This is a genomic window from Agriterribacter sp., from assembly GCF_035445465.1.
GTDB lineage: Bacteria > Bacteroidota > Bacteroidia > Chitinophagales > Chitinophagaceae > Agriterribacter.
The window spans coordinates 1-57,671 of sequence record NZ_DAOMQT010000012.1; the positions used below are offsets into that span (position 1 = coordinate 1).

The following is a 57,671-nucleotide window of genomic DNA, read 5'->3' on the forward strand; positions in this document are numbered from 1 at the left end:
TGGAGGTTACCGGAGTCGAACCGGTGACCTTCCCGCATGCTTGCGGGACGCGCTAACCAACTGAACTGATCAGCCACTCAATATATTTCCGGCTCTTTTTCTTTTTGATTTCAGTCTCTCTTTTAACTGCCTCACTCCGCGTTTCAAAAACCTCTGAATAAACCAATAACCAGTCGTTCGCTTTTTTAGTCGACTTACTTCCAGAATTATTATGCCGAAAAAGTCTGTCTTCCATAGCTTCACTCTGACCAATGTAATATTGATCTAAAATGGTAGAATGTAAAATGTATACCGTAAACAACATAAACTAAAAAAGACCCACTGTAATGCGGGCCTTTATTGGTGGTGGAGGTTACCGGAGTCGAACCGGTGACCTTTTGCATGCCATCCCACCCTAAGCCTAACACCATTGCTTTTCAAATTTTATGAATTATCTTCGTAAAAGCCTTACCCAGTAAGGATTACAACATCCTGTAGCTAATCAAATGGAAACAAATAGCATCATCCGTTAGTTTTAAAAATGTTTTAAAAACCTAAAAAAAAATATTGGTATGCAAGTGGTCTGCGAAAGTGTGCTGTGGAAATACCACCAGCTCAAAGATGAAGGATTTACGGTAAAAGTGAGGATGACAAACTTTAGAAATGTTGAATACATTAGCACAAATCTGTCATGCAAAGCGCAGCATTGGGACCTCGAAAATAAGGAGCCCCTCCCCTCCCATCCCGACTACAGGAACCTGTGTTCCAAAATTAAGGAAATCAAAGAAGATATAGACTTCGAATTGAAGTTTGCAAAAAAACAAGGGGAGGTCATTACCATAAAGGAATTAAAGACGCGTGTGGAAAAAAAACCTGAAAAGACGGTCATTGCCACGCCTAAGAAACGGGTATTGGAATTTTATGACGAAATCATTGAAGAACTTGAAAAACAAGGCAGGACTGGTTATGCAGATGTTTTTAAGGCTAACAAAGGCATTATTTCCAACCATCTGTTTCATTACAGAGATAAACATTTTTTGGAATTAAAGCAAGAAGATTTCCTTGGTTTAGAAAACCATATAAGAACACTTAAGACTGAATCTACAAAAAGCAATTACCTGCGCACTTTCTATTCGCTTTGGAATCTTGCCATAAAAAGGGGCATATGTCCAAAGGAACACCATCCCCGGAATTGTATTAGTTTTCAGCCCTATAAAAGAATTAAAACGAGAAAAAGGGCAATATCAGAAGTTTATATTAAAAAGATTGAGCAACTTAACCACGATTACGGCTCAAGGCTTTTCCGATCCCAGCGGTATTTTTTATTCAGCTATTATTGCCGTGGGATGAATTTCACAGATATGGCTAAACTCAGGCATGAAGAACATGTGAGCAATGGCCATATTAATTATAAACGATCAAAAAATAAACGTCACTACAGTTTTGAGCTCCATCCCAAAGCCTGGAAAATAGTTCAGATCTTTAAGAAATATCCGATGCAAAGTGGAGACAACTATGTTTTCCCTATCCTGGATCTGCATCATGATACGCCACGAAAGATCGCTGCCCGCATTGATAGTGCATTAAAAGACTTTAATGAAGATCTTTTGGAATTTGAAAAGCAAATCGGGTGTCCAAAGCATCTTACCTCTTATGTTTCGCGGCACTCATTTGCAACTAACCTGAGAAAGAACAAAGTAGATATTTCAATTATTAAGGAGGCAATGGGACATGAAACTGAATTTCAAACCAATACATACCTTGAAGAAATTGATGATAGCCTTGTTGCCCAGGCGATAAAAAATGCTCTTAAGTAGTTAGATACTCTTGTCTGTTCAATAAAATCCAATGAAAAAAATTAAATACATTATTCTAAAATATATACAAATGAATTGTTGATTGTCGCATAAATAAAAAAATAATAAATTTTACAGAAGCCTAAAAAAGTCGGTAGTATTTAGTTTTTGTGTAAATAGTTTTAAGTAACTGTATAGAAGAGTTAACAACCCGTGCAGGTGGAGCGAAGTGAGGCGCAGCGTAGCCAAACCAAACGAGCGGAACCTGCACGGGGACGGCGGTAAATTTTAAATCTCCCAAGGGCTTTCAAGCAGTTTAAAAGTAAAGAAGACTTTCAATCCTTTTTCAGTGAGCTTTACAAGCAAGGTGCCGAGGAGATGCTCAAGGGTGAGCTTGATGAACATCTGGGCTATGAAAAGCATAGCAAGGAAGGCCACAACAGCGGCAACAGCCGCAATGGATCTTATTCCAAAAAAGTAAAGACGGAATCACTTGGTGACCTGGGACTTAACATCCCCCGGGACCGCAACAGCGAATTCGAGCCCCAGCTTATCCCTAAAGGTTCACGGATGAGCAATAAGCTCGAGGAATTGATTATCGGCATGTGTAGCCGGGGCATGACCACTTCGGATATCTGCGGTCAGGTCAAAGAAGTATGTGGCGTTGATGTCAGCGAAGGCATCATCTCCAACGTGACCAATCGTATTATCGAGCATGTCAAAGAATGGCAGATCAGACCATTGGAAGCCTTTTTTTTACTGTGTGGACGGATGGATGGCATTGTACTTAAAGTAAAACAAAACGGCAAGTATATCAACAAGTGCATTTATCTGGTAATCGGGGTAAAAAATGATGGATTAAAAGAAGTACTGGGCATGTGTGTAAATTCTTGTCATGTTGACCCAGTGTTCCTGGATGTTGACCCACCCCGCTTGCGGGCAATAAGAGTAAGAACTTGATGAGATGATAAAAATACGTATGAGTATTAAGAGTTGCCCGATTTTTTTCTTCTCCGGGATTCCCCTTTTAGTTCAATACGGTTGGCATTAGCTGTCAATCTGTCCATAATAGCATCAGCAAGAGTAGGATCGTTTATATATTCATACCACTTAGCGATGGGCAACTGGGAAGTTATAATAATACTCTTCTTACCATACCGGTCTTCAAGTAATTGCAAAAGGGTAAGTCTTATTTCCTGTGATAGGGGCTGTAGGCCGAAGTCGTCCAATATGATAAGGGTTTGCTTTTCCAGGTGGTTGAGTAGTTTAATATAAGAGCCGTCTAATTTAGAAAGAGTTACTTTTTCAATGAGCCGGTTCATGTTCAGATAAGTGGTTTTATATCCCTGTAAACAAGCCTGGTGACCTAGCGCGCATGCCATAAAACTTTTGCCACAACCGGTGGCTCCGGTTATAAGAATGTTTTCACCATTGCTGAGATAAAGTCCTTCTGCTAACGTTGCCAGTTGCTGTTTGGAGAGATTGCGCGAAGCGCCACACTCTATCTGCTCCAATGTGGCGGGTAACCGAAGTTTAGCCAGTTTAAGATAATAAGCCGTTTTTTCATTGGCGCGGTTGAGCTCTTCTGATTGTGTAAGATGTGCAATAAGCTCATGACTTTCCAGTTGTTGGTTCATCGGTAGCTCCAGTTGCGATCTGTAAGCCTGGTACATTCCCTGAAGACGGAGCCCGTGCATTTGTTGTAAGGTTTGTGTTGAGTTCATAATGGATTTGTTTCTGTGATTTAATTTGTTTTTGATGATTATTGATAGTGATCTTTTCCGCGGATATTATTGTGGTCAGGTATGGAGGAGCCACTAAGTGGTAACTGTGTTTGTTTATCCAATCCCCGTTCCAGTATATTTTTGATCATAGTATAGTTTACTCTCATTCCCTGAAGGGCTCTGGCACAGGCGGCTTCCAGCCGCTGGGGCGTGTATTTTTTGTGTAACATCAACATACCAAAACAGGCTTTATAGTTTTGCTCCATGTAAATACTGTTTTCCAGCATAAGGGTAACTGCCTGTACTGTGCTGGCGCCTATACGGGCGGCCTGGGTCAGCAGGTCATCCCGGTTGAAGCCTTTTATCTGTTGCATTTTCTGGTGGTGAGGCGGCATGTGTTCGGCAAGTGTAGTATAGGCTTTGCTATGTCCTCTGCGTACATGAACGGCAATGCGTTTACCTTCTAAGTAAACTTCTACAGTATCCCTGTCATAGATCACCTTCACCTTTTTGCCTACATGCTGGTAAGGAACGCTGTAATAGTGATGGTTTTCGCTAAGTTGCACATGGTAGTTACGCTGTATGGTAAGCCATACCACTTTTTTGGCAATAAAGCGTTCTGGTGGTAAGGGCTTAAGCACAGCACGTTCCTGCTGTTCAAAAAACCAGCGGCGGCTGTAGGGTGTATTTTTATAGGGTTTGCCGTTAAGGAACACCAATTGCTGTTGCATAGCTGTGTTAAGGGCAGCGAGGCTGGTAAATGTCTGATGACGCAAAGGCGCATATACATGGGTGTATACTATGTTCACAGCCCGTTCTACCATTGCTTTATCGCGGGGACTATAAGGACGTGTGGCAGTAAAAGTAGTATGGTAGTGCTCAGAAAGTTGTTCGCAGATGTCGGTAAACTGCGGCTCGTAGCGATCGGTACGCCTGACGGCTGTTTTAAGGTTATCGCAAACAATGGTGGCAGGTACGCCGCCGTAAAACTTCAACATACTATTGATACAGTGGGTAAAATCTGCCGTTTGCTGTGATGGGACTGCTGTGCAAAAGATAAGCCCGCTAAAAGGTATAATGGCTACAAATACCTCGCAGGCTATCCGTTCCCCGGTGTCTGTATCTGCATAATATTGTTTTTTGCCGGCAAAATCAATCATGATCATATCACCACACTGGTACTCCAGGTGCATGGACAGGTCACGATTTTTAAAGTACTGGCTTAAGTGATAACAATATCGGCTGTAGCTATATCCATCAGGATACTGGGTCAGGTACTCCTGCCACAGCAACTGCCGGGTAACCCCGGTTTTTGAAAGCTCTGAGCCGGCAGTAGTAAAATGAGCGGTCAACTGCCTCAGCCGTTCAGCTTCCAGTTCTATCAGATCGTTATCATAAGCCTTATCAGCCAGTTGCTGATCTGATAGAGGCGCTTTTACCTCTTTAAAACGAAAAAGATACTTGCGTACACTATTGCGGCTGATACCCACACGGCGGGTAATCTCATGGATGGAAATACCATCGTTATAAAGTTGAAGTACTTGTTTTACTTGTTCCATTGCTAAGGGTTTTTGTGCCATGCTCCTTTATTTTTTGAGGAGCAAATGACAATCAAAAAGCCTTACTCTTTAGCAACGCAAGGTGGGTCAGCATGCAGGAATGACAGTTCTTTGAAAAGCAAACCCTGTCCAAGTAGCTGGGTCAATATCCAAGAATAAACGGTACAGGGAACCCAAAAGGTGGGTCATCATGCAGGAATACTCCCGGGACATCTAAACAATCCTTCCATTAAAATGGGTGGGTCATCATGCAGGAATGATGGGTCAACATAAACAAGAATGGTGGGTCAACATCGGCAGGAATGTACACATGTGGATGGCTGAATCAAAATCCGCTTCTTTCTGGATGGGGGTATTGACAGATCTGAAGGCCCGGGGTTTGGAAGATATACTGGTCGTCTGTACCGATAACCTCAAAGGATTTACCGATGGTATTAAATGCGTTTTCCCCAAATCTGCATCGCATACCAGATTCGTAACAGTTGCAAATACGTGGTTTGGAAAGACAGAAAAACTTTCTGTGCTGATCTTAAAACGGTATATGGTGCTGTCAACAAACAAGCAGCAGAACAGGCGCTTGACCAAAATGTACCACATTTGCTGTTATAGCTTTGTGGAACTGCAAGTCCGGTATGTATATTCAACTTAGTTAAAGGTAACTTTCTTTCCACACCTGTTAATTTCTCCCTATTTTTTAATGCGCCTGCCTTGGAGAAATAGGGCAATTTGAAAATGAGGAAGCAATTGGAGGATCACGCTGGTCGTTCAGCCTTTACACTGACTGCCGGCGATAGCTGATGCGCGAGAGATTGTGAGTGCTTGAAAGCAGGAGGCAATGTGAGCATAGCGTGTGTTTTTAAATGTGAATTGCTCTCACCAACATAAAACACTCACGTGGATACCAACACATCAATAATAATTTTCTAACTTGTCAGCTTATTTTATAAACTCTTCCTGCCCTCTCTGTATTCCGTAGGGGTCATTGAAAATTTTGATCTGAATACAGTCGAGAAATATGCCTGGGAAGAAAAACCTACTTTGCAGGCAACTTCAAAAATTGAAATGTCTTCATTCGACAGCAGGTATTTGGCCTTTTGCATTCTGGTTGTCAGAATATAATCGTTGATATTGTAACCCAGAAGTGCTTTTACTTTTCTATACAACTGAACCCGTGAAACTCCAATCTCCCTGCATATTTCATCGACAGAAAAAGTCTCATTAGACAAATTGCTTTCGACAATGGAAGTAAACTCGTTAATAAATTTCCGATCAATTTTTTTAGAAGAATTAGATCTGGCTTCTGAAGGCAGCTCGCTGGTATAGTGTTCCCGAAGCAAAACTCTGCTTTTTAATAAACTTTTAATTGTTTCACTAAGATATTCAATATTGAAGGGTTTTACTATAAATGCGTCGGCCTGCATCCGGATGCCTTCTATTTGTTCTTCAATACTATTTTTAGCAGTTAATAAAATAAGTGGTATATGTGAGGTTCTGATATCATTCTTAATCTTATCTGTAATATATAATCCATCTCTTTCGGGAAGTATGATATCAGATATAATTAAATCCGGAACATTTTCATATGCAAGGGAAAGCCCTGTTAATCCATTTTCTGCTTCATGCACGTCATAGGTTTGCCCCAGATAGTTTTTCAGGAAGCCTCTTAAATCCGAATCATCTTCTATAATCAGTATGGAGGAGTCTTTAGTGCCATTCAACGTATGCTGTTCCGATAAGCTGAAATTATATTTAAAATCGTTGGTGTAAATTTTTAGGTCTTGATAACCTGGATTGGGTGTCCCACCGGATGTCTCAAAATCAGAATCCCTAAAATGTTCTTTACCCGTTGGAATCAACACCTCAAAAGTGGCACCTTTCCATTTTTCACTTTTTACTACAATTTCTCCGTGGTGTAATGTTACTAACTCTTTTGATAGGGAAAGACCTAACCCGCTTCCTTTCTGTCCTGACACATTTCCCTGATAAAACAAATCAAATGCCTGGCTTAAATCTTCCTCATTCATGCCTACTCCGGAGTCTTCTACTTTAATTACAGCCATTTTATCGTCCGGCGTTTTAGCTACCGTAACATATATTATTCCATTATCAGGGGTAAACTTAAAAGCGTTGGACAACAGGTTGAACAATACCTTATCAAGCATATTTGCATCATACCAAATAGGCAGTTTTGGCTGTTGGTTGCGCACAATAAATGAAATGGATTTGTTTTTGGCAATTACATTAAATGCAGCAGCAATTTCTGACACAAATGCCACAAGGTCGTTTTCGGTTACGCGCAGTCTCATTTTCTGATCTTCTATTTTTCTGTAATCCATGAGTTGGTTAATCAACCGTAGCAAGCGCATGGTATTTTTATGCACCAACTGTAGATTATTCCTTACTGCAACGGGAAGCTTAATGTTTTTTAATGAATCTTCGAGAGGACCTAATATCAGTGTAAGGGGTGTGCGAAACTCATGAGAAATATTAGTGAAGAAATTAAACTTTGCATTAGTGGCTTCTTCGGCCTTTTTCGTCATTTCTATCAGCCGGTTACGCTGATCTGATATTTCACGGTTTTGAAAGGATAGCTGTTTATTTATTTTTCTGTTGTTCACCAGCGCTAATACGGCAATGCAACCCAGCGCAAATACAAGAATTAAGGCAGCAATGAAAACATTAATGATTATATTTTGGTTTTCCTGTATTTTTTGCTGTTTTAATAATACATTTTTTTGGTTGCCTATATCTCTCTGCTGTGCATTTATTTTGTCTGTTTGCAACTGCATAATCCGTACATTGGTAGAATCTATCACAACAGTAGATAATGTGTTCTCTTTACTGTACGTTTCTTTATTTAAAATTTTAAATGCAATTTGGACGGCTTCTTCTCCGCCCGTAGGGTTCAGTAAAGTAGCTTTCAGTTTTTTTTCTGCCACAAGGTCAATGCCTCCACCTGTTCCCGAAAGTGCATCTACTCCAATAAAAGTGGCATTTTTTTCCAGCCCCAGTTTTTTATATACTTCATAAGCTCCTAAAGCCATCGGATCATTTTGTGCGAATACAATGTCGGTGGCAGAAAGTTTGTCTTGTACATCCCATAGTTCTTCCAGGGTCTTTTCTTTGAGCCAGTTACCATATATCTGCATTTTTACAGATGTATTTTTGCTTCCAGCTATTGCTTCTTCAAATCCCTTTTTTCTTTCTAAAGATGAAGTGGAGCCCTTCAAACCAATTATTTCTATAATGTTTGAGCTAGGCTTATCAAGGTTAGATATATAAAGCCCCGCCATCTTACCTATTTCATAGTTGTCTGCTCCTACAAAAGCAGTGTACCGGTCAGAAAGTATTCTTCTGTCAATAACTACCACAGGGATGCCTTTATTATATACCTCCTCCACTATTGGAGTAAGCGGTTTGGCTTCGTTAGGCGAAACAAGCAGTATGTCAATATTCTGTTTGATCAGTTCTCTTATATGTTGGATCTGCAAATCACTGTTATCCTCTGCATTTTTGTATAAGAGTTCTGAGCCCGGCTGAAAAGTGAGTTCCCTGTTCACCGCATCAAGTGTCGCGTTTCTCCATTTATTATCTCCTGTACATTGCGAAAAACCAATTTTATAATTTTTTAGTGGAGTATCTATTTTAGAACTGCAGGAAAAAAAAACAAGTGCGCATAAAAAAAAACTATAATAAAGCAATCGTTTACAAATAGGCATTACCAAATAATTGTGCTGCAATATGGGTAGAATTTAGGTATTTCTTTTAAAGAATTATACAATTGTTTTTCAATTTCGTTTTTGAGCGACCTGCAGGGTGTTCAATATTGTATTAAAACAAAAATAGCTGATACGATTTCAAAAAATACGAATGAATACATATTCGTAATACGTTAAGTAATAATAAAGTAAAAAATCTAGAAACAAATATGACTTTATAAAACTTTGAATCAATATTAAAAATGTTAACAGGTTTCATGACTTAGCTTTCGGATTCTAATTTAGATTGTTTGCCATGACTGAACTGCTAAGTAAAGAGAAAATTATTTGTTTTGGGGAAAGCTATTGGATCACTGCTTCAGAAAGAGATTCCTGCTTTCCTTTAAGTATTACATATCATTTAAAAGCACTTGGCTTAAGTCCCTTGTTAATAACCAGGGTTGGGCTGGATGACGCCGGAAAACAATTGATCAGAGATTTTGAAGGAAAGCAAATAGCTACAGATTACTTTCAGATAGATTACGATTATAATACCGCTAAGTGGAACGGTTTCTCCGAGTCGTTAAAGGCATGGAATAATATTGAGTGGGATGACAGGTTTACCGACATCATTACAAATGACACCATTTTTATCCATAGTTTATTACCTGCAAGCAATCAAAGATCACGCGATACATTATTTAAAGTTATTGACAGACTCCCCAAAAGAGTTTTTCAGTTGCAGCATTTTGAGCCTTTCGTTACTCAACAAATAGTTGGGCAATGTCTTCAGGGAGCTTATGTTTTGCATTTGTCTGTACCGGAGCTTGAATGGATAACAGGCTGGTTTTCCCGATCAACTTCTATCGAAGACAGGATTTCAGTTTTACAGGATAGGTTTTACATTCCTTATTTGTTAGTGCATAATAAAGAAAACGAGGTAATAGTAAAAGCTAAGGACTCACTCTATACCATTAAGCAACCGGATGGTTCTGCGGGAAAAAGCTATATACAGGATGCTTTTTTGGCTGGTTTCCTTTTTCAATTAATAACCAACCGGGGTATACCTGCGGTGCTGGACTTTGCCAATGCACTGATCACAAATTTTCCAGTGAATGTGTTTGAACAATATAATGCGGATGCAATATATGAAACAATAAAAACCAATAACAAAAAATAGCATTACTTATTAATTACATTTTATGAATAGTACGCACGCAAGGGTTTTAAAATGGTCAATAATACTGGCATTGGGAGGTTTTTTATTCGGATTTGACACCGCAGTAATTTCGGGAGTTGAAAAAAAGATACAAACTCTTTTTAATCTGTCGCCGGTATGGCATGGGTTTACCATTGCATCCGCTTTAATTGGAACAGTAGCCGGCGCTTTAATTGCCGGAAAACCAACAGACATATATGGAAGAAAGCCTGTTTTGTTTGTAATAGCTGTTTTGTTTTTTATTTCTGCCATAGGGAGTGCATTAGCGCAGGATGTGGTAACCTTTATACTATTCAGGTTTCTTGGCGGTATTGCTGTTGGCGCTTCTTCTGTGGTCGCTCCCATGTATATTTCTGAAATTTCCCCGGCAGCTATACGTGGAAGAATGACAGCGCTGTTTCAATTCAATGTTATTTTTGGAATCCTGATTGCTTATGTCTCTAATTATGCTTTAAGAAATATGGGTGGCGATGCCTGGCGGTGGATGCTGGGTGTTGGTGGATTACCAGCAGTTGCCTATTTTTTTCTGTTATTTATTGTGCCGGAAAGTCCAAGGTTTCTGGTAAAGAAGAATAAGATGGAAGAAGCCTCAAAAGTGCTTCAAAAAATTCAATCACTTAATGTGGAAAAGGAATTAAGAGACATACGCCTGAGTATGACAGATGTTAAGGATAGATTATTTTCAAAAAAGTATGCTAAACCTATCACCATTGCATTCTTAGTAGCGATGTTTAATCAATTTTCTGGCATCAACGCTATTCTATATTATGCTCCTCGAATTTTTGAATTATCTGGACTTTCTTCAGCCGATTCAATGCTGCTGCCTGTTTTAATTGGTATTACCAATGGCATATTTACCATGTTGGGATTAATAATTATTGATAAAGTAGGTCGTAAAAAGTTGTTGATCGTTGGCTCCATTGGTATGGCCATCTGCCTCGGACTTACTGCAAAAGCGTTCTACGATCATAATTTTCAAGGGTATAGTTTATTAATCTTTCTGGTAGGATATATTATGTTTTTTGCTTTTTCCACAGGTGCGGTTATATGGGTGCTTATATCAGAAGTGTTTCCCAATTCTGTACGTGGACAAGGACAATCATTCGGCAGTTTTACACATTGGTTTTTTGCTTCCATTATCACATTTATTTTTCCTATAATGGTAGATGGAGGTGAAAACGGAGCAGGGTACGCTTTTCTGTTGTTTTCTCTTGCCATGCTGATACAGGCAATAGTTGTATGGAGGTACTTTCCTGAAACCAAAGGAAAAACTTTAGAACAATTAGGAGAAGAACTGTCCGTAAAAATAGTAACACGTAAAACAATTAAGTTATGATGCAACAAAAAAAAAGGCTGCTCCGATCTATAAGAGATGGATAAGTGTGAACAGCACAACTGGTATTTGCGATACGCCTGACAAATTGTAAACAGCTTTCTATACGATTGCTATTATTAAGCCTAATACTTTTTTTATGAACCTAACTGCTCATTACCCATTTTTTTTCAGCAATAACAAAAAGCTGTTATTACTGAATAGTACAATATTATTGCTCATACTTTTCTCTATTGGAACTTATGCCAACCCTGAAACAAAAGTGTTTTTAAATCATTCATTTGCCTCCGAAAAAGAACATTATACCTTGTCTGATTGGGCAAATATTTCCGGAAAAATTACAGACAGTGAGGGTAATCCTCTTGAGGGTGCCACTATAACCGTATCGAGCACTACTGTTGTTACCAAATCAGATAGAGAAGGAAACTTTATAATATCAGCGGACCCCGATGCCATATTAGAGATAACGTTCGTAGGATTTGAAACCTCCGTTATAAATATCGGCAACAAAACATTCATACAGGTGCAATTAAAACCGTTATTTGCAGCAGTTGAAGAGGTGGTGATAGTAGGTTATGGCACTCAGAAGAAAGCAAGCTTAACAGGTGCGGTATCTGTAGTAAAAATGACGGATATCAAAGAACAGGCGCTGGCAACAGGTAATGTAGTGAAAGCTATGGATAATAGGGTTCCTGGTATCACAACTTCTTTTAATGGCAACCCCAATGGCGGCGCGGCTATGCTAATTAGAGGAAGGGGTTCATTAAACAGCAGCACTGCTCCCTTAATTATTATTGATGGCGTACCTACCAATAGAGGATTAAATGAATTACCCGTTAACGAAATTGAATCTATTCAGGTATTAAAAGATGCTTCGGCTGCTACTATTTATGGATCAAGAGCCGCAAATGGTGTTTATATTATTACTACTAAATCTGCAAAGAAAGGTGCAAAAGTCGAAGTGAACTCTTCTATAACGGTTGGTGTTCTTCCCCATAATGCTATACCCTTATTGAACACAGAACAATATGGCAAGGCACAATGGAGGGCTGCAAGAAATGATAATGTTGACCCAAACTATGGTGTGTACAGTTTTGAAGATCATCAGGATGGCAATGGTAATTGGGTGTTAGACAATATTATTTTACCGGAATACCTGGATGCTGCACAGACAATGAAACCCGGTAATACAGATTGGCAAAGAGAAATTTCACGAAATGCCGTTTCCTATAATAATAATGTTACTATTTCAAACGCTGGTGAAACTGGAGGTGCGTTGCTGGCATTTGATCATTTAAAAAGTGCGGGCACTACTAAATACAACGATTGGACGAGACTGAGTGTACGATTAAATTCAAACTACAGGTTATTTAATGGGAGAGTTAAAGTAGGCGAAAATTTTTCTGTCACAAAAATGAAATACACTGGCGGAAGTTGGTTACCCAATACGGTTAACATACAATCTATAGTACCGGTAAGAACTGTTGATGGTATTGGCTGGGGTGGTCCTGTAATGGGTATGAGTGACAGGAATAACCCACTTTTAGATATCATGAGAAACCGACAGAATTTTTCTACAGATATTAGATTGATGGGTTCGGGTTATGTAGATGTTGAAATTATTAAAAACCTTCGGTTCAGATCCACCTTCGGTTTAGATTATGCAGGATACTGGAACAATCAGTCTGTATTGCAATACCAGGCAGGTTTCATGTCTGAAACCATCAGCAGGTTACAGACCAATACCAGTTATGGTGGAAGCTGGACTTGGAATAATGTATTGGATTACAATTTTAGTTTGAAGGATAACAATTTTCAGGCAATGATTGGGCAAGAGGCTACAAAAGCCAGAGGTGCAAATATGTGGGGAGCAAGAGATGGCTTTGCAAGTGAAGATGTGGATTACATGTACCTTGATGTGGGTGACGGTAATGTTAGAAATGGTGGACTGGCGTGGGGTAATGCCCAGAACTCTTATTTTGGCCGCTTAAACTACGATTATAAAAGTCGTTATTTGTTAACAGCCATAATGCGCAGAGATGGATCGTCTCGTTTTGGTGTGAGCAACAGGTATGCAATTTTTCCGTCCTTATCGGGGGGATGGGTATTGAGCGAAGAATCATTTCTTAAAGATGTTAGCTGGATATCGAATGTAAAGATCAGGTATGGCTGGGGTAAAACAGGGAACCAGGCAATCGATAACTATGCGTCATATGCTCAATACCGGGCCTTATACGGCGATAATGCGTGGCCCGTTAATAATAGCACGGCTTATGATATTTATGGTGCAGACCAGGGAAGCCTGGCCTCGGGATATATAAGGCTTCAATTGGGTAACCCGGATTTAAAATGGGAAGCAACAGAACAGCATAATTTTGGACTTGATTTTTCTGTATTGCAGAATAAGTTAACTGGGTCTTTGGATTATTATATCAAAAATACCACTGATATCCTGGTGAAACCACCAACATTAACCGTTACCGGCTATGGTGCTGGCAGGTGGATTAATGGGGCTACGATGAAAAACTGGGGCTGGGAAGCCATCTTATCTTATAATGATCAGGTAGGTAATGTAAACTTTAGCGTAACAGGAAACTTATTTAGAAATACCAACAAGTTTGTTTACATCGTTCCGGAAGCTGTGGGTGCTTATCCTGGTAATGGACGAGATCAAGTTATTTTAGGACGCCCGTTGAATTCTCTCTATGGGTATATTATAGAAGGCATTTTTCAAAATCAAGCGCAGGTGGATGGAGCTGCTACCCAGCCAGGAAAAGGCGTGGGTCGCTTACAATACAGAGATGTAAGTGGACCTGATGGGAAACCCGATGGAAAAATTGATGCAGACGACAGAACATGGATTGGTGTGAATGAGCCAAAATTAGCATGGGGATTGAACCTTCAGGCAAGGTGGAACAACTTTGATGCATCTGTGTTTTTTAATTCAGAAATTGGAAGAAGAATTCCAAGCCCAACAAAAGGATATACAGATTTTTTCGGTTTTTTTGGTGGACAAAATTATGGTACACGAGTACTGGATAGCTGGTCTCCTGACAATACATCCTCTACTATACCTGCCATTACCAAAGCAGACCTCAATTCAGAAAATCGTTTCTCTACTTATTTCGTGGAAAACACTTCGTATATGAAGTTGCAGTCTGTAAGTGTGGGATATAGTTTAAAGCCAGGTTCTTCACGAACGTTTATAAAAGGTGGAAGATTCTTTTTGCAGGGAGAAAACTTATACGTATTCAAATTGAAAGGAAATACATTCACCGGATTTGATCCCAAAAGCTGGGATGTAAACTTTCCGCTGCCAACTTCTGTAACAATAGGGGTTAATATAAACTTATAATCTAATTAAATAACCTGAGATATGAAAAGTATAATAAAATTAGCGATGTTAAGCATGATATTACTGCAAAGCGCATGTAGTAATAAATTCCTGGAGGATGCACCTAAAGGAATAATAACAGAGGCCTTATTGGCTACACCGGCTAATGCAGAAAAAATGGTTATAGCCGCATATGCCGCACAGGGAAATGAACGCTATTATTTACGCCCGCTTACGCCTTGGCCATATGGCGATTTAAGGGGGGGAGATGCGTATAAAGGGGGTGCCGGTATTGGTGACCTGCCGGAATGGAATGTGTCAGAAACTTTTGTAAACATGACAACAGATGAAGGTGGCGTTGCCGGCAAATGGGAGATTGAGTACCAGTGCATTTCCAGAACCAACCAGGCATTGAGAATTTTGAATCAGGTAGAATTTCAACTAAAAGATATACGCGTAGCAGAAATGAGATTTCTACGGGCCAATAATTATTTCTGGTTGAAATTGAATTTCCGTTATATACCTTTCATTGATGAAGCCATGGATGTAGGCGACTATAAAAATATTGGAAATGATATGACAGATGAGCAATTGTGGGGTAAGATAATAGAAGATATGCAATTTGCTATTGACCATTTACCTGAAGCACACAGTGATGCTGCAGTAGGGCGTCCAACAAAACACGCTGCAAAGGCTTACATGGCTAAAGTATTATTGTATGCCGCTTATGAGCAGAATGAGAAAAACCAGGTAACCAATATTAATGTAGATAAATTACAAAAGGTACTTGACCTTACTACGGAAGTTATTCAAAACTCAGGCAAGCAACTGTTTGCAGACTTTGCAGATAATTTTTCATGTGAAACGCAAAATGGTATGGAATCAATATGGGCAATTCAATTTTCCCGTAATGACGGTACACCTACTGGTCGTATCAACGGAACGAATGAAGTGGTGTACCCAATGGTGCAAGAGTATGGATGTTGCGGATATCATAGTCCCTCTCAAAATGTAGTAAATGCTTTCAGAACTGTGAATGGGCTGCCGGATTTTGACAATTATAATACGATAAACATTGTAAATGCTGCAAGTCTAAAAACACATACTATTGATCCGCGGTTATTGCATACCGTTGCAATAGATGGGCTACCTTACAAGTATAAAACAGATTTTATATTTAATGGAGAAACATGGCCCAGGCAACCTGAAACATATGGAAGCTTTATGTCAATGAAAGAAACAGTTCCTTATGATTCCCCCTGTTATCAACCGGTTAACCCATGGAAAAGTGATTCCAAAAACAGGGATGTTATCAGATTGGATGACGTCATACTCTGGAAAGCGGAAGCGCTTATACAGTTAAATAGACATGCAGAAGCTTTGCCCCTTATCAATCAAATAAGAAGCCGTGCTGCACAAAGTACTGCCAGGCTGGTAGATATTAACGGACAACCAACCGGTAATTTTGATATAAAAGATTATGTTGACGGAGTGAACTGTGTTTGGAATAAAGATTTCGCTTTTAAAGCGCTACAATGGGAACGAAGGTTGGAGATGGCATGCGAAGGGTTTAGAGCTTATGATCTTTTAAGGTGGGGCGTTTTTGCAGAAGAAATGAATAATTATTTTGAAGTAGAAAAAACCAGAAGACCGCATTTGGCTAATGCAAAATTTACAAAGGAAAGAGATGAATATCTTCCGATACCTAAAGGGCAAATTGATTTAAGTCAAAATCTTTACAGGCAGAATCACGGTTATTAATCCATACCCGTGATTGGCAATTAATAATTTGTTAGGATATTTGATTCGAATAAATTATTAATTGCTTCTGTACATTAATTATAGAACAAAAAATAATATTTTTTATGAATAGATTTAAAAGCTTTTTCCTTGTATTGGCCTGCTTTATGAGCGCCTGTTGTTTGGCACAACAAAAGGAAGAAAAGCCTTTAATTGAAGAAGGAAAAGACATTCCGGCTGCAGTAATCAGGTCTACCAGGGAGTTTAGAGAAAGATTGTTAACCGATCCTTATCGTCCCGCCTATCATTTTAGTTTCCCTGAAGGAGATGGGCGCCCTGGCGATCCTAACGGTGCGTTCTATCATAATGGGTTGTACCACCTGATGTTTCTATACAAAAGGACCGATGGGAAATTTGCCTGGGGGCATGCTTCAAGTAAAGACATGCTGCATTGGCGCTACCATCGGGATGCATTAGTGCCAGGTGATGGAGATGAAGGATGTTTCAGTGGTGGAGCTTTTGTAGATGATGATGGTTCAGCTATTCTTTCCTATTGGATGTTATGGGGAGCAAAAGGTATTGGTCTTGCTAAAAGCAATGACGCCACTTTTTCTAATTGGGAAAAGTTCAAAGCGAATCCTGTAATTAAATCTACTGAGTGGGGCATTACAGAAATGAAAGATGCTTCCGGTAAACCGTATTATGTAGGTTCTGCAGATCCTTCCAACATCTGGAAAAAAGACGGTAAATACTATATGCTGACCGGTAACCTTTTGGTGCTCCGTAAATTTGGGTCACGCGGTGCGGGACTGCCAGCTAATATGGAGGAGGGAACCTTGCCTTTGGATTCTCTTAATTACCAGGGTGACAGGTTGTATTTATTTGAGTCGGATAATTTGAATGACTGGACCTATAAACATGAGTTTTACAAAGCCGACCGAAAATGGACAGAAAAAACCGAAGACAATATGTGCCCAAGCTTTTTGCCATTACCTTCTTCACCAGATGGTGGCAAAAGCGATAAACATCTGATGTTATTCATAAGCCATAATCTGGGATGCCAATATTATATAGGCAGTTATATAAATGATAGATTCCTGCCCGATACACATGGCAGAATGACCTGGACTGATAATGCCTACTTTGCACCAGAAGCTTTAGTGGATAATAAAGGAAGGCAAATTATGTGGGCATGGATTTTTGATGACAGGCCCGACAGTTTAAAAAACTACCATGGATGGAATGGGATTTATGGATTGCCAAGGTCCCTTTGGGTAAATAAAGACGGAGGCTTAGGCATGAAACCTGTGGAGGAATTAAAGAGCTTAAGAATAAATGCAAAAGAGAGAAGGAACATTACACTAGCTGCCAATACCGAAACAACATTGTACGAACAAAATAATGATTTGTTGGAAATGGAAGTAACATTTCAAGCGGGTACTGCAAAGCAAGCAGGAGTAGTAGTAGGTCGTTCTGCAGATGGCAAAGAAGAAACCGTTATTTATTATGACGCTGCTGAAAAAAAATTAAAACTGGACGCTACAAAATCCAGCGTGCTTTACGGGAGAAGAAATATTGAGAGTGCTCCTTTTGAGTTGAAAAAAGGAGAGAACCTTACGCTAAACATTTTTATAGACAGAGGTATTATTGAGGTTTTCGTAAATGACCGGCAAGCGATAGCCAGAACAGTATATCCGACCTTGGGCGGGACAGGTATAAAACTGTTTTCAAACGGAGGGGCTGCCAAAGTAATAGCTGCCAAAACATGGGATATTGTTCCTTCAAACCCATACTAAGAAAAATGAAAATATTTACCGGATAAAAAAATAATATGATTAAAAATACAATACTATGTATTTGTTTGCTTGGCAGCAGTGTTTGCTATGCCCAATACGACAAGCAGGATAACGCCGACTTGATAAATAAAACCAGAAAACTAAGACAACTTATTAGCAGCGATCCGCACAGGCCGATTTATCATTTTGCATCGCCAGAAGGTATTGCTATGCCATTTGATCCCAATGGAGGTATTTACTGGAAAGGAAAATATCATTTAGGATTCATTTACCAATCGCTTGAAAATGGCAAGCGGGAGCATTTTTGGGGACATGCGGTTACTAAAGATCTTTTTCATTGGACACTGTACCCTGATATGCTAGATGTAAAACCGGGAGACATTGAACGTGGTATTTTCAGTGGCGGTACATTTATGTCAAGAGAGGGAGTGCCGCATATTGTTTATCACGGTGAAGGTTCCAATACCAATCTTATTGCCTATTCAAAAGACAATGACTTGAGAAAATGGACCAAGTTTGAAGGCAATCCGGTAGTGATTACACCGGCTAAAGGTAGTGCCATGGAAGGTAAATACAGAGCCTGGGACCCTGAATGTTGGTACGATAAAAAGTCTGATCATTACTACCAGATATCTGGAGGAGATGTGGCAGGGCTTTTTAAATCTAAAGACATGTATAAATGGGATTATATTGGGGATTTTGTAGACAAGAAAAACAACAAATTGTATGAGTATGAAGATATATCTTGCCCAGACTTTTTTAAAATAGGAGACAAGGATATGTTGGTATTTATTAGCCACCACCTTGGAGCGCAATATTATATCGGCAAGTTTGACAATGATAAATATACCATAGAACAACATGGTAGAATGAACTGGCCTGGCGGTACTTTTTTTGCCCCTGAGCAACTGGTAGATGATAAAGGAAGAAATATTATATGGGGTTGGGTTATGGAAAGAAAAGCAGCATACCTGCCCAACTATCAATGGTCAGGCATTATGAGTATGCCCAGGGTATTATCGCTAGCAGCAGATGGGTCGTTGGAGATTAATCCACCTGAAGAGGTAAAAAACATTAGATTGGATGGAGGCGTAAAAGAGAAAATTAACACCATACCCGCGAATACGGAGAAAGCTCTTTCCATACAAGGCACTTCTATGGAAATAAAAGTAGATTTAAAAGGCTCTGATAAATCTCCCTACGGTATTAAGGTATTCACTTCACTGGATGGAAAAGAAGAAACAGTTATTAAATACGACCCTGTATCTAAGGAAATCATCATAGACTTTGTAAAATCTTCAGTTCAGGGACCGGTGGAAATGGTAACTCATTGCATATTTGAACCTAAGCAAATTGAAGGCTATGGTAAAACCACTTCACAGCAAAGAGCTCCTTTTGAATTAAAAAAAGGAGAAAGCCTAAAGCTGAATATTTTTATTGATCGGTCCATCATTGAAGTATTTGCCAACGGCAGACAATGCGTAACACAAGTGGTTTATCCAACATTGCCCTCCAGTTCTCAGGTTAAACTGTTTGCTACCAAAGATGCAGTTACTGTAAATAGTGCAGAGCTTTGGCAGATGTCTGAAACAAATGCCTATTAAATTGAACAAATAGAATTTATGGAATTCTATAATTAATAAATAGTAATCAATAAATTTTCTGATGGCAGACGATATATCAATAAAGAAAATTGTTACCAGCAGGCGTAATGTAATTAAAAATATTGCTTTATATACGGGGCTAAGTTACAGAACAACTATTATTACTAAGGCCTTGGGCGACCATCGGCGCAGGCAGTGAATAATAACATAAGCCTTGGTGAGGCTAATCCTATTGAAGGAAAGTTTGGTTAGGGTAAAGTAGCTTATGGATTAAATCTGGTATGAGCAAAGCTAACAGGTACTCGGTACTTCATAGATTGCTGCGATAGCCCTGGTGCTATAACACTCAGTTATAATATGAAAAAATAGCTTTCGCCGAGTTCATACAATACTTATTTTAGAGTGGGTTAATATTTATTTCCACGCGCTGGTAAGATGACTAAGATTTAATGTTTTTATTACAAATCCATCTTTGGAACTGATGGTGATATCTGTATAATCAGACGTTGGAAAGAAAATGGCGGTGAGTACGGACAAACCTTTGTCAGCAAACACTTCTACAGAAGCAACATCAATAACTAAGGTAATGTCTGTGTTTTTATTTGCGGAGAACCGTGGCGCGACGATTTTATTCCCGAAATCTTTTACAAAATTAACATTGCCTGATTGGCTTCTGTCAATAAAATATTGATTGGCTGTTTTGTCGTAACCAAATGCTACTTTTTCACCGGTATTATTTGATATCGTAATATTGAATTCTTTCAATTCATCAGCCGTAAGTTTCAATATCGCGGGTCCGTTCAATTTGCCTGTTTTGGTGGTAATGTTTATATTTTTTGCTTTTACATTTTTGGCATCATACGATGTTGCTTTCAGCACATCTATTTCTTTTATCGGGGCAGAGCTAACCAAATATTTATCACCTGCTTTTTCTATTGCCAGTTCTCTTACTACAGTATTTGCACTCCTCCAGTTAACGGTAGGAACAATATTAGCGTATGCCCAGTTGCTCATCCACCCGATAAATACCTTTCTGTTGCCCGTATTAGACCAGGTAATACCTGCGTAATCATCCGGGCCGTAATCTATCCATTTTATTTCGGTATCATCGGGCGTAAACGTATGCCCGTCAAAACCGCCGGTAAAATATTGTGTTGCTGATCCTCCGTTGGGGCCTCCGGGATTGATGTTTACCATTAATACCCAAACCTGTTTTCCTTCGTGTTGTAAAGGAAATATATCCGGGCATTCCCATACGCCGCCATGCGCACCAATATTTTTACCAAACTTGCTTTCTTCTGTCCAGTTTTTTAAATCGGGAGAAGAGTAAAAGGTGATATGATCCATTGTAGCCAGGGCCATAATCCATTTTTTAGTAGGTTCATACCAGGAAACTTTAGGATCACGGAAGTCGCGTATACCGGAATTAGGTAGCACGGGATTGCCTTTGTATTTTATCCATGTTATTCCTTCATCTAAGCTATAGGCAATACTTTGCGTTTCCACTTTTTCAAAACCATCTTTTTCCATGGCGTGACTGTGGCTGGTATAAATAGCCACCATCGTGTTAGCGCCAAAACCTGCAGTATTGTTTTTGTCAATAACTGCACTCCCTGAAAAGATAGTTCCCAAAGCATCCGGGTATAACGCGATAGTTAATTCTTCCCAATGTACGAGATCAGTACTTACGGCATGTCCCCAGTGCATAGGTCCCCATACAGTACTATCAGGATTGTACTGATAGAACAAATGATATTTATCGTTGAAAAAAACCATTCCATTGGGATCATTCATCCATCCCTTTTTGGGAGAGAAATGGATTTGCGGACGATGCTTTTCCATATATGCCGCATCTTTAGTTTGGCTGTTCGCCGTTTGAAAGAACGCGAAACATAAAATCAGTAACAGCCATTTTATTTTTGGAATCATGATTCTGTGTTTAATAATAATGTAAATGTAAATTCATATGTTTCAACTCCGCAAATTTTAGCAATGCCACCCTTTATCAATAATCGCAAAGAGCGACTGCCTTTGTCAAGATTAATGGACAAAATAGGTGTCCACTATTTTCAAATATCTTAAGTCCGGTTGTATCTGCGTATATCCAGCAAGCTAAGTCTATCACGCTGCAATGGTGCAAGCGCCTTTACACCATCTACCATCAGGAATTGGTTTGTAACATCCATATACAACATCTATCCAATGAAGATCAAGGTTAATTTCTTTTGCTTTACCAGGAATAATTTCACGGTGCGCCAGTTCAATGTTGATATTTTTTAAAAGATTTCCACTACTTTCTTTCAGCGTTTTGTATCCTAATCGAATATACTATTATTAAAAAGCCTGACGAAATCCATACATTAAACCTCTTTCAAGTCTTTTATTGTTCCAAAATGCAGGTAATTTTATACACTGTGTTTCAGTACATATATTCAGCCTTTTGAAGAAATGGAGAGTATCAGTATTGAATTGGCAATAAGACGTAAAAAAATAATAATCACATCCCAATGATTGTGAATCTTTTGGGAAAAATAATCGAACGAGAATCCACTATATTAAATCTATAGCCATTTCATGCAATCCGGGTTATTAATTAAGCAAAAGAAAATGAATGATGGACAAGGAACATGGGATATCGGAAGAGACAAGAACTTCATGAGTATGAACTGTACATTGAAATTGAAGGTATAGACCATAGTAAAACTCAGGTCGCCACTCATAAAACAATGGTATATGCAAGCGCTTACACCGAATTATGCAGGCGGAATTTTATGTTGTGGCTTGTAGAAAAAAGCTCTACTCAAACCTGAAAGAACTCCAGCATTACCTGGACGAATGGATGAGATATTATAATCAGGAAAGAACGCACGGCCGAAGATATTGCTTTGGAAAAGCTGCAATGGATTACGTTTAAATAATCCATTATCTTAGCAAAGCAGAAGTTGATAGGACAGGTAACATCCGCACCCTAAATATATCCTGATCCTATAAAACTAACAATCCTTCACTGTCAGATCAAATAGTGGCTATTACAATTTATGGGTAGTTTAGCAATTGTTATTTCTTGTTAATTATAAAACCTGACAACTCGGGGTCACCCATCATCCTTCCTATTTCTGCACTCACCATATCCTCGACATCCTGCTTAATCTGCAGGTAATTTAGCTGGATCATACTATATTCAATTTGCCTGACAACAGGTAATGCTTTATAATCATTTTGTTCTGTTTTTAGTGCAGTATGACTATTTTGCAACTCTGCATGAAAAGTCTTCAGTTCAATTTTGCAATCAGGATCATCGGCCACCATTCCTACAAATTCCCCAGAACTTAAGGCAGTTATTTTAGATGGCGGTATGGCACTCTCCAACTGCTTTGACCTGCTGATTGAAGTATCCGTGCGGTTAGTTGAAACACTGGACCTGTCCTGCATAATCTTTCCAAATCTTTCAGAGAGTTGCTTGGCAGTTTCACCCGCTACCTGCCCGGAAATGATACTCCCAGCGATATTCATAATTACGTCTGCCATGTCTTTTCCATAATCCTTTTTTAACTGGCTAAAATCCTGCACACCCAAACAAGTCGCTACCTTGTTTCCCCTGGCAGTAGCTATCAAGCTATCTATATTGTTCAGGTAGATTGTTGGGAACTCATCAAACACGAGGCTACTTTTCAGCTTCCCCTTTTTATTTACCAGCTTTATCAACCGGTTGACATATAGCGATAATACCGCTCCGTAAATCTGTATCTTTTGTGGATTGTTTCCCACACAGAGGATTTTGGGTGCTTTTGGATCATTGATGTCCAGGCTAAAATCATTTCCCGAAAGCACATAATAGAGTTGCGGGGAAGACAGCCTTGCCATCGCCACTTTAGCCGAAGCAATTTGCCCTTCCAATTGTTCCATTACATCATGCAGGTAAGCATTTACAAAAGGGTTGATCAGTACTTCAATTTCTTTTTCTGTACGCAGGATCGAAAACAATTTGTCGTATTCCACCTGCATGAGTTCAATCACATGGGGCAAGGTGCAGAACTCTCCGTCCTGGTATTTTCGCAAGTACCATATAATAGCTGTTAAAAAATTGATAGGCGATTCCACAAAGAAATCACCCTGACGCTTGATCCATTCGCGATTCAATCCCATAAGAATAGTACGGGCAGATTCCGCTGCGTCTGTGATGTCCAGCATATTTTCGTTGTCCAGTGGATTACAACGGTGACTTTGGGAGAGATCATCAAAATTGATGACAAAAAATTCAGGCGCTACCGGATACAAATGTTTGTTCTTCAGGTAATGATTATAGGCAATCACCGAGAGATCATCGAACTTAAAATCATAAACGAACATTGAAAACCCTTTTGCCAGGTGTTGGGTGATCAGATGCCGGATAACAAAATAGCTTTTACCTGAACCTGGAGATCCACATACCAGTAGACCACGAAAAGGATTGATGATATTGATCCAACTCAGGCGGACCTTTCCCTTCAGGTTATATTTTGCGGGAAGGTTAATGGAATATTCATTCTTCAAAAGCCGTTCTTCTTGTGGAAAGGTTTCATTTTCCTTATTGAAAATATCAGTGTTATCGAGCTTCAATTGAATCACACGGGAAAGCAGTGTTCCACCAGTGAGCACTAAAATAAATCCCAGGCAGCTCAGCCCGATGTAAATCACGGCAATGCTTTCAGTATCCAATGCCAATAAAAGTGAAAGACAGCTTCCAAAATAAATTGTGAGCCCTGTAGAGATATAACCAAAAGCCGTGCGGTAATGTAGTTGCTCATCTTTTTTCCCCCTGGCACCTATCAACGAAATACACAGAAAGCCCAGGGCAATCCATTTGGAGCGGTGAAAATCAGCGAAGAGTCCGGTGCGTTTAATGTTTTCCAGCAGCTTGTCAGTTAGTTCTGCCCTTAATCCCCAAACTTCAAATGCCTGGTAACAATAATAATAGAAGTGTAAGCCCATTACGACCATACTGATCAGCCTTGTCATATCCAGGATTTTGCGTAACCCTTGTTCATTCTCTCCTGTTTGCATAGTATTTTGCTTTTAACTAAAAAGAAAGTCGTTTTCTTTTTTTCTTTCTTTTCTTTTTGAGTTGATGGGGCAGATAGTCTCCGCCAACTGGAGGGGCAATGGCATGCTCAGGCAAACCCAACTGTTGTTGTTTTGTGTGCTGATTGACTTGGATTGGATCCGCTTCCGAAACTTTGGCTTCCCCACGTTGATTTTGTGCCTGGGCTGACTGCTGTTTAATTTCTTCCCCATCTTTTAAAAGAAGCTCCTGCCTGCAGTTTTCCAGTACCGCTTTTGTGCTGTAGGATTTACCCAGGTCACTTCCATTAAATACACATTTGGTTTTGTGATCTACATAAGTAATTCCATAAATTGTCCCTTCTTTTCCTTTGCGAACTACAGTGCTAATGCGCTCTTTTTGGAGTGCTTGTATAAATTCTTCAAGGCTGGCAGGTTGCTTATTCAATATCCAACCAATAGTGGTTTGCAATCCCTTTTTATATGGGATATGAAGTGTTTCATTTTCCGAAAACTTTTTTTCAAGGTTGGTCAGTGTAGGTTTTATATAAAAAGCACTGGCTTTAACCGGTGTGCCAACCTTTTTACCAGATTCATCCAACACGCGGTAATGAAGCCCTTTATGCCTGTACATTGACGAACCTTCACTTCCCCTTTCTGCGGATACATTATAGAGATTAAGAACAGCATTTAATTCGGGCAGTGAGGCAAATTTATACTGGTGGATTACCGCAGCCAATACAATTGAAATCGCTCTTTTGGTTTCCGATTTTCCGTAACTTACTTGTTGTGCATTAACCGGCATCAGCATAAGCGATTCCACTGCTCTCTTGCCATCTGCCCTCACCAGTCCAAATTGCAGTTCAATTTCTTTCCGGGCTTTTTCTGACTGGTTACGCCCCAGGTTGTGCATTGATATCCGGCTTCCTTCTCTTTGAATATTGGTACTCACAATATGGAGATGGGGATGGGCGCTATCGTAATGGCAGTATACCAAATAAGGCTGCTGCCCAAATCCAATTTTATCCATATAAGCCCCTGCAATTCTTACCAACTTTTCATTGGTCAGTTTCTCAGAAGGATCGAAATTTAACGAGGCGTGAAAGGTATTGGTGTCAACCCTGGCATTTAGTGATTGATACTTTTTAAATAGCCCGATCTTTTCATAAAAGGTGAGCCTGCCGACCTCCTTCAAAAATCCGGATGCGCAAAGCAATTCTGCTTTTCCCTGCTGCACTTTTTTCTCGTTATAATTAAGTGCTTTAGAAATACTTTTACCTGTATTTATTCTTGCAACCATTTCTCTGAGATTTGCGCGAGTTTTTCATTGATTTCATCTATTTTTTTAAAAAGCACGGGCTTGCTTTTTTCATTCAGCAGAGCCCATATTTTTATCTCTGCTGTATCGTCCATCGCATTTAATTTTTTGACCGATTGATTGAAATTGTTGCCGATAGCATTGAGTTCTCTTCTTAACAAGATCAGTTCTGCCACAAAGTCATCAAATGATTGATTGCGGGTATAGACAGTGATGGGTTTTTCCAACAGAATTGCCCGGACATATTCACTTATTTTTCTCTTCGTGGAATTGGAAAATCCCTTGTGGATTTTCTTAAATTCAAGTTGCGTTAACCGTATGTGCAACCATTTATCCCTATTGTGTTTTTGTTCACTCATCACTGCTTCAATTTATCTACTCAAAAAAAGCATTTGCTGCAATTATCCCCGCGACTCCGGAGCAAAGGGGATGAAACTTCCCGTTTGTGATACAAACGTACATCTTGCCGGGTGCGGGAACAGGCACCCTAAAGCCGCCTCACATTTTCTGTGATTTAAAAAACTTTCCATTGATTAATTATTGTTCGAACCGATTCATTATCGCCTGATGCTTTAAGACGGATTTAGACTGCACTTAAAACTTCAGGGAAATCTTTCTCATTGTTTATGGCTTTTCCCATATTAACATGCCATTCATTAAGATCTTTATAGCCTTTATAGAGATTGCTTTCATCCACATATTGAGCACTTATTTTCAAAGCCTCATGCCTGCAATTTTGTCCTGCCGGGTCATTATCCAGGTAGAGATGAATAGCCTCGTGTTGTTCTAAAAAGCGCCTGGCATTCTGGAAGAAAGAAAGGGAATTAAGCACGCAGAAATTCATCGGTTTTTGCGAAGTATAGTCGAACACAACCAACCAGGAAAGAAAATCAAAAAAGCCTTCAAAAACAGCCACTTCCGTCCCACCCATTTGAATGCTGGTAATTCCTTTTGGAGAACTGCTTCCTTTGAAATTTGCACTACGAAGTTCGTAGCCCGCACCATCATTTTTAAACCCGATGGCATAGTATGTTCTACCGGCAATTCTGTACTGAACCTCCCGGCAATATTGTTGCGCAACGCTACAAGAAATATGACGTTCTTTGAGATAGTTTACAAGCTGCCAGGAACCAGGGACATAATCCCCTAAAATTTCGATACCATCATTTTGCAGTTTACCCTTTGGTTGGAAAAGAAAAACGGGCTTGTGAAAAGAAAAATTCCCCTGCAGCGACTCCATTAAATCTTTGATCGTGCAGTTATGATATGTAACGGCAAAGTCAATGAGATTACCGCCTTTGGCCGTCCCGTGGTCGTACCACCGATTAATGTAACGGTTTACTTTAAAGGATGCTGTTTTTTCTGGCCTTAAAGGAGAAAGATACCAATAGTCGTTTCCTTTGATTTTTACAGGCAGGTGTCCCATTGAGCTGAGATAATCCACCAGGTCAATTTCTCTTGCCTCCTCACACGTAAATTTAGCCTTACTGTTTTCCATCACATACTATTTTCAAATCACACCATTCAGTAACGATGTGAAATTAAAACGAACCGCTGGGTAAATAACATCCCTATCAAATTCTGAAGGGGATCAGTTGAGCAGACTGAAATATTTTTGTGCCGTGTACAAGATCTGTGAACCATTAATTATTTTTTATGTTAGCAAAATCAGATGTAGCCAGAATTTACGAGACCGTACTGAGCATTCCAGGTATGAATGAAAATGTCAAACTCAACATTACTATTGCCCGAAAGGATTTGTTACTGCTGAGTAAAATAATTGAAAGGGGATTAAACGGTAACAACAGCTCAGATAAATCTATTGGTATTTTAGATGCCATCACCCAGGAAAGCACACAGGTGATTTCAACACTCACTGCAGAATTACTTGCCAAAGCCGGACTCTCGGAAATGAACGAAAAATTAAAATCACTATGAAGTTTTAAAAAGGACTTTGTCCTTCTTAATCTGTTCAGCAAGCATAAAAAAAGGGCTTAGAGCAGCCCCTGGTCACCAAAAGAAAAATAACTATCCGGGCTTATAATCAGGTGATCGGCAACTATGATATCATGATATGATGCAGCGGCTTTTATTTTTTGGGTCAATGTTTCATCTGCTATTGAAGGTTTTACTATTCCGGATGGATGATTATGCGCTAAAACGACGGCGCAGGCACCTATCCGCAGTGCACCTGCCAAAATTAAGCGGGGGTCTGCCACCGTTCCGGTAATGCCTCCCTTAGATAGTTCAAGCAGTTGAAGGACACTATTGCGCCGGTTAAGGTAAATCACTTTAAATTCTTCAATCAGTTCAATGGTATCCAGGTTCCAGTAATGCATAAATACCGCATACGAATCATATGAGGTGCGTATCACCGGTCTTTCAGCCGGCTTGCAGTTTGGTTTTCTGCGGTAAACGATTTCAACTTCTGCTACGTTGTTCAGTTCCTGAAGGCTTAATCTTGATTCCATAACCCAAAATTTTAATGATAAAAAATTAATTATGAAACCTTCCTATCCTTTGGGCAATTCAGTGAAAAAGGAATCGGAATAAAAGAATGGATTTGTGGGTGAGGAACCCGTGTTTATGCCGAAGTCTTTTTCCACGCTTCAGCAGCCCAAAGGATACCTTTGTGCAGAGAATTAATGGTTGCGTTTTTAAATTATTTTTTGATTTTTACTCCCCTCCTATTGCAACGTTTGCCCTGAAACAACTATTTCTACAAATATTCAAAACGAGGCAAGCCCAAAGCTTGCCTCGTTTTTAGCGCCTCCATGTTATCTTAAAGCATCCTATCAACAAATAGATGAATAATTTTATTACGCCTTTAATCAACAGGTAAAGTAGCTTAATCAAAAAGATTGATAAAGTAATAACCAACCAGCTTAAAGCAAACAGCAGGTTACACCCGCTGTTTGCTTCGCCGGATCTGCCATGGTTGTATCCATCATCGTAACCATATAAATAGTCTTTCCATTCCATATAAACCTGTATTATTTCAGTGCATCGCACAAGGCTACCTGAAAACCTGCCCTTATCATTTTTTTCATAACAGCTTCAATACGCTCATAAGTAATGGCGCAATGCCAGTGCTCCTGAAAACATGGGTATATTTCGACTTTACCAATGCTGTGTACCGCTATGGCATCTCTGGAAAATGTATGATAATGCTCCTTTACCTTAACCCATACCAAAGCATGGGGATATTTAATTTTAAGTCTACGCCAAGTTGCAATGGCAAGGGGATTGACTGTAATATGGCCATTCATTGTTTCCATAAAAAAAATGGCGCAGCTTTTCCCGGCTGCGCCCCCGGTTTTGAGTTATTGATAAATACCCACCAGTTCACTGCGCATGAAGTCTGTGCACAGCTCAAATGCTTTTTGATTCCTGATCATTGCATTGCCTTCCATAATGGATTTAAGCTTCATTTCCTCGCTTTTATAGCTGCGTACGTTTTGAAAATATCCTGTTACCGCGTTGTACACACCAAACAAAGTGCCTCTGGTGGTCGCCAGTTGTTGGGAAGGTGCAGACTGAGCATAGTTAAAAGCATTGTCGCAAATATTCTTAAAACAGGTGGAAAGCTCATTGTCCTTGCCGTCTTGAATATCGTGCAATACTTCCCGGTTGGGTACCATCGCCAGTTGAATCAGCTTTTTTAGGTCCGGATCGGTTACCCGTACCTTTGACCACTGGTTAAAAATCTGCTCCATCTGTTCAGTAAGTTTACTAGATATCCCCATAATTTTGTGGGCGGTTTCCAATCTTTCCTTAGCCCCTGCAGTATGGCGGATTTTAATGCGGTTGCTGCAATTGCGCAAAGCCACGTTGAGGGTGTTGTTACACACAATGCGCGTAGGGGTAAATGCTGCGGTTATACTTCCAAAGCCGTCGTGGGAAGTGGTGAGAAAAAGATATTTTTCAATTAAATCATCGCTACCCACTTTAATATAACCCGGTAATTTGGCGGTAATAAAAATGCGTTCGCCCTTGCCCAATGCACCGGCGGTTTCATATTGGATGCCGTCGCCTCCTACGATTGCATCAAAGAAACTGAAAGCGTCTCTGTTCTGTACAATCTCATAATCTTTACCTACTATGCCCAATACATCGCCTGTATCCGGGCGCATTGTGGCGAAATGGGTTTTCACTCTCTTATTAAAATCCATCGCCTGCCCGTCCGAATTATAAGAAGTAGTATAAATATCCTCTTTGGTTACTTCATAATCCAACCCGGCAAACTTCAATGCTTCTGCGCTGGTGGGGTAGTCCTTTACAATTTGGCCCAACCCGTGCCATGCTTTTTCCTTCACGGAAAAGAAACTGTATTGTCCTGTCTGTTCGTTAAAATTCAGATTGTGTGCCATAGCTCGTCTTTTTTGAATTGAAAAATTGTTGTTTTAAAATGGGAGGTAATCCGCTGCGGCTTCTGCCGGCCCGTCTGCTGCGGTATTTTGGGTTGCCTGCTCATTCGTTTTTCTGCCGCCATGCAACTTGATGTTGCCTACATGAAAATTGAGGGCTGCTTTTGGCTCCCCTTCGGTGTTTGTCCATGCATTTACCCCTATGCGTCCATAGAGTTCTACTAATGTTCCTTTGGTTAAATAGGGTGCAATACCGGCGTTCGCCCAATAAGCGCAGTTGATAAAGGTTGTGATTTCCTTTACTTCGCCACCCTTTGGTTTGTAGCGGTCATTGATGACAATGGAAAAGTTCACTACTTTCCTTTCGTCTTTTAAGGTGCTGACCTTTGCGTCTGTTGTTAATCTGCCTGTGAGTTCCATAATCTTTGATTTTAATGATGAAAAAAAAGTTTGTAAAAGAAAAAACGGAAAAAAAGAAAGCAGGCAAAGAAGCGGCAGTGCGGTGGCTGGACACCAAATCGCAAGCGGAATAATTGGGGGTTCCTTTAGGGGGAAACCGTTTATGCCGAACGATTTGGTTGAGCCAGGGAGTCGCTAACTTCGCTTGCTTTTTGCCCCGTTTTCCTGCAAACAATGCATGGCATTTCCTGTCATTATTCCAAAAAGGAGAACCAGTGGACAGAACGATAACATGTGCGACGCAACAACCGATACCGTGAAAAACAACAGCCGGTCAGATCAAAGCATTAAAGAAATCAGATTCAAGTGCACCTGGCGGAACGCTCGCCCAACATCACGAAACGGACGTCACAATCCCGGGAACTTTCGCAAAAAAAGTGGGTGCACTACGGTTGTAGCGCTTGTCCTGTTGTGCCAACCAAATCTTAATGAAGGACATGGGCTTAATTTGTAGCAATTCAGAGTAAACTTATCATGGACACAACTTGAAATTTCAGCCATATTTCTTCCAGTGAATGTACTTTTCTGCGACTTCCCAACTGGGGGATCAGTTGGGGGTCGTTCTGTGCTGTACGTGGATTTATCTCGACCAGAAAAGCTTCTGCCGTTTGCTTGTGACGGATCGGAAAGTCCGGTGTGAAATGGCGACTGCCCTTCCTGATGTACAACGTTGGCTGCCCTGTACTGTGATGATAAAAAATGGTAATGCGGCTTCGCATATACGCATATCCATCCTGGATCGAAATAGCATATTTTAATTCCAGCGATGATGCGCCTTGTTTTCGATCATCAATAATTTCCTTCGCAATCATAATCTGCCTCTGCCGTGATACGAAAAGGGTTGATGCCCAGACTTTTTATTTTGTTGTTAATATGCGATTGCAGTGTGTTGCTAAATGGAGTACTCTGATGCATGCGGTAATTGACAATAAATTGTTTGTTAGTGTTGCTTTGTACATAATGAAGGGATTCGTCACCCAATAGCATTCTCTTGTTATCTTCAAGGCGCGAACCATAAGAAAAGATTTATCGGATATCAAATCAAAAAGGCAGGCAGATGCCAGCCGTCTTTTACCCATTTACTGTAAAAAAAACTATCTTAACCTTCTTATCTTGATATTGCGGTAACTCGCTTCATCGCCATGATCCTGCAACAGAATTCTTCCTTCTTTTGCTTCTCCAAAATCTTTCCAGTTATGGTACTTGCTTTTAGCTACCAGGCCGTGGTAATGTTGTGATCCCCGGTCGTATTCTAACACTTTTACGCCGTTCAGATAATGTTCAACATGATTATCCGGGTATACCACAATTCTACCTGTGTTCCATTTCCCGGGAAAATGACTAAACTCATCATCAACTTTTGCAGCTATAAGGTCATATAACGATGATAAAGTTCTGTTACCTCCAATTCCTTCTTTAGCATCGGGATGATTTTCATTGTCGAGTATCTGGTATTCAAGACCGATAGCAGAACCGGAAGTTATTTCTGATAATGTGACAAAATATTTTACCCCGCTATTGCCACCTGTAGATATTTTAAAATCAAACGAAAGGTCAAACGCACTATACAAATCAGTGGTTACAATATCTCCCCCATTGGCTGATTCTTTTCCTTTGGAAGAAAGAGCAGTAATTGCACCATCTTCAATTTTCCAACCTTTGTCAGGAAACCCTTTCCATTTGGCACCTCTCCATCCGTTGGATGTTTTACCATCAAATAACATCTCCCATCCATTTTTTCTTTCTTCATCGGTTAACTTATTATTTGAAGTGCCTACTACATAAATGTTGGCAGGGAAACGGGAGGGCTTAAGGTTAGTAGTTTTGATCCTTATATTCTTCCATTCTACTTTTTTTCCTGCCTCCGTTGTGTTCGCAATTCGATGAACCTGCAATGCGATGAAGCCAGAAGCATCAGTCTCATCAATCAAAAAGCTGGCAGGAACATTGTTGATCCAGGTTTTGATGGTTTTCCCGATCCCTTCAATCCTAACATGGTTGAATTCACCTTGCCTGAAAGCCTTTTTTGCCTTACTGTTCAAATCGATCGGATACAACCACCCCCTCCTCGATTCATCATATATTCCTCCGGTCCACCCACGGGAAGTTCCATCGAGTTCAAACTGATATCCGAAAACCTTGCCCTTTCCGTCATTCCCTGCGGCGTCGTAATGACTTCTAAACTGAATGCCTGAATTGGTGGAACTATCCGGGAGTTTTACTTCCAGTTCTAATATAAAATCGCTGTATTCCTTTTCTGTAACAATAAAACTGTTTGGGGTTCCAAATACGGTAGTGCCTATGATCCTGTTGTTCTCAACATGATATTTTGCCTTTCCACCCAATTGTTTCCAACCGGATAAATCTCTCCCGGTAAACAGGCTGGTCCACTCGCCCTTTTGTGCCTGCAACGAGCATACCGCAAATATTAAACAGATGAATAAACAAGTCCTTTTCTCCATAACTACAGTTTATGTTCTTTATAGCCGCACAGGAACAATATACAGGGGCAATAGCTTTATTTAAATATTCTCCAGGCTTTTCAACTCCTCTTCCGTAAATATCCTCGACCTCGACAAAAATCTTACACCCAATGGTATCTCCAGTGAAAAACTACTGCCCCTGCCGCGTGTTACATCAATAATTAGTTGCGTGTGTTTCCAATATTCAAATTGATCGCGACCGATATAAAAATGGCAACCCGCAATTTCACCTAAACACACGTCACTATTACCAGTTTTAAAATCATCTGCCTGAAAGCACATTGGCTGAGATCCATCGCAACATCCACCGCTCTGGTGAAACATTAAAGGACCATGTTTTTCCTTTAATGTTTTTATTAATTCAATTGCGCTTTCAGTAGCAACCACGCGATCAATATTCATACGGATATATTTATTTAGAAAAATCCAAGCTTCTCTTTGCTATAAGAGATCAGCATATTTTTTGTTTGACGATAATGATTCAGCATCATCTTATGCGTTTCCCTTCCAAATCCCGATTTTTTATATCCTCCGAACGGAGCATGCGCAGGATATGCATGATAACAATTCACCCATACGCGACCCGCCTGAATTGCACGCGGCACCTGGTATAATTCGTGCGCATCCCTTGTCCATACACCCGCGCCTAATCCGTATAGTGTATCATTCGCAATCTGTATCGCTTCTTCAGTTGTTTTAAAAGTAGTTACACATACCACCGGTCCAAATATTTCTTCCTGGAATATTCTCATTTTATTATTGCCCCTGAATATGGTGGGCGTAACATAATATCCATGTTCCAGTCCATCGTTCTGATGAAATGCATCACCGCCCGTCAGCACATCTGCTCCTTCCTGTTTTCCGATCTGGAGGTAGCTGAGAATTTTATTATATTGATCTTCTGATGCCTGCGCTCCCATCATCACGGTTCCATCCAGCGGGTTGCCCAGTTTAATTGCTTTCGTACGCTGTACTACCTTCGAAATAAATTTTTCATATATCTTTTCATGAACAAGAATTCTACTGGGACAAGTACATATCTCACCCTGATTTAATGCAAACATCACGGCTCCTTCTACAGCCTTGTCAAAAAATTCATCATCGGCATCCGCAACAGATTCGAAGAATATATTCGGACTTTTGCCACCAAGCTCCATCGTAACCGGAATTAAATTTTCAGACGCATACTGCATAATCAGGCGGCCCGTTGTTGTTTCTCCCGTAAAAGCTACTTTTTGAATGCGTGGCGACTGTGCCAATGGTTTACCTGCTTCAGGTCCGAAACCTGTAACCACATTGATCACTCCCGCAGGTAAAATTTCCCCTATTAGTTCCATAAGGCACATGATACTCGTAGGCGTTTGTTCTGCCGGTTTTACAACAACACAGCAGCCTGCCGCTAAAGCAGGAGCAATTTTCCAGGTTGCCATCAGCAATGGAAAATTCCATGGAATGATTTGTCCAACAACACCTATTGGCTCATGCAGATTAATGCTAACTGTAGATAGATCGTGTTCTGAAATAGTGCCTTCTTCGCTACGCAACACACCGGCAAAATACCTGAAGTGATCTATCACCAGCGGCAAATCAGCCGCACGTGTTTCACGAATGGCTTTGCCGTTATCAATCGTTTCAATCCTCGCCAGCAGTTCCAGGTTGTCTTCGATAACCTGGGCTATTTTAAGCATTAGATTGCTGCGATAAGCTGCTGCGGATTTACCCCAGGAAGCAAATGCCTGATGAGCGGCAGAAATTGCCTTTTCAATGTCTTCTGCATTTCCTCTCGCAGCTTTGGTAAACGCTTTTCCATCTATTGGAGAAATATTGTCGAAGTATTCACCGCTGTGCGGTGCTACCCATTTACCTCCTATATAATGGTCATAAAATTTCTTGAATTCTGGGCGTTCCGCCAGGTTGGATTTAGCGTCAACGGCTTTTGCATTGCTCATATGAAAGTTGTTTTAATCGTTAAATAATTATTTTGATTAGACCTGTTAGTGTGGCGAGTTTCTATTGAAAAAAAGTTACCCGCTTAAACCTGGTCAGAAATAATATAAGGAGGGCGATACTTGCGTGTGAGCATCGCGTTAGCTTCTTTGTCGTTCTGAAACTTCTCTCTTTCGCCAACCAACTTCAACTCACGTTTAAGCCTGTACGAAATGTTGGCCATCAAGGGCAGCGCCGTAGAATAAAAACCTGTATTAATATCACAATTCAGTACATCATCGTTGCCGGCCCGTATTGCATCTATAAAGTTGGCATAGTGCTCCGCTCCGCCGGGAGGCACGCGTGGATCGACTGTTTTGGCGACCAGCACTTTCGAGCCCGCAAATGGCTCTTTCTCTCTTTTACGAAACGCCCGCCAGTTTGTTCTCTCCAACTCCAGGTGACCCTCAGTACCGTAAAAAATATTTCCGATCCTTATATCAATGCCCGATTCGGAATTAGAGTAACCGCCTCTTGTTTCGAATTCCAGCATTTTACCATCATGGTATTTAAATAGAGAAGATTGAAACGTAGGAGTTTCCTGTGCGCACTCTCGGGGATTAAACCCATATACGCCGCCGGTTGAATACACCGATACCGGGTGTTCATTTTTATTCAATCCCCAACGGGCTATATCGAATTGATGAGGACCCTGATTGCCCGTATCGCCATTGCCGGTATCCCAAAACCAATGCCAGTTGTAGTGAACCTTTCTTTCGTTGTAAGGCCTGTATGATATAGGGCCCAACCAACGATCGTAGTGAAGATTTGGTGGCGGAGTGCCATCTTCAGCAATACCAAACGGTTCGCGTGGATTGATACAAAGTCCCCTCGCCAGAAACACATCGCCTATTCCGCCATCATGTAAAAACTTTATGGCCTCTCTAACGTTAACAAATGAGCGGTTTTGAAAACCTACCTGCACACGCCGCTTATATTTACGCGCCGCTTCAATCATCTTACGCCCCTCCCAAACATTATGCGATGCGGGCTTTTCTACATATACATGTTTTCCCTGCTGGCAGGCCCATATAGTGCCCAGTGCATGCCAGTGATTGGGAGTAGCGAACGACACCGCGTCAATGTTTTTATCATCAAACACTTTACGCATTTCTATTTCGTTAGCTGGTTTTTCGCCGCCTTTATCAACTACAATCTTCGCTGCCTGGTCAAAACTGTGTTCGTCTACATCGCAAAGCGTTTTCACCCTGATGTTCTTGAGGGTGTTTAATTCCATCCAGTTTTTTATATGTGTCTGACCCTGGCCGCGAACGCCCACTACCGCCAGCATTATCCGGTCGTTTGCTCCACGGATTGAAGCATACGATTTTGAACTAAAACCCATACCGCCAATAGTAATACCGGCGCCTGCAATAGCAGTTTGTTTAATGAAATTTCTCCTGGAATTACCAGTTTTGTTTACTTCTTCCATATTTCGACTCATTTAAATTCTTCACTACACCTACCCTCACTCCACTTTAATAATCCCTTTCATTACCTGCCAATGACCAGGAAAAGTGCACACAAAAGGATACTCGCCTGGTGTAGAAGGCGCTTTAAAATCGAGCCTGTAACTTCTGCCAGCCTGAATTAATGGAGTAAAAAATAAAACCTCAGGCATTTCCGGTACAAAGTTTTTCTCATATCCATCTTTTAAAACCGACATGGCATCTGCTGCTTTGCCCACTTTTTGCAGCGCACCCGGCTTAACGATCACAACATTGTGCGCCATATCGTCCTGGTTATCGAATACCAATGAAATATCGTCGCCCTGCTTCACGCGAATAATTGTTTTATCAAACATCATTTTAGATAACAATGCGCTTAGCTGAATAACCGTTCTCCCGGGAACAAGCAGCGAGGATTTTACAGGAGCTTTTTCAGGTTGTCCATCACCGGATCGATTACGGAACCTTGTTATAGCAACCACTTCTTTTAATTCTTCAAAATCTTTTTCCGATAACCACTTCCGATCATACATTGAACGTTTCGGATCGCTACCGAAAAAACGGTAGGACTTCATTGCATTGCTATCAGCAACGGCAGATAAAAAATAATTCGAGGTCGCTTCGTCGTGTGCAAGAAAATGTTTGTCTTTCCTGAACATCTCCAGCCATACAGGTCTCAACTGTCTGAGCGATTCCTTTAATGCATAGTCAATATAATAGTCAACCGGTTTAGCAACTGCCGCCAGCAGTGCATTTACAGCTGCTTCAGTTTTAAAATGACTTAAGGATATAATTGCCTGCAGCCGCACTTTTGCAGAAGGATCAGCAGAGAGATATATCAATTCTTTTTCCGCGTCGGGTAATTGATCCCTCGAATAGAACAATACCCGCGTTGCAGCAGTGCGGATAAATTCGTTGCTGCTTTTCAGCAGTTCCTTTAATAATGTTTTATTGGTTTGATGGAATTGTTGCGAAACCCATAACGCCTCCAGTTTATTTTGTTCATAATGTTGGTCATTGGCATCTAAAGATTTCACCCAGCTGTCTAAAGCCGGCAATACTTCCTCAGCACGTAACTGGCGCAGCTGGGTATAGGTGGTGTACCGGTGCCGATCCTCGTTTACCTTTAACTGATCCAGCAATTGCGAAATTGGCAGTCTGGTAAGATCGACGGGTTTCACCAAATCTCTTCCCTTATAACTGATTCGCCATATCCTGCCATGCGTATGATCGCGTAAGGAATCACGTAAAGCAATTTCACCATGACTGATAACGGGATTGTACCAGTCTACCACATACAATGCTCCATCGGGTCCAAACCTTAAATCCACCGGGCGGAAATAAGGATCTTTCGAATGAAGCAACGGTGCAAGCTCTTTTGCAACAATACCACTTCCATCTTCATCTATCTCGTGTTGTGTGATTCCCTGGAAACCAATAAAAGTATTGAAGAGCACATTTCCCTGTACCTCGTCAGGAAAATTTCGACTCGATATAATTTCAGTACCACATATTTTCGGCTTATTGTTAGAAGTCAGGAAGTCCTTCATCGGAGTATGCTTGAAGGGAAAGTCGATAGCTACCGTGAGTGGCGGAGCAAAATAATTCATGCCCGTTGAAACATCACTGATAATTTCGGTGCCGTTGCGCATAAATACATGACCCCATGAATTGGCATATACATACGACACATAGGTCTCGAGTTTTTGGGTTAGGGGTTCATACCTGAAGGTTGTTCCGTAGTCGTTTCTTACCGGCCCGTATGGAGTTTCCACCTGCGTATGCAGGAACGTGCCCATATGCCAATACAGCGCACCATCGGGTCCCCAGGTAAAAGTATTTAGCGAGTGATGAATGTCTTCGGTTCCAAAACCATGTAATACAATTTCTTTCGAGTCGGCCCTGCCATCTCCATCAGTATCTTTCATAAACCACAGGTTAGGCGGCTGACTAACATATACGCCACCATTGCCAAGCTCAAAACTGTTGGGCATGTATAAACTATCTGCAAAAACACTTTGTTTATCTGCCTGTCCGTCGCCGTCTGTATCTTCCAGTATCAATATTTTATCATTGGGAGGTGCACCCGGCAGATAGTGTGGGTAAGAGGGCATATTGGCGACCCATAAACGACCCTTGGGATCAAAAACTATTTTTACCGGGTTGGCCAGATCAAGATTTGATTCAGAAGCAAACACGTTTGCCTGGTAACCGGGGGGCAGCATTAGTGATGAACTGTCTGGTTTTTGCAGCTTTGATTTATTCAACGGTAAAAACTGTATCGTATCGTTGAGGATATTTTTCGCAAGCGATAAGTGATGTTCTTGAGTTCTATTGGCGCCATTCCAGATAACACTATCTAACCTCGTTATCATTGTAGCGAGCTTCGCCATTTCACCGGGATAGGAAATAGGCCCGCCCGGTGGTTGTACCCAGGGTTCCTTACGCCTGCCAACTATGTACTCGCTGTTTACCGCACGATATTGATAAAAAAACTGCTGATTTTTTTGATCTACCAGCTTTTTAAGATTTTCCATGTCGGCTGAAGCATTCCAGGTGGCTACCGGAAAACCGAGTGCCGCAGCCATCATTTCGCTAACGGCCCTATACCCTTTATCATTCAGATGGATGCCATTGATAGTAACCGAATCTTTAGCGGCTTCTAATTTGCGTGTGGCGCTAAACAAATTAATAAATGGTATATCAAGGCTGGCGCTCACTTCGCTCATGGCCTCGGCATATAGCTCCAGATTTTTATTATGCTCTGATGGATCGGGCAAAAAGCCTCCCAGCTTTTCGTGAGCAATGGGAGAGATCAATATTACTTCGGGCGACTTTTCACCATCATACTTGCCTTTTTGTAAATACTCGAGAAAACCCGACAATTGTTCCTTAAATGATTCAAGACTGTCTTTGCCTTTAAATGCCTCATTTAAACCGTAACAGGCAAAAATGATCTGAGCTTTCTGCCTGGTGAGATGCTGATCGATTGCACCAAAATTTAACGGGCGGGATTGCCAGTTGATTTCGTCTGCGCTCCAACCTAAATTACGCACCACCAAATTTCTGTCGGGAAAGCTTTTATATAGGAGAGGTTCAAAATAATTGTAATACTGCAGACGTTCGGCAAATGTGTTTCCAACAAAAACGATATGGCTACCGGGCGCCGGGTTGAATTGATGCACTGGTTCCGGCTTTTGCGAACAGCTTAACGCCATTGCCGAAATACTGATCGTTAAATAAAATAACTTCATCCTCGTCATAGCATGATTTATATTATTTTTTCTTTCGCATGATGTTCCTCAAACAACGCCATGCAATCGCTGTATGAACGTATTCCTTCAGAACACGTAACATGCGATAAGCTTGTTGCTGCCGCAGCAACGCCAAGTTCGAGGCACAGTTCCATACCCAGGTTTTCATGTAAGCCGAGCAGCACACCCGCAGCCAATGCATCGCCTGCACCGTTGGTGCTAACCACTTTCTCCTGTGGTATCGTTAAATTTTGTTGAAATAACCGCTTTCCATTTCGATGGGCGGCCCACGCACCCTCCGACCGGTGAATAATTATCCACTCATTTACTCCCATCGAAAAAACACAATCAAATACGGGCGAGCATTTTTCTTCCATATCTTCAAACCCCTGAAATTCCAGTAAATCGATATCGGATAAACGGCTTGCTTCAATTTCATTCAGGAATAAAAAATCAACATAAGGCAAAGCAGGTGGAACGATAGTAACAAAACGATTTGAATCTTCACTCACCAGGTCCACCGATGTCAATAAGCCTGCAGCCTTAGCGTTCTCCAAAACATAGGATGCCCGCGTTCTTTTATCCGGCAATATTTCATCCAGGCGATCCATCAGCAGTAGATATCCTAAATGAAAAAGTTTAGCGTTAGATGTACTAAAATCAAAGTGTTTGTCATCCAACAAAGAGTTAGCGCCACGATGATGAAAAAAAGTTCTCTTGCCAGTATTCAGTACCGTGGTGACAATTGTGTACGACGTAGCATCGGCATCTGTCATTTGCAATTGCCGTACATCAATACCCCTGCTGCGGCAATCATTTAAGATGTGTTCACCATTGGAATCATTTCCGAGTAAACCGATAGCTGCTAACGGAAATGGCGCCTCCAGTTTTATCAGGTCAACCAATACATTGTATGGTGAACCACCATTGCTGGAATATTCATTTAAAATATTAGCAAGAGATTGTTCGGCCGGAAACTTATCTATCAACTTTACATGATCCACTATCCAATTGCCTCCGGCAATGACCCCTTTTCTATCAGAAACTTCTGCCATCCTTTTTAATTTATCAGAATAACTTGTAATTAACCTGCTCTACCGTTTGCGATGCCTGCGAACGGAGCGCTGCCTCAAAAATGCAGTGGCTGGCGACAGCTTCTTCCGGTGTTGCACAACCGAACCTGCCGTACAAAAAGCCTTCGCGTTCTGCAATAAAGGCCGCGATCATCTGCATAAAACAATCTGTAAACCCGGCTTCGAAAATGCCGCCGGTAATGGTATCAAATGGCATCTGAAATCCCAGGTCGGTACGTTGCCACCATTGTTCAGGTGCATTTTTTAACTGCCAGAAAGCCTTGGTGTCTTTTGTGCTGTATTTTACTGCTCCCTCAGTACCATACACTTCAATGTACCATGTGTTGGTTTCGCCTGCAGCCAGTCTCTTCATTTCCAGTTGCATTGGAACTACGTCGCCATCAATTACAATCTGTGTATTTAATGTTGAATTGTTCCATGTGTCGCAGGCCGCCATTCCGCCTTTGCCATCTGGTCGCTCTGTAATTATTCTTTGCAAATGCGCATACACTTTCTCTGGCTTCCATCCCAATCGGAGCGGAACGTGCAATGCATGCATGCCCAAATCGCCCATCACCCCTATTTCTCCGCAATATTTCGATTGTCTTTTCCAATTGATCGGTTTCTGCGCATTCATGTCACTAGCGTGAAGAAACCCGGATTTTATCTCAAATATTCTTCCTAAACTTCCGGATTTAACAGCGGCAACTACTCTTTGTGGCCCCGGTAAAAAAGGCATCTCCGAACTGCATCGCGTAAATCGTCCCAATCGTTTAGCTTCTGCAGCAATGGCCAGGGATGATTCGCAATCAATGCCAAACGGCTTCTCACCAAGTAAATCTTTACCTGCCCGTAATATATCCAGGTAAATATCTTTATGCAGGTTGTGAGGTACGGCGATATACACCACATCAACATCCTCACTATTGATTAACTCTTTATAGTTATTCGTTAACAATACAACACTTTCAATTTGCTTATACCACGACAATACCTGGTCGTTCAAATCGCATACGGCTGTCAGCCTCGCGCGCACCGGAAAATTTTTCAGCGCAAACCAACGTCCAAAAGCACTTGCCGCTTCTCTTCCCATCAAACCGCCACCAATGATCCCTATATTTATATTCTTCATTAACTTCTCATTTTTTATTTAACCACACGGTTGCGTCTTCTGGCTTTGCTTTATCGTGCACAATGGACATTAAAGCTTTCGTCATACCACCGGGATTGCTATGTTGAATTACGTTTCGTCCATATACTATTCCTTTTACACCCTGCTGCATCAAAGTGTATGTTCTTTTAAGTATTTCGTCGTCGGAAGCTTTGCCTCCTCCCCTCACCAATACCGGAACTTTACCCGCCGTTTCAACTACGCGATGATATTCGCTTGCGTTATCAGTTGGATCAGCTTTAATAATGTCTGCACCGAGTTCAACCCCCTGCCTTACTAAAGGAATTATTTTTTCCGGATCACCGTTAACCATATAACCTCCTGCTTCAGCATTGGGACGAAACACCAGCGGCTCCACCATTAGTGGAATACCATACCTGTCTGTCTCTGGTTTTATTTTTAATATATTCTGAATACACTGATCAGTTACTTCGGGTTCTCCCGGTATGCTGAAGAGATTGACAACAACACATACCGCGTCTAAACGGATGGCTTGTTCCACGGGGTTTTCAATCATGCGGCTGAAAAGCGTTCTCGGCAATACCTTTCCATAAACATTGGCAACATCAGTGCGTAATACCAGTGACGGCTTCTGCCTGCCGGCAACAGACTGAAGATAATGTGCCTGACCCGCCGTTAATTGAATGGCATCAGGAGCGGCATCTATCAAAATGTTCACTGCCTTTTCTATATTCTCGATTCCATTCAAAAATGAATACTCATTAAAAAAACCATGATCGATTGCAACATCAAAGCAGTTTCCTGATTTGCTGTTGAACAACCGGCTTAACCTATATGTTTTCATGTACGTGTTTATAGTTATCGTTAGTTAATGTCTTCACCGGAAACTTTACCAGTTCTCCCAATTCTTTAGCAAGCAAATTGTCTTGCGGGAAAGCATGCCCAAGGTGTTGACGGAACCCTTCACCGTACTCGGCATTCACAGCGTGACCCTGCTTTGCGGAAAAAGATCGCATTGATATTATATACTCATCCATGCCATGATGGTCCCTTAACCAACCACTCTGCGATTCATGGCAGGCCAGCATTTGTTCTTTTAAATCAATCTTATCGGAAATATCAACAACAATCGCGGCCTCAACGGCATTGCCAAGTCTGTCCTTACCTTCCAATGCATCGAGGTAATACAGGTGAGGGATAGAAAAAAGCGGAGGCGAAGTTGTCGCAATATTTTTCACTCCTGCACTAAAGCAGGCAGTTTGTATTAATTTGCTTGTTATCTCGTGATCAACCATGTAGCAGGAAGGGCTCATAGTGAATACTATACGCGGGCGCACCTTCCGCACCAGTTCTATCACTTTCAGTAATGTACTTTTCTCGTAAAGAATAAAAATATCTTCACATTCAAGGCAATGATAATTCGCATCCAGACGGGCAGCACTCGTTGCAGCTTCCTTTCTTCTTATCCTGCTAATTTCTTCCGCGCTTAATGTTGCTGTACCGCCATCTCCTGCGGTCATTGTGGCCATTTCAATTTTCCATCCCCTGTCTTTCAGCAATGCCAATGTTCCGGCACATAGTAGTTCTGCATCGTCGGGATGAGATACAATCGCCAGAACCGTATTTTCAATATTCTCTTTCATCTAATTATTAATAAATCATTAGTGCATTTCTGTCATCACATCTTTTAAAGCGTAACGATAGTAATGAAATTCAACGTCGGGATGGCTTGCCAGCAACGACATCGGAACAGATGTATCTTCAATTTTCTTTGAAATCATTAATGCGGTGAGCCGCATTCCAAAAGCGTTGTCGTGGTTACCCGCCTGCCATATCGATACTTTTTCTGCTTTCCAGGTTTCTTTGGGGCCAACTGTCAGGGCCTGCATCGGCACGCCTACTACAAATCCGCCTCCGGAAGTACGTGCGTTCTGCATCAAAGTAATTGGATGAAGCTCAACTATCCGTGTACCCAGCGCGCGATAGGCCGAAGGCGTTGGAGGTGCATTTAAATAATCGCCTTCTCTTTTGAAGGGATCGTTAAATGCCCAATGTTTTGCATCGCCCTGGCCACCCTGCATCACCAGGCATTGAATGGCATCGAAACTATCACTGTACTCCTGCAGGATATTTACGGAAGGATAGTGAATATTTTCTTCGGGAATTTGTAAGTGCGGTTTGATACGACTGAATAATAATGCATGATTTGCGCGGGCGAACGAAAGCGGGTGATCCATATCAACGCTTTTCCCATTTTCATACCATTCATCCATTCCCCAGAAGTGTGCGTGCTTCAGAGAAATATCGAGGTCATTTACCAGTTGGGCAACCAAAGGCAGCTGTTCGGTTGGGCCTATTGGTCCGCATATTCCCGCAGGCTTCTGTGGAGTAGATGCTTTCCACGCATTGATATACTGTAAGGCCTCGGCAAGATAAAATGACTCAAGGGTGTCGTGTAAAATCACTTTGAACCCTGGCCGCGAAAGTTGCTGAATATCGTGAACGCTTAGTTTTGCTGCATCGCGCTGAATTTGCTCGTCAAGAGTGGTATAGTCCCACCACCCTTCCGCAACCCTGCTAATTTTTCTACTCATTGTTAAATTGATTTTCTACTAAATAATTATTTTACCGCCCGTCTTTGCAGACTGATAACATGCTGTAACCACTTCATGGTTTCTCAAACCAACAGCAGCATCGTTCAACGGTTTACGATTTTCCAAAATAGCAGAACCGAATTCCTGAATCTCTGCCAGGTAGGTATTTACCGGCTCGGGATTAATCTCTCTTCCTCCTGTTGACGCTCTCACCTGGTTGGCATCGTAGCCACGCTCATCGCTCTCCGAATAAATTGTCATTTCTCCGGATTCACTCTGACCAATTGTTCCTTTGGCAATGATGCTTCCCTGAGATCCGTAAAGCTCAAGCATATTTTTGCTGGCAGCGTCGGGAACACAGAAATGAGTGTCCACAATAGCTGTTGCGCCATTCGCAAATTCCAATAGCACCACGGCACTATCTTCCACACCGTAGTTATGCACAACATTGTTTATGCGACAACTAACACTGCTGATTGCTCCGAAAAACATTTCCAGTAAATCAATACAATGACTACCCATATCCATAAGGGAACCGCCACCACTTTGCGATAAGTTTTGTCGCCATGCACCGTTGATGGGTGGATACCAGCACGACAATTGAGCACGGCCGAACACCGGCTTTCCTATAATTCCCTGCTCAATAGCTTTTAAAGCTTCCCGGTGCTGCATCGAAAATCTCATCATTAATCCAACACCCAGCGCCACTCCTTCTGCTTCACATACTTTAATCATTTGTTCTATCTCCGGAGTAGTAAGGCCAAGAGGCTTCTCGCAAAGAATATGCTTTTTCTTTTTTGCACACGCAATAACATGCTCGAGATGAACATTGGGTGGAGAGGCGATGTACACAGCATCAACATCGGAATCAACTACATCCTCAATACTCTTTGCGGATAATGCAGAAAACTCTTTTGCCACATTATTGTTTACAATTTCGTTTACATCGTACACCGTTGATAGAATTGCGTTAGGAGCTTTCACTATTCCTTCGGGAATTGTTTTTCTATAAGCAATTCCTCCGGAACCAATCACACCCCATTTTATCTTTCTATTCTTCATACTGTCACCTGTTTATATTTCTAATTTGTGTCGTCGAGAGAAGTCAACCTCGACCAAAAGCGGATAAAGAAAATGGTTGAAACCAGGAAGAGCGCAAGAAATATGGTTCCCAGCAAATTCCTTCCATATAAATAATTTCCAACGGAGAACAATACACTGTAAATAATAACGCATCCCAGCACCATACATACTAAACCTGTTGGAACATCCCATTTCAGGTTCTTCTGTTTTACCAGTTCAATTCCGCTGGCTTTTGCTCTGTCAAGAACAGCTTTCCATCCGCGACCTCCAGGAATTATTTTGGAATAAAATGATCTTAATGTATCCTCATCTGTGGGCTTGCTCGCAAATGTTACTATCAGCCAGCTTACCGTTGTCAGAAACACTATACCCGTAAACTTCACAACGTTCCAATAGGCCATTGCCATTTCATAACCGAGAACAACAATCCGGCTTTTATCATCATTGTACTGAGCAACATTTTCGAGTACAATAAAAATAATTGAGAAAAAAGCGGCAGCAACCATCGCAGACAATTCGGAGAGTGCATTAATACGCCACCAGAACCATCTTAACAGGTAAATAAGACCGGTACCTGCTCCAATCATCAGGAGATAATGAAATGCCTGCAGTGCATTTTGCAACACCACCGCGAGCAAAATAGAACACAACATTAAAATGCCTGAACTGAACCGGCCAACCCATACCATGCGCCTGCCATTTGCTTTGGGATGAATGAACCTTTTATAAACATCATTCACCAGGCACGACGATCCCCAATTCAACAGGGAAGCAACCGTAGACATATAGGCGGAGATTAATGACGCAACCACGAAGCCCAATATGCCCACAGGCAGAAACCTTTTCAGCATCGCGTAGTATGCAATATCATTCTGCACATAATAGGGATCCACTCCGGGAAACTCATTCTGCATTGATTTCAGATCAGGAAAAATAATCAGGGAAGCCAATGCTACGAGTATCCATGGCCAGGGCCGCACCGCATAATGCATAAAATTGAAAAAGAACGTAGCGCCAACGGCATGTTTTTCATTTTTTGCAGATAACATACGTTGCACGATGAATCCTCCTCCGCCTGGTTCAGAACCGGGATACCAGGCAGCCCACCACTGAATTGTAATAGGAATTAAGAAAACACTTAAAAAAATATCCGGCTGATCAATAGATGGAATGAGGTCGAGCTTACCAGAAACATTCGGATGACTCAGCAAGTTGTCCAATCCCGAAACTTCAGGTGAATTGACAATATAAATTGCAGCAACGATGGCACCACCCATCGATAAAGTGAACTCGAGCAGCCCTGCCCACAAAATAGATTTCAATCCACCGATTGTTGAATAAACAAGTATAATAACGCTGGAAACTATCAATGCGGTTGTTGGGCTCACGCCCAGCAGAATGCCCGACATCTTTATAAAAGCCAGGCAGGAACCCGCTATTACAATTACATTGTAAAAAAAACCAAGATAGATAGAACGAAACCCCCGCAGAAATGTAGCCGCTTTACCACTGTACCTCATTTCATAAAACTCGTTATCGGTCATCACCTTCGAACGGTTCCACAATTTGGCATAGATAAAAACGGTTAACATACCTGTTAACAAAAAAGACCACCACATCCAGTTGCTCGCCACTCCATCTATGCGAACCATATCGGTAACGAGTGTTGGCGTGTCGTTTGCGAAGGTTGTGGCAACCATTGAAATACCCAGTATCCACCAGGGCATTTTTCTTCCCGACAAAAAATAGTCAGTGGCATCGTCACCACCTTTTCTGCCGGTAAAATACCCGATGCTCAATAGCAAAACAAAGAAGCCCAGAATAATTAAATAGTCAACAATCTGTAAACTCATACAAAAGTTTAAACCGGTATTAGTACCTGGGTCGAATCAGGCATGCATTTATGCAGAATAAAATGTCAGCTACAATCCAAAATGTTTTATCGCGGCAACAATACCTTTCTCTATTGTGCCGATCATTGTGTCAATCTCTGCTTTCGTCATCACGATAGCAGGTGCGATCACCAGGGTTTCCGCATTATTTCGGAGAATCATTCCATTCTCCCAACAATAATCGCGTATGAATGTGCCGACCTTCAATTTAGGATCGAGGTCGGTGTTGTTTTCCCTATCCGCACCGAGCCGGAGCGCCCAGATCATACCCATTCCCTGAAGCCTTGAAACAACTTTGTATTTGAATAGCTTTTCCAATTCCTGTTTGATATACTTGCCGGAATCGGCAGCTCTTTGAATCAGATTTTCTTTCTCCATGATCTCGATGTTTGCCAGTGCAACTGCACACGAAACAGGATGACCACCGTAAGTACTGCCGCTTCTGAACTCAGTACCAGCTTCCTGCTTAAACACGCTCGCGATTTTTTTAGTAGTAACAGCAACACCTAAAGGAGCGTATCCCGCGGTCAACGCTTTACTAACAGTTATAACATCTGGCGTAACGTTCCAGTTCTCACAGGCAAACCATTTTCCTGTTTTACCAAAACCAGTTTGGATTTCGTCGAAAATCAAGAAGATATCGTACTTGTTGCACAGGTCGCGAACCTTCTGCAGATAGCCGTCGGGAGGAATGGGATAACCGCTGTTTGAGCCCGGCACCGGGTCCATAATCAATGCAGCGATGGTATCTGCACTTTCCCTGATGATTAATTCTTCCATCTCTTTTAAGATCGCATCTCCTCCATCTTTCTGATCAGCTTCTAATGCGCGGTTGGGTGCCGTGGAATATAATTGACCAGACACGGTGGGCTCCAGAAACTCCCACAGGGATGGAAATCCGGAATAAGATGCAGCAGCAATAGTAGTTCCGTGATAGGAGTTTTTCCGGGAAATCACTTTATACTTTTTACGCTTTCCGGTTTGCCAGAAATATTGCCTGGCGAGTTTTATTGCCGTTTCATTTGCTTCGGATCCGCTGTTTACAAAAAAACTTACTTCCAGATCGCCCGGCATTATTTCACTTAGCTTTTTTGCAAGTTGTATTAATGGAACACTAAACGAATCATGATAATTCGGGAAGAAAGCCAACTTATCCATCTGCTCAACAACGGCGTTTTTTATTTCCGGCCTGTTGTGCCCAATGATGCTTGTTATAAGCGACGAAAATGTATCGAGGTATTTACGTCCGTTGATGTCATACACATAACATCCCTCACCCGCCGCAAATACTTTAGGCTCTTTTCTTAAGTCATCATTGTCGGCCCAATGGGTGATAACATTTTCTAAACCAATTTTAATTAACTCCTCTTTCTCCCGATCGGTATATTTTGTCAAATTCATATTAACCTAAATAAAAATGATACAATTGATTATACAGAACACTCGTATTAAGACTCAAGGCTTTCAAATATCTTGAGACTCTCGCCTGCCCAAACGCTGAAGCATGCCGCATGGTCAACGTAAATAATCAGTTCATCCGGTTCGTCTTCATACCTGAACCCACCTTCTTTTGTTTGAGTGTCGGCAACAAAGCGACAGAATTGCAGCGCCGCTTCTTTGGCTCTTTCATCGCCGGTTAGTTTATAGTAATTGGCGGCGGCAAGCGCGCTTTTTCCACTGCCCCAGAAAGAAAAATTATCCTTAAAGCAACGCAGCTTGAACTCGAGGAAGCCTTTGGCATGATCCAAATAAGCATTATCCTTAGTTGCCTCATACATTTTACACATCAATAACATCGCGAAACCAACTTCCCAGTAACATTGCCGCGGCTGTGTGGTATCAATAAATTGTGCATCCGGATTTACAGACTCGGTAGCCAGTTTACCGTCTCTTGTCATCTGAAAATAAAACCTATCCTTTCTGGGTTGCTGTTTCAGCATGCTGATACAACAATTAGCAATTTTGGTAGCCAGTTCAAGATCTCCAAAATATAGAGCGCCTACGCCTGTCCATGCTGTTGAAAGTGCACGTACAAGCTCGTCTCCGTCAAAATGTGGCAAACCTCCACATTCTGTAACCTGCGAACGCAGATAAGACATTACCGGGTACGAGAGATCAAAACGTCCTAACAAATGTGCACCCTGAAAAAACCATGCATGCTTATAATTGTCACCTTTGTATTGTTCTAACTGACCATCTGCGCGTAATTTCTTTGCCTCTACAATCCAATTCAAAAGCTTCAATGCTTCCACATGATGTCCGCCAAGCTGCCACGACAGCGCCTGCTTGTGAAAAGCATCGATAGGATATCCATCCCAGATGTATCCGCCATCGGGCAGTTGAAAACTGATCTGGTACTCCACTGCTTTCGCGCATGCTTTTTTAAATTCTTCTTTACGCTCCTTCATAGTTTTTATTTTTTAATTTTTGTTTTGAATGTTGACGATAACTTTTAGTTTGATAGCCTGTTGTTATTTTAAAACCAGCACATAACCTTTTCCACCGGGCACTTTTAAATTATTCAGAGAGGTTAATGACTGATGGTTTTGGAAATCGGCTATTTCAGGTATAGTAATTTGAACTTTGGATGCATCTAATCCCAAACCTGCCCAATCGATTTGAAGTGATACATTACGATCTTTGTCGGACCAGTTTGCAATGGCAATGACTACTTCCTTCCCTCCTTTATACACAGTTGCCTTTATCAATTCATCCGTACTTTTCACAGGACAATCCTTCTCCCAATAACCTGTCATTATTTTTTTTGTAAACGAATGTTCATCCCAGAATTTCCACATACCTGAAGGCGAATGAACCCTAACCGGAATCCAATCAGATCTTTTAGTCATGCCATATACCATTCCACGCCAGGGGTTTCCTCCTCCGGCCAGCATCTGACCAGGCACACCGAAAGGAATTCCCGATATTTCTACCAAATAATGATCTGACTCACGATCGTAGTTTCGCCCTTCACCAATCCAGGTGAAATCGAGGTACGGAAGCAAATCCATGTAGAGATTCAGACAACTGGTCATGCCCCATTTCTTAGAGAAATGATTAAGACTATGCAGATCGAGTTTGGCATTAGAACGATAGCCATCAAGTATTTTCCTTGCCCGTCGAAGTGTGCCTCTGCTGAGCGTTGCTTCATCCAGGAAGAAACCATCCACGCCGAGGTTACGCACCATCCAGTCGAAATATCCGATATAAAAATTATCTAACCTTGTACCGGGAGGCGTTACTACAGATATATCATTAACGCCGGCAAATCTGCCTTCTTCCATTGTTTCACTGTTAGCCGCGATATACTTTCTACCCCTCAAATATTTCAACATCCATTTCCGGTGCTCGGGAAGTTCTGTGAACCGCGACATATATTCACCCTTTTTAAGTTGTTCAACCTTCGACAGATATTCTTCCGCTGGTCCTGCAGATACGATTTCGTTATTAAGGCTGTTGAATGCCCAGAACTCCGGCTGATGAACCGTCATGAATCGGGTGGTATAGTATAACCTTGTTTTTAACCCTTGCTTTTCAGCATTGGACACCAGGGATTTTATATCTCCGATATTCTCATCCATGCATGGATAGTTGATGAAAGGAAGAATATCCACGTCATGATGTATGGTGAGTATATTGGCGCCCACTTTCTTTGCCAGCCCAATTTTCAATTCTGCATTTGTGCTGTTGTACCCAGGATCGGGCAACTCCGGACAATTAGGCAAATCATGGAAAAAACGGTCATTGTATTTTATGTCACGGTCTATTACTTTCAACGGAGTAATCAATAGTTCGAAGTCGTAGTTCAGCTCTTGTCCCTTCGCCATTGAACGGCTGCCCGAAAAAGCATTCACCAATACATCGCCATCGGGACCTTCGTTTACATGAACGCCTCCCTTATTGCCGTTGCCCCATGATGGAGGAAGATTTAGTTTGCCAAACTCATAGAATACATCGCAAATGGCACCTACGTGGTTTTCTGCTTTGAGTTTTATTCGCATACCACCGTTTACGCCACCTACCCAGAGGATGTCCTGATTTTTAGAAACATCCCATTGCCATTTCCAATCAGGTTTTCGCAATCCTCCTTCGTGCCCCAGTCCCATCATATATGCAGACTTGTCTGCTGTTACAGGCACTTCCAAACGGATATCTTTTATTTGTAACGGAACTTTGGCTTTCACCTTAATCCGGTAGTCAACAAAACCATCATATTCCATTTGCGCACTGCATTCCAAATCGAGTTCCTGCGAAGTGCTCGACACACTCCACTGCGCGCGTGAGTCGCTGCGCTTGCTGAGTAACAGCTTGCCCGGCTTCAAATAAATCTTTTCGCCATTCTGTTTCTCAACTACAAAACGGAAAGATTTATTAACGATCGGTTCGCCCTGCTTCACCAGTGACTGGTTCGACGGACTGAAATAGCTTTCAATTAATTCCGGGAATCCATCTTTACCTACTTTCAAGCTGCGGCCCAGGATACGAACGGAATTTCCCTGCACTTCAACGGGTGTATAACCTTTTGTTATTTCTTCATTAACACCTAATGTGTAATTATTCAGCCAGTTTAAACGTGAGAGACGTTTGCCTTCATCATATCCATGATTCGGAATAACTTCTCCGTCAACTTTCAACACCACTGGTATTGTTTGACGGGAACCTTTTGAAACTACTGATAGCTTACCACTGTACAAACCTTTCTCTACTCCCTGCAGATCCACTCCCAACCAAAGCGATTGTACTTCTCCTTGCGGAACGTTCACCACCTTCGTAAATGGCTTGCCGTTGAAATCAATACCTCCGGTATTGAAGGATGTCATCTTCGACTGCGCAATTGACTTTTTTTCTTTGGAAACAAGTGAGGAAAATTCCACTTTAACGTCTGATGCATTGCGAATTGCCCAAACACCCACCTGAAAAACGAAGTACTCGCCAGGGTTAGCCTGTAAAGTATAGGCTTTATTAGCAATAATATCACTCACTCCTTTTTCAGGAATGGAATCAATCCAAATCAGCGGACGTTCACGCACTTCCGGAAATGCAACAAATGAACGACTGGATATTTTTCCGTCAAACTTCTGCAATGCAGTTGAGGTCGACAAATATCCTTGTTGAGAAAAAACAAAAGCGGGAAGAAAAAAGAATATGGAAATGGAAAGAACTTTCAGTAGTAGCATAATTTTTTTACGTTTTGAAATGATCGAATGTATCCTTATCATGAAATAGCTATGGTTTCAAAATGATTATATATCCTTTGCCTCCGGGAACAAAAAACTGGTCGAGGTTGATCGATGATCTCGCCCATTGGAAATCTCCGATCTCCGGAATCTCAATCTTCACTTTTGATTTATCCAGGCCTAAGCGTTCCCAGTCTATTTTGAGCGCTATCTCGCGGTTCTGCTCGGACCAGTTACCGATAGCCAGAATCACTTCACCTCCACCGGTGTACACTGATGTTTTAATTAATGAATCTGCGCATTGTACAGGGTTATTTTTTTCCCAATAACCGATCATTGTCTTTTTTGAAAACGAATGTTCATCCCAGAACTTCCACATGCCTGTTGGAGGATTTAATTCGATCGGTCTCCATCCTTCGCGCTTGGTAATACCATACACCATACCCCGCCAGGGATTTCCTCCTTCCCATAACATTTGGCCTGGCACTCCAAAAGGAATACCTGAAAGTTCTACTAACCAGCGATCTGGTGAACTGTCGTAACTCTGCCCTTCACCAATCCATGTGAAGTCGAAATATGGCAGCAACTCCATATAAAAATTCACACTGTTAGCAAATCCTCTACCCTTGTTGTAATGATTATAAGAATGCAGGTCTAACCTGCCGTTGGTGCGATAGCTGTCCAATATTTTTCTTGCACGTCTTAGTGTGATGCGGTTCAGGCTCGTTTCATCATAGAAAAATCCATCTACTCCTAGATTGCGAACCATCCAGTCGAAGTAGCCGATATAAAAATTATCTAACCGTGTGCCCGGAGGTGTAACAACAGACAAATCTGATACACCCGTAAATCTTCCCTCCTCCATACTTTCGTAATTACCGGAGAGAAATTGCCGTCCTTTCATATTTTTCAGGAACCAGTTTCTCGGATCATGCGGCTTTATTTTTGACAAGAGTTTTTCTCCTGGGCCGGGAAGAATTATTTCGTTGTTGAGGCTGTTGAATGCCCAGAATTCTGGTTGATGCACGGTAAGGTATCGTGTAGTGTAATAAAGACGTACTCCTAAATTTTCCCTGTTAGCTTTTGCTACGAAGTTTTTCAGATCCGTAGTATTCTCATCCATGCTGGGATAATTAATAAACGGATAGATGTCTACATCGTGATGCACAATCAGGTAATTGGCGTTCGATTTCTTTGCGAGCCCGATCTTAACATCGGCAGTTGTACTGTTGTACCCTGGGTCAAGCAGTTCCGGGCAATTGGGTAAATCCTGAAAATACCTGTCATTGAATTTTATATCTCTGTCGATAACCTTAAAAGGAGTGAGCAATAATTCAAAGTCGTAGTTCAACACCTGTCCCTTTTCCATTGAACGACTTCCCGAAAAAGCATTCACCAGCACATCGCCTTCTGGTGCATCATTTACCACAACACCGCCTTTATTTTCATTACCCCACGATGGAGGAAGGGTTAGTTTTCTGAAACCATAGTATGAATCGCAATGAGGTAGGATATAGTTTTCTGCTTTGAGTTTTATCCGCATACCACCATTTACTGCTCCTAACCAGAGGATGTCCTGATTTTTGTTTACATCCCATTGCCACTTCCAGTCAGGCTTGCGAAATCCTCCATCATGACCCAACCCCATCATATACTTCGACTTCTCTGCTGTTACGGGCACTTCCAAACGAATGTCTTTTATCTGCAATGGAACCTTGGCTTTTACTTTGAGCCGGTAGTCAACAAATCCATCATACTCCATTTGCGCTTTGCACTCTACATCCAGTTCTGGTGAAGTACTTAATACACTCCACTCTGCACGCGATGCACTACGCCTGTTGATTGTTAATTTGCCCGGCTTTAGGTATATCTTCTCTCCACTCTCTTTCTCTACTACAAAACGGAATGATTTATTTACAATCGGCTCACCATGCTGAACCAGTGATTGATTCGATGGACCGAAATAAGTTTCGATTGTCTCCGGCAATCCATCCTTACCCACTCTTAAACTGCGGCCAAGTATGTTCACCGTATTCCCCTTCACTTCAACAGGAGTATATCCTTTGGTTACTTCTTCACTTACACCCAGTGTGTAATTGTTCAACCAGTTTAAACGTGAGAGACGTTTGCCTTCATCATATCCATGATTAGGAATTGCATCTCCCTCAACTTTCAACACAACAGGTATTACCTGCCGGGTACCCTTTGAGTTTACCGTTACCTTTCCAGTATATTCTCCTCTGTCTATTCCCTGCAGATTTACTCCTATCCACAGTGATTGCACCTTGCCCTCGGCAACATCTATACCTTTTGTAAATGCCCGACCCGTATAATCGGTGCCCGCTGTATTGAAACACGTCATCTGTGAAGGAGCTATCGATTTGCGACCCTTTGACGCAAATGAAGAAAACTCAACTTTGATATCCGGAGCAGTGTTATGAAGAGCCCAGACACCTACCTGGAAAACAAAATATTCTCCCGGGTTCGCCACCAACGTGTAAGGAATTCCGGAAAGTGCGTTATCAATGGCTTTTTCAGGTACGCCGTCAATCGGTATCAACGGCCGTTCACGAACTTCAGGGAAAGCCATAAATGAACGATTCGACAACCTGTCGCCATACTTCTGCAATGCGGACGAAGTTGTTAAAAACCCTTCCTGCGATAAAACAATCCCAGGAACGAAAAGCAGTAAATAAAATAATTTTATGTGCATAGTCTTATCCGTTAGTAATGTCTATTTGTGATATAAATAAATTGCCTGCTGCTAACTTTTAATCACTATCAAATAACCCTTTCCACCCGGCATCTTCAATTCATTTAATGATGTTAGTGATTGAGCCGGTTGAAGATCTTTTATCTCCGGTATCGTAATTTTCACTTTTGATTTATCCAGACCGAGACGCTGCCAATCTACCTGCAACCTAACCTGGCGGTCTTTGTCGGACCAGTTTCCAATAGCCACTACCACTTCGTTTTCTCCTATATAAGTTGTTGCCTTAACCAGGTCATCCATTGTTTCAACTGGACTATTCTTTTCCCAATAGCCGATCATGGTTTTTTTTGAGAATGAATGTTCATCCCAGAATTTCCACATCCCTGCTGGTGAATGTTTTTCGATTGGCCGCCACCCCTCACGTTTTGTGATGCCGTATACCATACCCCGCCAAGGATTACCTCCATCCCATAGCATTTGGCCCGGCAGCCCGAAAGGAATACCCGAGAATTCAATCAGCCAATAATCCGGCAAACGGCTGTAGTCATGTTTCTCGCCTATCCACACATAGTTTAAATAAGGGAGAAGGCCCATGTAAAAATTTAGACAGCTATTCAGTCCCCAACCTTTACTATAATGATGATGGCTATGCAGGTCGAGGCGACCACCGGGACGATGCCGATCAAGTATTTTTCTTGCTCTTTGCATCGTAACGCGGTTCAGGTTTGTTTCATCGTAGAAGAAACCGTCAACGTTAAAGTTGCGAACCATCCAATCGAAACCACCGATATAAAAATTGTCTAAACGCGATGCAGGATTAGTAATAACAGAAACATCAGACAATCCTTTAAACTTTCCCTCTTCCATTGTTTCATAATTGGCGGGCTCATACTTTCGGCCGCGCATGTTATGAAGAAGCCATGTTCTTGGATCTTCTTTGCTAATATTTTTCAGGTGTGTGTTTCCTGATCCTGGAGATAAAATCTCGTTGTCAAGACTATTAAAAGCCCAGAACTCCGGCTGGTGTACTGTTAGTAATCTTATCGAGTAGTATAACCCTACACGGAGTTTGTTCCGATGCGCATTACTTACGAATGTTTTGATATCTCCTGCTGTTTCATCCAGCATCGGATAGTTGATGAATGGATAGATATCTACATCGTGATGTAAGTTGAGAATGTTGGATGCCGATTTTTTAGCCAGCTCTATTTTGAAATCTGCCCTAGTACTGTTATAGCCGGGATCGGGTAGTTCGGGACAATTAGGTAAATCCTGGAAATACCGGTCGTTAAATTTTATTTCCCTATCTATTATCTTAAAAGGGGTAAGCAATAATTCGAAATCGTAGTTCAGTTCTTGTCCCTTCGCCATTGAACGACTACCGGAAAAAGCATTCACCAGCACATCGCCTTCTGGCGTATCGATTACAATAACCCCACCTTTATTTTCATTGCCCCACGATGGAGGAAGATTCAGCCTGCCAAATTCATAAAACCCGTCACATTGAGGAGCTTTATAGTTTTCAGCTTTCAACTTTATTCGCATTCCGCCATTTACTGCTCCAATCCAAAGAATATCCTGCTGATTATTTTCAACGTCCCATTGCCATTTCCAATTGGGTTTACGTAATCCACCTTCATGCCCCAGGCCCATCATATATGTTGCCTTCTCTTTTGTAACGGGCACTTCTAAACGAATATCTTTTACCCGGAAAGGCAGTTTTGCTTTCACCGTGATCCGGTATTCCACTAATCCGTCAAATTCCATTTGCGCTTTGCACACCACATCCATTTCTGATGAAGTGCTTAACACACTCCATTCTGCACGTGATGCGCTGTGCTTAGTAAGTGATAATTTTCCCGGTTCTAGG

General features: G+C 41.4%; 43 protein-coding genes and 1 pseudogene (1 of these 44 running past the window's edge). 12 read left to right on the forward strand and 32 right to left on the reverse strand.

All coding sequences use genetic code 11. The features are described from left to right. Window positions 1-52 precede the first annotated feature (52 nt). Entirely contained in the window at window positions 53-304 is a 252-nt protein-coding gene (locus PLE34_RS21855; RefSeq protein ID WP_502875865.1) for a GIY-YIG nuclease family protein, read from the reverse strand. Window positions 305-551: 247 nt separating this feature from the next. Between PLE34_RS21855 and PLE34_RS08380 the strand changes: the two genes are divergently transcribed. Then, a complete protein-coding gene (locus PLE34_RS08380; RefSeq protein WP_324555839.1) occupies window positions 552-1,796 on the forward strand; it encodes a tyrosine-type recombinase/integrase in 1,245 nt (414 codons plus the stop codon). A 264-nt stretch (window positions 1,797-2,060) separates the two neighbouring features. After that, a pseudogene (locus tag PLE34_RS08385) lies at window positions 2,061-2,654 on the forward strand (IS256 family transposase); the annotation flags it as partial. Window positions 2,655-2,761: 107 nt separating this feature from the next. Here PLE34_RS08385 and istB read toward each other — a convergent pair. Further along, window positions 2,762-3,499, reverse strand: a complete 738-nt coding sequence (gene istB / locus PLE34_RS08390) for an IS21-like element helper ATPase IstB (protein WP_324555841.1) — start codon at window positions 3,497-3,499, stop codon at window positions 2,762-2,764. A gap of 38 nt (window positions 3,500-3,537) precedes the next feature. Beyond that, window positions 3,538-5,058 carry an IS21 family transposase gene (gene istA / locus PLE34_RS08395; protein ID WP_324555843.1) on the reverse strand — a complete coding sequence of 507 codons (1,521 nt, stop codon included), beginning with the start codon at window positions 5,056-5,058 and terminating at the stop codon, window positions 3,538-3,540. Between the two features lie 346 nt (window positions 5,059-5,404). On the opposite strand from istA, the gene PLE34_RS21860 reads away from it, so the two are divergent. Beyond that, entirely contained in the window at window positions 5,405-5,707 is a 303-nt protein-coding gene (locus tag PLE34_RS21860) for a transposase (RefSeq protein ID WP_502875866.1), read from the forward strand. A gap of 292 nt (window positions 5,708-5,999) precedes the next feature. On the opposite strand, the gene PLE34_RS08400 is transcribed toward PLE34_RS21860, so the two are convergent. Continuing rightward, window positions 6,000-8,777, reverse strand: a complete 2,778-nt coding sequence (locus tag PLE34_RS08400) for a hybrid sensor histidine kinase/response regulator transcription factor (RefSeq protein WP_324555845.1) — start codon at window positions 8,775-8,777, stop codon at window positions 6,000-6,002. Between the two features lie 295 nt (window positions 8,778-9,072). Between PLE34_RS08400 and PLE34_RS08405 the strand changes: the two genes are divergently transcribed. From PLE34_RS08405 to PLE34_RS08435, 7 genes are all read left to right on the forward strand, one after another. Continuing rightward, window positions 9,073-9,936, forward strand: coding sequence for a carbohydrate kinase family protein (locus tag PLE34_RS08405; protein ID WP_324555847.1), 864 nt, complete (start codon window positions 9,073-9,075; stop codon window positions 9,934-9,936). A 22-nt stretch (window positions 9,937-9,958) separates the two neighbouring features. Then, window positions 9,959-11,311: a sugar porter family MFS transporter gene (locus PLE34_RS08410; protein ID WP_324555848.1), complete on the forward strand. Its 1,353-nt coding sequence runs from the start codon at window positions 9,959-9,961 to the stop codon at window positions 11,309-11,311. A 136-nt stretch (window positions 11,312-11,447) separates the two neighbouring features. Then, window positions 11,448-14,663, forward strand: a complete 3,216-nt coding sequence (locus tag PLE34_RS08415; RefSeq protein WP_324555850.1) for a SusC/RagA family TonB-linked outer membrane protein — start codon at window positions 11,448-11,450, stop codon at window positions 14,661-14,663. Between the two features lie 21 nt (window positions 14,664-14,684). Beyond that, window positions 14,685-16,403, forward strand: a complete 1,719-nt coding sequence (locus PLE34_RS08420) for a RagB/SusD family nutrient uptake outer membrane protein (protein WP_324555852.1) — start codon at window positions 14,685-14,687, stop codon at window positions 16,401-16,403. A 104-nt stretch (window positions 16,404-16,507) separates the two neighbouring features. After that, a complete protein-coding gene (locus tag PLE34_RS08425) occupies window positions 16,508-18,178 on the forward strand; it encodes a glycoside hydrolase family 32 protein (RefSeq protein ID WP_324555854.1) in 1,671 nt (556 codons plus the stop codon). Between the two features lie 35 nt (window positions 18,179-18,213). Further along, window positions 18,214-19,782 carry a glycoside hydrolase family 32 protein gene (locus PLE34_RS08430; RefSeq protein ID WP_324555856.1) on the forward strand — a complete coding sequence of 523 codons (1,569 nt, stop codon included), beginning with the start codon at window positions 18,214-18,216 and terminating at the stop codon, window positions 19,780-19,782. Between the two features lie 61 nt (window positions 19,783-19,843). Beyond that, window positions 19,844-19,981 (forward strand): hypothetical protein, encoded by a 138-nt coding sequence (locus PLE34_RS08435; RefSeq protein WP_324555858.1) that lies wholly within the window; start codon window positions 19,844-19,846, stop codon window positions 19,979-19,981. Between the two features lie 215 nt (window positions 19,982-20,196). Here PLE34_RS08435 and PLE34_RS08440 read toward each other — a convergent pair whose 3' ends face one another. Next, window positions 20,197-21,711: a glycoside hydrolase family 32 protein gene (locus PLE34_RS08440; RefSeq protein ID WP_324555860.1), complete on the reverse strand. Its 1,515-nt coding sequence runs from the start codon at window positions 21,709-21,711 to the stop codon at window positions 20,197-20,199. Window positions 21,712-22,513: 802 nt separating this feature from the next. Here PLE34_RS08440 and PLE34_RS21865 point away from each other — a divergent pair. Beyond that, window positions 22,514-22,696, forward strand: coding sequence for a hypothetical protein (locus tag PLE34_RS21865; protein WP_502875867.1), 183 nt, complete (start codon window positions 22,514-22,516; stop codon window positions 22,694-22,696). 143 nt (window positions 22,697-22,839) lie between these two features. Here the strand turns inward: PLE34_RS21865 and mobC are convergent, their stop codons facing one another. The 4 genes from mobC to PLE34_RS08460 form a co-directional block, all read right to left on the reverse strand. Beyond that, a complete protein-coding gene (mobC, locus tag PLE34_RS08445) occupies window positions 22,840-24,825 on the reverse strand; it encodes a conjugal transfer protein MobC (RefSeq protein WP_324555862.1) in 1,986 nt (661 codons plus the stop codon). A gap of 16 nt (window positions 24,826-24,841) precedes the next feature. Further along, a complete protein-coding gene (locus PLE34_RS08450) occupies window positions 24,842-26,122 on the reverse strand; it encodes a relaxase/mobilization nuclease domain-containing protein (RefSeq protein WP_324555864.1) in 1,281 nt (426 codons plus the stop codon). Further along, complete coding sequence (locus PLE34_RS08455) at window positions 26,107-26,499, reverse strand: plasmid mobilization protein (RefSeq protein ID WP_324555866.1); 393 nt, start codon at window positions 26,497-26,499, stop codon at window positions 26,107-26,109. Before PLE34_RS08455 ends, PLE34_RS08450 begins: the two co-directional genes overlap by 16 nt. A gap of 224 nt (window positions 26,500-26,723) precedes the next feature. Next, window positions 26,724-27,638, reverse strand: a complete 915-nt coding sequence (locus PLE34_RS08460) for a DUF8464 domain-containing protein (RefSeq protein WP_324555868.1) — start codon at window positions 27,636-27,638, stop codon at window positions 26,724-26,726. A gap of 158 nt (window positions 27,639-27,796) precedes the next feature. On the opposite strand from PLE34_RS08460, the gene PLE34_RS08465 reads away from it, so the two are divergent. Further along, window positions 27,797-28,078: a hypothetical protein gene (locus PLE34_RS08465; RefSeq protein ID WP_324555870.1), complete on the forward strand. Its 282-nt coding sequence runs from the start codon at window positions 27,797-27,799 to the stop codon at window positions 28,076-28,078. 56 nt (window positions 28,079-28,134) lie between these two features. On the opposite strand, the gene PLE34_RS08470 is transcribed toward PLE34_RS08465, so the two are convergent. The 23 genes from PLE34_RS08470 to PLE34_RS08580 all read right to left on the reverse strand — a co-directional run. Then, window positions 28,135-28,611 carry a JAB domain-containing protein gene (locus PLE34_RS08470; RefSeq protein ID WP_324555871.1) on the reverse strand — a complete coding sequence of 159 codons (477 nt, stop codon included), beginning with the start codon at window positions 28,609-28,611 and terminating at the stop codon, window positions 28,135-28,137. Window positions 28,612-28,903: 292 nt separating this feature from the next. Next, entirely contained in the window at window positions 28,904-29,122 is a 219-nt protein-coding gene (locus tag PLE34_RS08475) for a hypothetical protein (protein WP_324555872.1), read from the reverse strand. An 11-nt stretch (window positions 29,123-29,133) separates the two neighbouring features. Further along, the gene (locus tag PLE34_RS08480) at window positions 29,134-29,418 is read right to left on the reverse strand and encodes a MutS N-terminal domain-containing protein (RefSeq protein WP_324555873.1); all 285 of its coding nucleotides are present in this window, start codon (window positions 29,416-29,418) and stop codon (window positions 29,134-29,136) included. 45 nt (window positions 29,419-29,463) lie between these two features. Further along, complete coding sequence (locus PLE34_RS08485) at window positions 29,464-30,510, reverse strand: DUF932 domain-containing protein (RefSeq protein WP_324555874.1); 1,047 nt, start codon at window positions 30,508-30,510, stop codon at window positions 29,464-29,466. A gap of 33 nt (window positions 30,511-30,543) precedes the next feature. Beyond that, window positions 30,544-30,927: a single-stranded DNA-binding protein gene (locus tag PLE34_RS08490; RefSeq protein ID WP_324555875.1), complete on the reverse strand. Its 384-nt coding sequence runs from the start codon at window positions 30,925-30,927 to the stop codon at window positions 30,544-30,546. Window positions 30,928-31,424: 497 nt separating this feature from the next. After that, window positions 31,425-31,778 (reverse strand): hypothetical protein, encoded by a 354-nt coding sequence (locus PLE34_RS08495; protein ID WP_324555876.1) that lies wholly within the window; start codon window positions 31,776-31,778, stop codon window positions 31,425-31,427. A gap of 282 nt (window positions 31,779-32,060) precedes the next feature. Beyond that, window positions 32,061-33,428, reverse strand: coding sequence for a 3-keto-disaccharide hydrolase (locus PLE34_RS08500; RefSeq protein ID WP_324555877.1), 1,368 nt, complete (start codon window positions 33,426-33,428; stop codon window positions 32,061-32,063). A gap of 60 nt (window positions 33,429-33,488) precedes the next feature. Then, on the reverse strand, window positions 33,489-33,851 hold the full coding sequence (locus tag PLE34_RS08505; RefSeq protein ID WP_324555878.1) for a DUF779 domain-containing protein: 363 nt from the start codon (window positions 33,849-33,851) through the stop codon (window positions 33,489-33,491). A gap of 14 nt (window positions 33,852-33,865) precedes the next feature. Continuing rightward, window positions 33,866-35,398, reverse strand: coding sequence for an aldehyde dehydrogenase family protein (locus PLE34_RS08510; protein WP_324555879.1), 1,533 nt, complete (start codon window positions 35,396-35,398; stop codon window positions 33,866-33,868). Between the two features lie 83 nt (window positions 35,399-35,481). After that, window positions 35,482-36,867, reverse strand: a complete 1,386-nt coding sequence (locus PLE34_RS08515; RefSeq protein ID WP_324555880.1) for a Gfo/Idh/MocA family protein — start codon at window positions 36,865-36,867, stop codon at window positions 35,482-35,484. A gap of 36 nt (window positions 36,868-36,903) precedes the next feature. After that, the gene (locus tag PLE34_RS08520) at window positions 36,904-40,137 is read right to left on the reverse strand and encodes a PVC-type heme-binding CxxCH protein (RefSeq protein WP_324555881.1); all 3,234 of its coding nucleotides are present in this window, start codon (window positions 40,135-40,137) and stop codon (window positions 36,904-36,906) included. Between the two features lie 17 nt (window positions 40,138-40,154). Further along, a complete protein-coding gene (locus PLE34_RS08525; RefSeq protein ID WP_324555882.1) occupies window positions 40,155-41,192 on the reverse strand; it encodes a carbohydrate kinase family protein in 1,038 nt (345 codons plus the stop codon). A 13-nt stretch (window positions 41,193-41,205) separates the two neighbouring features. Then, a complete protein-coding gene (locus PLE34_RS08530) occupies window positions 41,206-42,342 on the reverse strand; it encodes a Gfo/Idh/MocA family protein (RefSeq protein WP_324555883.1) in 1,137 nt (378 codons plus the stop codon). Window positions 42,343-42,349: 7 nt separating this feature from the next. After that, window positions 42,350-43,186 carry a class I fructose-bisphosphate aldolase gene (locus PLE34_RS08535; RefSeq protein WP_324555884.1) on the reverse strand — a complete coding sequence of 279 codons (837 nt, stop codon included), beginning with the start codon at window positions 43,184-43,186 and terminating at the stop codon, window positions 42,350-42,352. Next, window positions 43,173-43,985 carry a PIG-L deacetylase family protein gene (locus tag PLE34_RS08540; protein WP_324555885.1) on the reverse strand — a complete coding sequence of 271 codons (813 nt, stop codon included), beginning with the start codon at window positions 43,983-43,985 and terminating at the stop codon, window positions 43,173-43,175. Before PLE34_RS08540 ends, PLE34_RS08535 begins: the two co-directional genes overlap by 14 nt. Before the next feature lie 18 nt (window positions 43,986-44,003). Then, on the reverse strand, window positions 44,004-44,936 hold the full coding sequence (locus tag PLE34_RS08545; protein WP_324555886.1) for a sugar phosphate isomerase family: 933 nt from the start codon (window positions 44,934-44,936) through the stop codon (window positions 44,004-44,006). Window positions 44,937-44,954: 18 nt separating this feature from the next. Further along, complete coding sequence (locus PLE34_RS08550) at window positions 44,955-45,998, reverse strand: Gfo/Idh/MocA family protein (RefSeq protein WP_324555887.1); 1,044 nt, start codon at window positions 45,996-45,998, stop codon at window positions 44,955-44,957. 20 nt (window positions 45,999-46,018) lie between these two features. After that, on the reverse strand, window positions 46,019-47,872 hold the full coding sequence (locus tag PLE34_RS08555; RefSeq protein ID WP_324555888.1) for a sodium:solute symporter family protein: 1,854 nt from the start codon (window positions 47,870-47,872) through the stop codon (window positions 46,019-46,021). A gap of 69 nt (window positions 47,873-47,941) precedes the next feature. After that, a complete protein-coding gene (locus PLE34_RS08560) occupies window positions 47,942-49,312 on the reverse strand; it encodes an aminotransferase family protein (RefSeq protein ID WP_324555889.1) in 1,371 nt (456 codons plus the stop codon). A 47-nt stretch (window positions 49,313-49,359) separates the two neighbouring features. Next, window positions 49,360-50,319, reverse strand: coding sequence for a glycoside hydrolase family 88 protein (locus PLE34_RS08565; RefSeq protein WP_324555890.1), 960 nt, complete (start codon window positions 50,317-50,319; stop codon window positions 49,360-49,362). 63 nt (window positions 50,320-50,382) lie between these two features. Continuing rightward, entirely contained in the window at window positions 50,383-53,088 is a 2,706-nt protein-coding gene (locus tag PLE34_RS08570) for a glycoside hydrolase domain-containing protein (RefSeq protein WP_324555891.1), read from the reverse strand. Between the two features lie 49 nt (window positions 53,089-53,137). Further along, window positions 53,138-55,801, reverse strand: coding sequence for a glycoside hydrolase domain-containing protein (locus tag PLE34_RS08575; RefSeq protein ID WP_324555892.1), 2,664 nt, complete (start codon window positions 55,799-55,801; stop codon window positions 53,138-53,140). A gap of 51 nt (window positions 55,802-55,852) precedes the next feature. After that, a protein-coding gene (locus tag PLE34_RS08580; RefSeq protein WP_324555893.1) for a glycoside hydrolase domain-containing protein crosses the window boundary here: on the reverse strand, window positions 55,853-57,671 show its 3' portion. The gene runs 848 nt beyond the window's last position; 1,819 of the gene's 2,667 nt are visible here — the last part of the coding sequence; the start codon falls outside the window, past its right edge; it ends in the stop codon at window positions 55,853-55,855.

Excerpts from the sequence above, each read along its gene's own strand:
- PLE34_RS21855 (WP_502875865.1), bottom strand. The coding sequence starts at position 304 with ATGTTGTTTACGGTATACATTTTACATTCTACCATTTTAGATCAATAT.
- PLE34_RS08380 (WP_324555839.1), top strand. The coding sequence starts at position 552 with ATGCAAGTGGTCTGCGAAAGTGTGCTGTGGAAATACCACCAGCTCAAA.
- istB (WP_324555841.1), bottom strand. The coding sequence starts at position 3,499 with ATGAACTCAACACAAACCTTACAACAAATGCACGGGCTCCGTCTTCAG.
- istA (WP_324555843.1), bottom strand. The coding sequence starts at position 5,058 with ATGGAACAAGTAAAACAAGTACTTCAACTTTATAACGATGGTATTTCC.
- PLE34_RS21860 (WP_502875866.1), top strand. The coding sequence starts at position 5,405 with ATGGGGGTATTGACAGATCTGAAGGCCCGGGGTTTGGAAGATATACTG.
- PLE34_RS08400 (WP_324555845.1), bottom strand. The coding sequence starts at position 8,777 with ATGCCTATTTGTAAACGATTGCTTTATTATAGTTTTTTTTTATGCGCA.
- PLE34_RS08405 (WP_324555847.1), top strand. The coding sequence starts at position 9,073 with ATGACTGAACTGCTAAGTAAAGAGAAAATTATTTGTTTTGGGGAAAGC.
- PLE34_RS08410 (WP_324555848.1), top strand. The coding sequence starts at position 9,959 with ATGAATAGTACGCACGCAAGGGTTTTAAAATGGTCAATAATACTGGCA.
- PLE34_RS08415 (WP_324555850.1), top strand. The coding sequence starts at position 11,448 with ATGAACCTAACTGCTCATTACCCATTTTTTTTCAGCAATAACAAAAAG.
- PLE34_RS08420 (WP_324555852.1), top strand. The coding sequence starts at position 14,685 with ATGAAAAGTATAATAAAATTAGCGATGTTAAGCATGATATTACTGCAA.
- PLE34_RS08425 (WP_324555854.1), top strand. The coding sequence starts at position 16,508 with ATGAATAGATTTAAAAGCTTTTTCCTTGTATTGGCCTGCTTTATGAGC.
- PLE34_RS08430 (WP_324555856.1), top strand. The coding sequence starts at position 18,214 with ATGATTAAAAATACAATACTATGTATTTGTTTGCTTGGCAGCAGTGTT.
- PLE34_RS08435 (WP_324555858.1), top strand. The coding sequence starts at position 19,844 with ATGGCAGACGATATATCAATAAAGAAAATTGTTACCAGCAGGCGTAAT.
- PLE34_RS08440 (WP_324555860.1), bottom strand. The coding sequence starts at position 21,711 with ATGATTCCAAAAATAAAATGGCTGTTACTGATTTTATGTTTCGCGTTC.
- mobC (WP_324555862.1), bottom strand. The coding sequence starts at position 24,825 with ATGCAAACAGGAGAGAATGAACAAGGGTTACGCAAAATCCTGGATATG.
- PLE34_RS08450 (WP_324555864.1), bottom strand. The coding sequence starts at position 26,122 with ATGGTTGCAAGAATAAATACAGGTAAAAGTATTTCTAAAGCACTTAAT.
- PLE34_RS08455 (WP_324555866.1), bottom strand. The coding sequence starts at position 26,499 with ATGAGTGAACAAAAACACAATAGGGATAAATGGTTGCACATACGGTTA.
- PLE34_RS08460 (WP_324555868.1), bottom strand. The coding sequence starts at position 27,638 with ATGGAAAACAGTAAGGCTAAATTTACGTGTGAGGAGGCAAGAGAAATT.
- PLE34_RS08465 (WP_324555870.1), top strand. The coding sequence starts at position 27,797 with ATGTTAGCAAAATCAGATGTAGCCAGAATTTACGAGACCGTACTGAGC.
- PLE34_RS08470 (WP_324555871.1), bottom strand. The coding sequence starts at position 28,611 with ATGGAATCAAGATTAAGCCTTCAGGAACTGAACAACGTAGCAGAAGTT.
- PLE34_RS08475 (WP_324555872.1), bottom strand. The coding sequence starts at position 29,122 with ATGGAATGGAAAGACTATTTATATGGTTACGATGATGGATACAACCAT.
- PLE34_RS08480 (WP_324555873.1), bottom strand. The coding sequence starts at position 29,418 with ATGGAAACAATGAATGGCCATATTACAGTCAATCCCCTTGCCATTGCA.
- PLE34_RS08485 (WP_324555874.1), bottom strand. The coding sequence starts at position 30,510 with ATGGCACACAATCTGAATTTTAACGAACAGACAGGACAATACAGTTTC.
- PLE34_RS08490 (WP_324555875.1), bottom strand. The coding sequence starts at position 30,927 with ATGGAACTCACAGGCAGATTAACAACAGACGCAAAGGTCAGCACCTTA.
- PLE34_RS08495 (WP_324555876.1), bottom strand. The coding sequence starts at position 31,778 with ATGATTGCGAAGGAAATTATTGATGATCGAAAACAAGGCGCATCATCG.
- PLE34_RS08500 (WP_324555877.1), bottom strand. The coding sequence starts at position 33,428 with ATGGAGAAAAGGACTTGTTTATTCATCTGTTTAATATTTGCGGTATGC.
- PLE34_RS08505 (WP_324555878.1), bottom strand. The coding sequence starts at position 33,851 with ATGAATATTGATCGCGTGGTTGCTACTGAAAGCGCAATTGAATTAATA.
- PLE34_RS08510 (WP_324555879.1), bottom strand. The coding sequence starts at position 35,398 with ATGAGCAATGCAAAAGCCGTTGACGCTAAATCCAACCTGGCGGAACGC.
- PLE34_RS08515 (WP_324555880.1), bottom strand. The coding sequence starts at position 36,867 with ATGGAAGAAGTAAACAAAACTGGTAATTCCAGGAGAAATTTCATTAAA.
- PLE34_RS08520 (WP_324555881.1), bottom strand. The coding sequence starts at position 40,137 with ATGAAGTTATTTTATTTAACGATCAGTATTTCGGCAATGGCGTTAAGC.
- PLE34_RS08525 (WP_324555882.1), bottom strand. The coding sequence starts at position 41,192 with ATGGCAGAAGTTTCTGATAGAAAAGGGGTCATTGCCGGAGGCAATTGG.
- PLE34_RS08530 (WP_324555883.1), bottom strand. The coding sequence starts at position 42,342 with ATGAAGAATATAAATATAGGGATCATTGGTGGCGGTTTGATGGGAAGA.
- PLE34_RS08535 (WP_324555884.1), bottom strand. The coding sequence starts at position 43,186 with ATGAAAACATATAGGTTAAGCCGGTTGTTCAACAGCAAATCAGGAAAC.
- PLE34_RS08540 (WP_324555885.1), bottom strand. The coding sequence starts at position 43,985 with ATGAAAGAGAATATTGAAAATACGGTTCTGGCGATTGTATCTCATCCC.
- PLE34_RS08545 (WP_324555886.1), bottom strand. The coding sequence starts at position 44,936 with ATGAGTAGAAAAATTAGCAGGGTTGCGGAAGGGTGGTGGGACTATACC.
- PLE34_RS08550 (WP_324555887.1), bottom strand. The coding sequence starts at position 45,998 with ATGAAGAATAGAAAGATAAAATGGGGTGTGATTGGTTCCGGAGGAATT.
- PLE34_RS08555 (WP_324555888.1), bottom strand. The coding sequence starts at position 47,872 with ATGAGTTTACAGATTGTTGACTATTTAATTATTCTGGGCTTCTTTGTT.
- PLE34_RS08560 (WP_324555889.1), bottom strand. The coding sequence starts at position 49,312 with ATGAATTTGACAAAATATACCGATCGGGAGAAAGAGGAGTTAATTAAA.
- PLE34_RS08565 (WP_324555890.1), bottom strand. The coding sequence starts at position 50,319 with ATGAAGGAGCGTAAAGAAGAATTTAAAAAAGCATGCGCGAAAGCAGTG.
- PLE34_RS08570 (WP_324555891.1), bottom strand. The coding sequence starts at position 53,088 with ATGCTACTACTGAAAGTTCTTTCCATTTCCATATTCTTTTTTCTTCCC.
- PLE34_RS08575 (WP_324555892.1), bottom strand. The coding sequence starts at position 55,801 with ATGCACATAAAATTATTTTATTTACTGCTTTTCGTTCCTGGGATTGTT.